We start from the raw sequence: 57,671 nt of genomic DNA on the forward strand, positions 1-57,671 counted from the left end.
GCGTTGCCAGCCCGGCAAGGCGATCACGCCGGGCGATGCGCTGGTGTGGCTGGAACCGGGTGAGGCGGCCTGACATGCAACTGTCCAGCACCGTCATGCGCAGCAAGGAACGCCCGGAGAATCTGGCCGAGCGGATCTATGCGCAGCTCAAGGACGACATCTTCGAGTTTCGCCTGCTGCCGGGTGACCGCTTTTCCGAAGGCGAAGTCGCCGAGCGCATGGCGGTCAGCCGCACCCCGGTGCGCCAGGCGCTGTATCGCCTGGAGCGCGAAGGTTACCTGGAGGTGTATTTCCGCAGCGGCTGGCAGGTGCGGCCATTTGATTTCGAGCATTTCGAAGAGCTTTACGATCTGCGCATCGTGCTGGAACTCGAAGCGGTCAAGCGCCTGTGTGACTGGCCGCGTGCAGAGCTACCGCCACTGCTGGCGCAACTGGCCGAGACCTGGATGGTCGCGGCCGATCAGCGCCTGACTGACGGCAGCGCCGTGTCGCGGCTGGACGAGCAGTTTCACTGCCACTTGCTGGAGGCGGCCGGCAATCGCGAGATGGCGCGGATTCATGCCCAGGTCAGCGAGAAAATTCGCATCATTCGCCGGCTGGATTTCACCCAGGGGCCGCGCATCGAGCTGACCTATCAGGAACATGCACTGATTCTGGAGGCGATCCTCAAGCGCCGCTGCGAGCAGGCACAGTCGTTATTGAAGACCCACATAGAGGTCAGCAAGGCCGAGGTCCGCAAGGTCACTCTGCATATGTTGCACACCGCCCGCCAGCGTTCGCTGGCGGCAGGTAGCAAGCAAGAACATTTCGCGTCTGCCCACCACAAGCCAACTGTTGACTCAACAATATGATGGGGGATTCATCCATGCGTCGTCGTAGCCTGATCAAAGCCTTTACCTTGTCTGCATCCATTGCCGCCATGGGCCTGAGCTGGACTGTACAAGCCGCCGAAACCATCAAGGTCGGTATCCTGCATTCGTTGTCCGGAACCATGGCGATCTCCGAGACCTCGCTCAAGGACATGGCCCTGATGACCATCGACGAGATCAACGCCAAAGGCGGTGTCAACGGCAAGCAACTCGAAGCCGTGGTCGTCGACCCGGCCTCGAACTGGCCGCTGTTCGCCGAGAAGGGCCGCCAGTTGCTGACCCAGGACAAGGTCGCGGTGGTGTTCGGCTGCTGGACCTCGGTGTCGCGCAAATCGGTGTTGCCGGTGTTCGAAGAACTCAACGGGTTGCTGTTCTACCCGGTGCAGTACGAAGGCGAAGAAATGTCGCCCAACGTGTTCTACACCGGTGCCGCGCCAAACCAGCAGGCGATTCCGGCAGTCGAGTACCTGATGAGCGAAGACGGCGGGGCGGCCAAGCGTTACTTCCTGCTCGGCACCGACTACGTCTACCCGCGCACCACCAACAAGATTCTGCGCGCTTTCCTGCATTCCAAAGGCGTCAAAGACAGCGATATCGAAGAGGTCTACACCCCGTTCGGCCATAGCGATTACCAGACCATTGTCGCCAACATCAAGAAGTTCTCCGCCGGCGGCAAGACCGCCGTGATCTCCACGGTCAACGGCGACTCCAACGTGCCGTTCTACAAAGAACTGGCCAACCAGGGCCTGAAAGCCACCGACGTGCCGGTGGTGGCGTTCTCGGTGGGCGAAGAAGAGCTGCGCGGCATCGATACCAAACCGCTGGTTGGCCATCTGGCAGCCTGGAACTACTTCCAGTCGGTTGATAACCCGGTGAACAAGAAGTTTGTTGCCGACTGGCAGGCCTACGCGAAGAAGAAAAACCTGCCGGGCGCCGACAAAGCGGTGACCAACGACCCTATGGAAGCCACCTACGTGGGTATTCACATGTGGGCACAGGCGGTGGAAAAAGCCAAATCCACCGATGTCGACAAGGTGCGTGAAGCCATGGCCGGGCAGACCTTCGCTGCGCCGTCGGGCTTCACCCTGACCATGGACAAGACCAACCACCACCTGCACAAGCCGGTGATGATCGGCGAGGTCGAGGATAACGGCCAGTTCAGTGTGGTCTGGCAGACCCAGGAGCCGATCCGCGCCCAGCCATGGAGCCCGTACATTCCCGGCAACGACAAGAAGCCTGACCACGCGGTGAAGAGCCACTGATACACGCCGGTACTTGTGGGAGCGACCTCGGTCGCGAAGCTTTCAAGGCTTCGCCGCTAAAGCGGCTCCTACACAGCCCTGTCCAATCTACAGGTCACTTATCATGCCCAACTTCTTTCACCGCTTGATGCTGATCTGTGCACTGCTGCTGCCCTTGGGCGCGCAGGCCGGGGAGGCCGACGACTTTGTTGCCGGCAACTCCGCCGCGCAGGCCGACCTGCTCGAAGCCTGGTCAGTGCAACCGCTCGGTGAGCGACTGCCCTGGCTTGAAGCCTTGCGTGACGGCCGGGTGGCGGCCGACAGCAGCAAGCGCGCATTTATCGACAACAACGGCCAGTACAGCGCCGTGGACGGCGGTCCGGCAGCGGCCGACGAGCCGCGTAAACTGCGCCTGAACAATCGCCTGCGCGGGCTGGTCGACACCGCGCTGGCCAGTCATCAACTGATGAGTAACGATGCCGCAGTGCGGCTGGCCGCTGCGCAGCATCTGCAACGCAATGCCCGCCCGGCACAACTGGCGTTGCTCAGCCAGAGCCTGACCCGCGAGTCCGACAGCCAGGTATGGAACGCCCTGAACCTGGCGCTGGCCAACCTGCAATTGACCGACAGCAGCCCCACCGTGCGGCTGGCGGCGGTGCGGCTGTTGGGCGAAACCGGTGAGCCGCTGGCGCGCACCCGGCTTGAGGCGCTGCTGGAACCGGGCGTGGAGCCCGACGCCAGCGTACGCATTGCCGCGCAGACCAGCCTGGCGCAGGTCAAGCGCAAGCTGTTGATGGGCGACCTGCTTGGCCAGGCGTTTACCGGGTTGTCGCTGGGTTCGATCCTGCTACTGGCCGCATTGGGCCTGGCGATCACCTTCGGTTTGTTGGGGGTGATCAACATGGCCCACGGCGAGATGCTCATGCTCGGTGCCTATACCACCTACTGTGTGCAGGTGCTGTTCCAGCAGTACGCGCCCGATGCGCTGGCGTATTACCCGTTGCTGGCACTGCCAGCGGCCTTCTGTGTCACGGCGTTGATCGGCATGGCTCTGGAGCGCACGGTGATCCGTCATCTGTATGGCCGCCCGCTGGAAACCCTGCTGGCGACCTGGGGCATCAGCCTGATGCTGATCCAGGCGGTACGTCTGATTTTCGGCGCGCAGAACGTCGAAGTTGCCAACCCCGGCTGGCTGTCGGGCGGGATTCAGGTGTTGCCCAATCTGGTGCTGCCGTACAACCGGATCGTGATCATCGGCTTTGCGCTGTGCGTGGTCGCGCTGACCTGGCTGTTGCTGAACAAGACCCGGCTGGGCCTGAACGTGCGCGCTGTGACCCAGAATCGCAACATGGCGGCCTGCTGCGGCGTGCCCACCGGGCGGGTGGACATGCTCGCCTTTGGCCTGGGCTCGGGGATCGCAGGGCTCGGCGGCGTGGCGCTCAGCCAGATTGGTAACGTTGGTCCGGACCTTGGCCAGGGCTACATCATCGACTCGTTCCTGGTGGTGGTGCTTGGCGGGGTCGGGCAACTGGCTGGCAGTGTCAGCGCCGCGTTTGGCCTGGGTGTGCTCAACAAGATTCTCGAACCGCAGATTGGCGCCGTGCTGGGCAAGATCCTGATCCTGGCGCTGATCATTCTGTTTATCCAGAAGCGTCCGCAAGGCCTCTTCGCGCTCAAGGGAAGGGTGATCGACTGATGAACCAGCCATTGATGATGACCGCCGCGCAGAAGGCCGGCCCGAAACTCACCCTGCTGATCGGCGGCGTGCTGCTGGCGGTGCTGCTGGCCATGCCGATGCTGTCGCTATTGCCTGCCGAACACCCGTTGCAGGTTTCGGCTTACACCCTGACTCTTGTCGGCAAGATCCTTTGCTACGCCATTGTTGCGCTGGCGCTGGACCTAGTGTGGGGGTATGCAGGAATGCTGTCGCTGGGCCACGGATTGTTCTTCGCGCTGGGCGGCTACGCGATGGGCATGTATTTGATGCGCGAAGCGGCCGGTGATGGCCTGCCGGCGTTCATGACCTTCTTGTCATGGACCGAACTGCCCTGGTACTGGGCCGGTACCGATAACTTTCTCTGGGCCCTGTGCCTGGTGGTTCTGGCCCCCGGCCTGTTGGCATTGGTGTTCGGTTTCTTCGCCTTTCGTTCGCGGATCAAGGGCGTGTACTTCTCGATCATGACCCAGGCGCTGACCTTCGCCGGCATGCTGTTGTTTTTTCGTAACGAGACCGGCTTTGGCGGCAATAACGGCTTTACCAGCTTTCGCAGCATCCTGGGCTTTTCGATCAGCGCGCCGGGCACCCGTGCGGTGCTGTTCCTGGCCACCGTGTTGCTGCTGGCCGGCTGCCTGTATGTGGGCTGGCGGCTGGCGCAGAGCAAGTTCGGTCGGGTGCTGACCGCGCTGCGCGATGCGGAAAACCGGCTGATGTTCTGCGGTTACGACCCGCGCGGTTTCAAGCTGTTCATCTGGGTGCTCAGCGCGGTGATGTGCGGGCTGGCCGGGGCCTTGTACGTGCCGCAAGTGGGGATCATCAACCCCAGCGAAATGTCACCGACCAACTCGATCGAGGCGGCGGTGTGGGTGGCATTGGGCGGGCGCGGCACCCTGATCGGGCCACTGCTCGGTGCCGGGCTGGTCAACGGCATGAAGAGCTGGTTCACCGTGGCCTTCCCTGAATACTGGCTGTTCTGCCTGGGCGCGCTGTTCATCGTCGTCACCCTGTACCTGCCCAAGGGCGTGATCGGCCTGCTGAAGAAAAGGAGCGAATCATGATTGCCAGCCACGCAAACCCGGCCTTCATGCTGGAGCCGATTCTGGATCCCAACAGCGACGCCGGCACTGGCCGAGACGCGCTGGGTCTGGGTAACAGTGCCGGGCCCGGCCTCAACACCCGGCACGGTACGATCCTGACCCTGGAAGACATCAGCGTCAGCTTCGATGGCTTCAAGGCGCTGAATAATCTCAACCTGTACATCGGGGTCGGTGAACTGCGCTGCATCATCGGCCCTAACGGCGCGGGCAAAACCACCTTGATGGACGTCATCACCGGCAAGACCCGACCCGGTCAGGGCACGGCCTGGTTCGGCGAAACTCTGGACCTGACCCGCATGAGCGAAGTGCAGATCGCCCAGGCCGGCATCGGCCGCAAGTTCCAGAAACCCACGGTGTTCGAAGCGCTGAGCGTGTTCGAGAACCTGGAGCTGGCGCTCAAGACCGACAAGTCGGTGTGGGCCAGCCTCAGGGCCCGCCTGAACGGCGAGCAACGCACGCGCATCGACGAGGTGCTGGACACCATTCGCTTGAGCGCGTCACGGGATCGCCCGGCAGGCTTGTTATCGCATGGCCAGAAGCAGTTTCTCGAAATTGGCATGTTGCTGGTCCAGGACCCGCAATTGCTGTTGCTCGATGAACCGGTGGCGGGCATGACCGATGCCGAAACCGAGTTCACTGCCGAGCTGTTCAAGCGCCTGGCCGGCAAACACTCGCTGATGGTGGTCGAGCACGACATGGGCTTTGTCGGTGCGATTGCCGACCACGTCACGGTACTGCATCAGGGCAGCGTGCTGGCCGAAGGCGCGCTGGCCGATGTACAGGCTGACGAGCGGGTGATCGAGGTTTATCTGGGGCGCTGACGCGCCGGCTTCAAGCAGAGACTTGCCGCTGCAATTTCGAGGAATCCACATGCTCCAAGTAAGCGACTTGCATCAATACTACGGCGGCAGCCATATCCTGCGCGGCCTGTCGTTCCAGGCCAACGTCGGCGAAGTGACCTGCCTGCTGGGCCGCAACGGCGTCGGCAAAACTACCCTGCTCAAGGTGCTGATGGGTCTGTTGCCAGCCCGCGAAGGCGCGGTGCAATGGGAGGGGCAGAACATCAACAGCCTCAAACCGCACCAGCGAGTCCAGGCCGGGATTGCCTATGTGCCGCAGGGCCGGGAAATCTTCGCCCGGCTGACGGTCGAGGAAAACCTGTTGATGGGCCTGTCGCGTTTTCCCGGCAGTGAGGCGAAAGAAGTCCCGGCCTTTATCTACGAACTGTTCCCGGTGCTGCTGCAAATGAAGCAGCGCCGTGGCGGTGATTTGTCTGGCGGCCAGCAACAGCAACTGGCCATCGGCCGTGCCCTGGCCAGCCGCCCTCGGCTGTTGATCCTCGACGAGCCCACCGAAGGCATCCAGCCATCGGTGATCAAGGAGATCGGCGCAGTCATCAAGCGCCTGGCCGAGCGGGGCGACATGGCCATTGTGCTGGTCGAGCAGTTCTACGACTTTGCCGCCGAGCTGGCCGACCAGTATCTGGTCATGTCGCGCGGTGAGATTGTCCAGCAGGGCCGGGGCGAGCACATGGAGGCGCACGGGGTGAGGGGGCTAGTGACCATCTAAATCTTTAGTGTCTGGCCCGGCCCCTTCACGACCAAGGTCGTTCCCACCTTATTTCAGATTAGAATTGAGGTGGGAACGACCTTGGTCGTGAAGAGGCCGGTAAAGTCACAGCATTTGCTGCGAATGTACCGCTTTATTTGCTAGCAACCGGAGCGTCGACCGGCTCTTGCGAGCGCCGGGTTTCTATCAACTGGGGGCTTTGCACCGAGGGCACTGCATCCTCAAACCACTGCGGCCAGGAGCTGCGATGCCGGGTCTCGACCGGGATGCAGGCAAGCAGCCGGTCGCTCAGCACGTCGGTTTGCTGCACGGTCTTGGCGATGCGGTACTTGATGCTGTGGATGCATTCGCGGTCGCCAAACTCGCAGCGGTTGAGCTTTGTGCCGCCGCACGGCCCGTTGGCCAGGCCTTTGGGGCAAGTCTCGGGGCACACGTAGAGGGTGTCTTGCAGGCGGCAGCGGCCACAGCTATCGCAGCCAACCATAGGGCGTTTGGCACTGCGCTCCAGGCGGTGCAACAGGCGCGCACCACCCGCCGTCGCGCACACTGGCCGCCGCACGGCCCAGCCAAATGCCCGGCTCAGCCAGGTGGTGCGGCTGAATAGCTGGTGATGCAGGGCGTCCATCAGGTGGTAACGCAGCTGCTCTTTGTTGCTGGCTCTGGCCTGCGATTGACCCGGTTGCCAGGTTTCGCCGGCCGGCTGAAAGCTCACCGGTGCCAGCCCCGGCATCTGCCAACTGGCCTGCCAGGCGCTGGACCATTGTTCAAGGTCGGTAATCTGCGCCTGCCAGTCGTTGACCGCCTGCTCCAGCGCGTGCATTTGCGTGGCGTCGTGTACGCCAGAGAGCTCCACTGCGGCATAGCCCATCAGTTTCAGGCCGACAATCTGCAACCCCAGGCGGCTGATACTGCGCTGTTGAGCGAACGCTTTCGAGACTTCGGCCTCGGCGTTCACCGCCTCCAGCATCGAGGGGCTGACCACCGTCCCGGCCACATGCTCGAGCATTCTGGCCCGGCCTGCCGTCAAGGCCATGACACAGGCCAGCATTGGCTTGGGCGAGGGTTGGCGGCGCATCCAGGCCAGGGCTTCGAGATGCTTTTGCGCATCGAAGCCCAGTTGCAGGCTGAGAAAATCCGCACCGGCCTTGAGCTTTTTCTCAGCCTTGAAATACTGCGCGCCGCTTTCTTCTTCGCGGTACTTGAACGGGTTCAGCGCCGCGCCCAGCAGCCAGTGCGGGCGCGCCTGCCGGGCGATCATCAAGGCCGATACCGATTCCAGGTAACGCACCGGCTGCTGGCCCGGCTCATGGCCGGGCAGCCGGTCGCCGGTGACGATGAACAACTGCTCAAGACCCAGATTGTCGATGCGTTCGAGCTGACCGAGTAGGTCAGCGCGCTCGCGGTCCTTGCCGGAAAAATGCACCAGCGCCGGCACCGGACGCGACAGGCGGCTGTAGGCATCCAGCGGCGTCAGGTCGAAACGGCTGCCGACCCGGTCGGCAATCGTGCCGAGCAACGGCCAGCCGCAGAAATCGCCGCGCTGCATCAGCGTCTCGAACGATTCGAAGCTTTTCGCGGTGGGCTTGGGCACGAATTCGACGAGGCAAACGAAAGGCTGCTCGTTAAGGGCCTGCTTGAGGCTGATCATCATGTCGCTACCGGTAGGTCAAGGCGCTTATTGTCGACTGGTGGCGTGGGTGCCTGTTGTCTGAGAGCGACATGGCGAGAACGGCCAAGCGGCGATTGAGCAGGGGATAAATGCGAATATGAGAAAAACTCTAGTTCATCTCAAATTATATGAGTTTGTCTCAGTCGCTGCGCTTGCCGACAATTGGCCATCGAATATCTGCACCGAAGGATTGCACCATGGCCCTGGCACATAATCTGGGTTTTCCGCGCTCTGGCCGCGACCATGAACTGAACAAGGCGCGTGAGGCCTTCTGTAACGGCGAGCTCGACGAAGCCGGGTTGCGTGCCAAAGGCCGAGCGTTGCGTAGCGCGCACTGGCAAATGCAAAAGGGGGCCGGTATCGAGCTGTTGCCGGTGGGTGATTTCGCCTGGTACGACCAGGTGCTGAGCCACTCGCTGATGTTCGGCGTGGTCGCGCCGCATGTACGTAGCAAAGGCGAATTCAGGCCGACGTTACAGACGTTGTTCAGCATGGCCCGTGACGCCACTGCCGACGACATGAGCCGGTGGTTTGACACTCAGGAGCACTATCTGGTCCCTGAGTTCAGCGCCGATCAAGCGTTTTCCCTGAGCTGGGAGCAGTTGTTCGAAGAAGTCGACGAAGCCCATGCGCTGGGGTATGCGGTCAAACCGGTGGTGATCGGCCCGCTGACTTACCTGTGGCTGGGCAAGGCCAAGGACCAGGCGTTCAACAAACTGGAACTGGTCGACCGCCTGCTGCCGCTGTATGGCCAGATCTTTCAGCGCCTGGCTGCCCAGGGTGTCGAGTGGGTGCAGATCGATGAGCCGATCCTGGTGCTCGACCTGCCGCAGGAGTGGAAAAATGCCTATGAGCGCGTCTACAACCTGCTGCAGCGCGAACCGCTGAAGAAGCTGGTCGCCACTTATTTCGGTGGCCTGGAAGACAACCTTGGCCTGGCCGCCGGATTACCGGTCGATGGCCTGCACATCGACCTGGCCTGTGCCCCGGCCCGTTACCCGGTGATTCTCGACCGCTTGCCGGCATACAAGATCCTGTCGCTGGGGCTGGTCGACGCTCGCCAGCCGCAACGCTGCGATCTGGACCGGGCGCTGGCGCTGTTGCGCCATGCTCACGAAAGGCTTGGTGAACGCCTGTGGGTCGCGCCATCGTGCTCGTTGCTGCACGGTCCGGCCGCCGCAGCCGGTGATGGCCTGCCTGATGCCGGACGGCACGGCGGGCTGGCCAGCGCCGTGCAAAAGTGCGCTGAGGTTGCCGTGCTGGCCAAGGCGCTCAACTGGCCAGAGTCTGTCACCGCGACCCCGGCACAGAGCTGCGCGGCCTAAGCGTGGCCGCTTGAAGCCCAAAGGTTCCGGTGGTTGTGCTGGCTGGAGGTGTCATGAAAACCATCCTGATCATTGGCATCGGTGCCGGCAACCCGGACTACCTCACTGTCCAGGCCGTTAACGCGCTGAATCAGGTGGATGTGTTCTTCCTGATGGATAAAGGCCTGAGCAAGGGCAAGCTCAATCAGCTGCGGCGGGACATCTGCGAGCGTTACATCAAGGACCGTGACTACCGCATGGTCGAAGCGCCGAGCCCGTCACGGGCAGGTGACGCTGAGGATTACCGGCAGAGCGTCGCTGAACTCAATGCGGCCAAACAGTTGGTCTTCGAGCGGCTGATTGACGAAGAGCTGCAAGACGGGCAGTGCGGGGCGTTTCTGGTCTGGGGCGATCCGTCGTTGTATGACAGCACGATCCGTATCATCGAGGCCATCAGCCGGAGCGGGCGTCACGCGCTGGATTATCAGGTGATTCCCGGCATCAGCAGCGTCCAGGCCCTGGCCGCACAGCACAAGGTGGCACTCAACAATATAGGTCGCTCGATCGCGATCACCCCCGGGCGGCTTGTGGCCGAAGGCTTTGCCGATAATGTCGACAGTGTGGTGGTGATGCTCGATGCCGGGAATGGCTTGCACAGCCTGGTTGACCAGGATCTGGAGGTCTACTGGGGCGCTTACCTGGGCACGGAAGATGAAATCCTCGTTTCAGGCAAGCTGCATGATGTGGTTCAAGACATTGAGCGGCTGCGTGAGCAGGCCAGGGCAGCCAATGGCTGGATCATGGATACCTGCCTGCTTAAACGGCCTGAATGACCGGCCGGGCGGCGATCCGCTTTAGCCGGGAAGCCTTCGCGGCTAAAGCCGCTCCTACGGGATAATGCCGATCAGTTAAGGGCGGCGCGGCCCGGTGGGAGTCGGCTCAGCCGACGAATGCAATGGCGCGTCCACCAACTTAGCGTGAAGCCCGCAAATTCTGCAGTTGCGTAGCAAAACGCTCTTTGGCCCGCGCCGGCAGGTCATCTGGCAGACCCGCCTGGCTATTTGCTTCACCCACCTGAATCAGCATGACCATGCCCATCGCCAGATGCGGAATGCACTGCACGCCGTACAGGCCCGGCACGCTGAAAGTGTGTTCGAACGGCTTGTTCAACGGGCTTTTGAAGGCATCGGCGCCCTGCGGTAGCAGGCCCGTCAGGCTGGCCGCGTTATGGCCGCTCTGGGTGGGCAGGAAGCGCACCGTGTCACCGGCAGCGATGTGCAGGTGATCCGGTTCATAGACCATGGCGCCCTCGGCGCCACGGGTGAGCATTTTGACTTCCCAGACTTCTGCTGTCGCTGGCAGTGCGATACCGAGCAGCAGCCAGCAGGCCAAACGTCTCATGGCTGTTCGGCCTTGCCACTGGCAAACGCGCTGGCCAGGGTTTCCAGGCCACGGAACAGGCGCACACCAGCCTGCATGGCGTCAGCGTCGAGGATGATGATGCGGTTGTTCTTCACCGCATCCATGTTTTTGGTCACCGGGTCTTTGTGGAGAAACTCCAGCTTTTTCTGGAAGTCATCCGCCGGGAAACGCCGACGGTCCATGCGCGCAATGATGATCCAGGTCGGGTTGGCCTTGGCCAGGGTTTCCCAGCCCACGGTTGGCCATTCTTCACTGGACTCGACCACGTTGCGCACGCCCAGGGTCTGCAGCATGAAGTCGGCAACACCCTGGCGACCGGCGACGTACGGGTCGATTTCCAGGTCAGCGCTGGAGAACCAGAACACCGCACTGGTGTTGCTCAGGTCCTTGCCGGCCAGTTGACGGGTGGCGTTGTCCAGGCGTCCCTTCAGCTCGGTGTTCAACTGCTGGCCACGCTCCTGCACATCGAAAATCTCGGCCAACTGGCTGACGCTTTTATAGATGGTGTCGATCTGGAAGTTTTGCGTGCGGGTGCCGTCGGCGCCGACCAGGTTGTCCTTGCCCTCACAGTCCGAAGGTAGCAGGTAGGTGGGGATCTTCAGGTCGCTGAATTGCTCGCGGGTGCCGACCACCCCTTGGGGGCCGACCATCCACTCGAACTGCACGGTCAGCAGTTGCGGCCGCTTGCCGATCACCGCCTCGAAGCTCGGATCGTTGTCGGCCAGGCGCTCGACCTTGTCGTTCTGCGCCTTGAACTCCGGCAGCACATTGTTGAACCACAACGAGGTGCCCACCAGTTTGTCGCCCAGCCCCAGCGAATAAAGAATTTCCGTGCCGGCCTGGCCGATGGTGACGGCGCGCTCGGGAGCCTGGGCGAAAGTCTGTGGCTTGCCACAGTTATCGATGGTCAACGGGTACTGGGTGGCGGCGGCCTGGGCCAGACCGGCAAGGCTGAACGTGGCGGCCAGGGTGATAAGGCGAGCGAGCATGCTGCGGTACTCCTGTCGAAGCTGCACAAAGGCAGGCGCCCGGACAGGCATCGATAAGCCCCATAAGCACAGGGCTGCACCCGGAGCCGGGCGCGGATGTCCATCCCGGACACCCCGCCGGTTGGTTGATTTTTTGCCGGCAGGTCTCCTGACTGGCGCGTCCTGGCCCGGCTCCGGCCTTCCCGGATCGTGTGACCCAGTGGCATCGTGGAGCAGGCTCGGCACCTACAGTTGCGGGGGCAGTTCCGGTTCGCGGGTCAGATGGCCGAGCTACCTGATGAGCGACGGATTCCCTATTAATTCCTGGTGGAAACCGGCGAGCGGCATGGTAGGGCATCGGGCTGTAAAGCGAAAGGTCAGGGCCGGTGCCACGGCGGGTTCCCCGCACGTCTGGCAAGGTGTAGCATCAGCACCGGCCTGATGCTGCCCGCCGCTCGCCCTGCGTCTTCTACCGGCCAGGAAGGTGAAAGCATCGCTGTACACACCCAACCCTATCGCTGCTTTCAAGCGTCGAGGCTTGGCAATGCGGGCACCGGACTGCCTTGACCGGAGAGCTGTGATGATCACCATTGAACAGGCCAAACAAATGGCCAAGCGCTTGCGCGCTGCGTTGCCCGATAGCGTACTTTCGCATAGCGCCGCGCTGGAACTGGTCGCCCAACAGTTGGGTTACAAGGACTGGAATGTTGCGGCAGCGCGGCTGCCCGAGCAGTCTGCACCGGCCGCGATCAGCTTCGCCAAACCAATCCCGATCCTGCGCAGCTTCGACGAAGCCAAGGCGCGGGAGTTCTATCTGGATTTCCTGGGTTTCAGTGTCGAGTTCGAACACCGCTTCGAGCCAGGCCTGCCGCTGTACCTGGGTATCGTACGCGATGGCCTGCAACTGCACTTGTCCGAACACCATGGCGATGCCAGCCCCGGCGCGACCATTTTCATTCCGATGCAGGGTGTCGAGGCGCTGCGCGATGAGCTGCACGCCAAGCAATACGGCTACGGACGCCCGCAAATCGTCGAGCAGGCCTGGGGGCGGCTGCTGGAAGTGCATGACCCGTTCGGTAACCGGTTGAGGTTCTGCGAAGACTGATACAGCGCTTTCGCGACCCTAGTCATGAAGCGGTTGCACTCTGTTCGCGGCTGAAGCCGCTCCTGCATGGTGCCGAATTATTTCGGCAAAACGTTCAAATGCCGGTGTGGCATAGCCCCGTCGCCACACCAGCCAGGTCGTGCGGCTGCCGAGGTCCAGAGTCGGCAACTGCACCGGGTATTGGCACAGTTGCAAGACGCTGCGCGGCAGCACCGTCACCGCCGCACCTGCGGCCACACAGGCCAGCATGGCGTGATAAGAGCCCAATTCCTGAAACTGCCAGCGCGGATCATTGGCCGTTTGCAGCGCCTGCTCGGCCAGCGCCCGATACGTGCAACCGGATTTGAACGCCGCCAAGGTGCGAGTGCGTACCTGAGCAGGTTTTTGCACTTCAGCCTCGCTGGCTGGCAGCAGGAGCAGCAGTTGTTCTTGCCAGAGTTGCATGCCTTGCAAGCCGCTGGTGGCCATCGCCAGTTCATCGTTCAAATCTTCGGGCAAGGCCACGAACGCACAGTCGAGCAAGCCCTGACGCAACTGCTCGAGCAGCACCACCGAGGGGCCGGTGCTGATCAGTAAACGGGTCTGCGGATAAGCCAGGCTGTAGGCGGCCAGCGGCTCAGGCAAGCGACTGGCGGCGGTGCTTTCCATGCTGCCGACCCGCAGGCTGCCGCCCTCGGCGCTGCCGTTGAGCATCTGCCGTGCTTCATCCTCCAGCGCCAGCATGCGCCGGGCGTAGCTCAGGAACTGCTGGCCGGCCGGCGACAGCGCGATGCGTTTACCACTGCGAATGAACAGCTCGGTGGCAAGCTCTGCTTCCAGTTGCTGGATGCGCGTGGTGACATTCGAGGCCGCTCGACCCAGGCGCGCGGCGGCGCGAGTGATGCTCAGCTCGGCGGCCACAGCGTCGAAAATGCGCAGGCTTTCCAGATCCAATTAAATTCACCATTGAAGAATAATGTGATTATATTATTCTCAATATGATAATTATCAATCGCCGTTTTACTTGAGCATCCGGTGGAGCCGATCATGAGTTTTGCTAACGCATTTACTGCCCGGCTGGGCACCCATCCGATCATCCAGGCACCCATGGCCGGAGTTGCCACGCCTGAACTGGCAGCGGCGGTATCGAATGCAGGTGCGCTGGGCTCGTTGGGCATCGGCGCCAGCACGGTGGCCCAGGCCCGGCAGATGATCGAGCAGACCCAGGCACTGACCGACCGGCCATTCAACGTCAATGTGTTCTGTCATGCGCCCGCCGTGCGCGATGCTGCGCGCGAGCAGGCCTGGCTCAGGCACTTGCAGCCATTGTTCGATGAATTTGCAGCCGAGCCGCCGGCAGCCTTGGCAGAGATTTACAAGAGCTTTGCCGCCGATGATCAACTGTTCGAGATGTTGCTCGACACACGCCCGGCGGTGGTCAGTTTTCATTTCGGCCTGCCGTCTGGGGCGCAACTGCAAGCGTTCAAACAGGCCGGGATTTACACATTGGCCAGTGCCACCAATCTGCCCGAGGCACTGCAGATCCAACAGCTGGGCTTTGATGGCATCGTTGCTCAAGGCATCGAGGCCGGCGGGCACCGCGGGATGTTCGACCCGCAGGCGGTTGATGAGCGGTTGAGCACTTCGGTGCTGGTGCGGCTGCTGGTCAAGCACATCGACCTGCCGATCATTGCCGCTGGCGGCATCATGGACGGCCAGGGGATTCGGGCTGCGCTGGATCTAGGGGCGGCTGCCGCGCAACTGGGTACGGCTTTTATCCTCTGCCCCGAGTCGGCGGCCAACCAGGGTTATCGCGCCAATCTGAAAAGCCCGCGCGCGGCTGTGACCCGCCTGACCGCCACGCTGTCCGGGCGTCCGGCGCGGGGCATCGTCAATCGGTTTATCGAGCATGCCGAGCGGGGCGGTGTGCAGCCTGCGGCTTATCCGCTGGCCTATGATGCGGCCAAGCAGCTCAATGGCGCAGCGGCCAGGGCCGGCAGCGATGAGTTTGCTGCGCATTGGGCCGGGCAGGGCGCACCGCTGGCCCGCGAGCTGCCGGCCCGCGAACTGGTTGAGTTGCTGGTGCAGGAGTGGCAAGGCCTGTAGGCGCGAGCTTGCTCGCGAAGGCGGCGGTACATTCGCTGCATTGCATCGTTGGTGGCTTTGTCGGGCTCTTCGTCGGAGTGCCGCCCATACCAAGGTAGCTCCGATAGAAGTGTGCAGCGTTTAACCGAACACTATCGGGCTTGAGTCGCGTTCTCCGTTCACCGGCGTTCAATTCTGTGAACTTCAACCGCTTGGCAACCCTCCATCGCAATAGGGTATGTTGGTACCGATTACTGCATGGAGGAACGCCCGATGAGCAGCAACGACTTCACCCCCAACGAGCCCTTCAAGCGGTTGTTCTTCGCCTTGCCTTGCGATGGTGCGCAAACCAAGGCCATTTCACGCTGGCGCTCGGACTTGAAACTGCGCGGCGGCCGTCCGGTACCGGCGGCGAATTTTCACCTGACCCTGATGTTTCTGGGCGATGTCGGCGTGTCACAGCTGCCAGCGATCACCGAGGCGGCTGCGCGCTTGCGCCCGCTGGCTGCGTCGCCGTCGATTGTGCTCGACCAACTGCAGGTCTGGCGGCGCAGCCAGGCCCTGGTGCTGGTGCCGGAGTACCCGCAAGCGGCCTTTTTGCGTTGGGTCTATGAACTGCAGCAGGCCATGCTGCCATTGGGCTTTGCCGTCGACCCTCGCGAGTTTCAGCCCCACGTGACCCTGCTGCGCGACTACCGTGGCGAGGTGCCGGAGGCGCCGTTGGGCACCGAGTTTCACCTGAGCGCCCGAGAGTTCGTGCTGTATGAGTCCTACAAGGGTAAGTACGAGCCCCTGGCCCAATGGCCGCTGGCCGAGGCGCCGGTGAAGATTGAGCGGCACCGGCCGCTGGTGCATCCATTCGGGTTATAGACCAGTGGCCAAGCGACTGGGCCGATCAGGTAACTGAAAACTGTTCAGTCCAGCCCGGCCCAGAACGCTTCGGCAAACGGCGGCAAGGGTGCCAGCGGGCGGGTCAGGTGGATTTGCAGCGGAATGTCCCAGCTGTCATCCAGCGCCCGCACCAGCTTGCCGTCGGCGCGCTCCTGCTCGGTGAGGCTGTTGGGCAGCCAGGCCACGCCTTTGTTTTCAAGCGCCATGGAGGTGAGCACCGCGGCCAGATGACTGCTGAACGAGGGTTGCAGGTGCAGGTAACCGGCCTTGTCTTGCAGGTGATGGTCGATGATCCGCCCCAGCCCCGACTCTTTGCTGTAAGCCAGGTAGGGCAGAGTTTGCAGGTCGGCGCTGAACCCGGCGTCGGCGCCCATCAGCGGAATCAGGCTGTCCTCACCGATGGCCTTGCTCAGGTACTGGCCCGGCGGCAGCTTCGGTGGCACCTGCGGGTGCCGATGGCTGATCAGAAACTGCACCTGACCGTGCATCAGCAGCCGCTCACACTCGGCCATGCTGTCGGACTGCAGGCGCACCGCCTCAATCGGGGCGCCACGCCCGAGCTGGCGGATCCATTTCGGAAAAAACGTGAACGACAACGAATGGGTCGCCGAGAACCGGAGACTCTTGGCCGCCGTGCCGGCCACCTCACGGGCTTCTTCGCGGATGCGGTACAGGCGTGCTGCGGCATCCTGAACACTGGCCAGCACATGCTCGCCGGCCGGGGTCAGGGTTGCGCCCTGGGCCGAACGCTGGAACAGCTCGACCCCCATCCATTGCTCCAGCGCACGAATGCGTCGGCTGAATGCCGGTTGGGTCACATGCCGGGTTTGCGCTGCGCGAATAAAGCCGCCGTGTTCGGCCAGGGCAATGAAGTCTTCGAGCCAGACCAGTTCCATGGTGATGCTGCCTGTGCATGGGGGTGAACCGTTATAGCACGCCTAAAGCAAATATGTCGTACCCATCCAAGTTTGGGCAATGCTGTTTCGGCATTGCCCGGCGCGATAACGGCATTATTCGCCACGGCGGGATGCGCCTAACGTTGTGCTCAACACAACAAGAGGACAGCGCCATGCGCATCGTTGATATCCGCGAAAAAACCGTTTCCATTGCCTCGCCCATTGCCAACGCTTACATCGACTTTTCGAAGATGACCTGCTCGGTGGTCGCGGTGGTCACCGATGTGATCCGCGACGGCAAGCCGGTGATCGGTTACGGCTTCAACTCCAATGGCCGTTATGGTCAGGGCGCGCTGATGCGCGACCGCTTCCTGGCGCGGATCAGCGAAGCCAGCCCCGAATCGCTGATTGATGAGGCCAACGACAACCTCGACCCGTTCGCCATCTGGAAAACCCTGATGACCAACGAGAAGCCCGGCGGTCATGGTGAGCGCTCGGTGGCGGTGGGCACCATCGACATGGCGGTCTGGGACGCGGTAGCCAAGATCGAAGGCAAGCCGCTGTACCGGCTGCTGGCCGACCGTTACCGCAATGGCGTAGCCGACGACAAGGTCTGGGTCTACGCCGCCGGCGGTTACTACTACCCCGGTAAGGACCACACCCAGCTCAAGGCCGAAATGCAGAGCTATCTGGACCGTGGCTACGACGTGGTGAAGATGAAAATCGGCGCCGTGCCGCTGGCCGAAGATTTGTCGCGCATCGAAGCGGTGCTGGATGTGGTCGGCAGCGGCAAGCGCCTGGCGGTAGACGCCAACGGCCGCTTCGATCTGAAAACCGCGATTGCCTACGCCGAAGCGCTCAAGCCATACGACCTGTTCTGGTATGAGGAAGCCGGTGACCCGCTGGACTACGCCCTGCAAGCCGAACTGGCCAACCACTATGACCTGCCGATGGCCACCGGCGAGAACCTGTTCTCCCACCAGGATGCGCGCAACCTGCTGCGCCACGGCGGCATGCGCCCGGACCGCGACTTCGTGCAGTTCGACTGCGCACTGTCTTACGGCTTGGTGGAGTACCTGCGCACCCTCGACGTGATGCAGGAGCTGGGCTGGTCGTCGCGGCGCGTGGTGCCGCACGGCGGGCATCAGATGTCGCTGAACATTGCTGCCGGTCTGCACCTGGGCGGTAACGAGTCCTACCCGGACGTGTTCCAGCCGTTTGGCGGCTTTGCCGACGGCATCCGCGTCGAAAACGGCTACGTCGGCCTGCCGGACATTCCGGGGGTGGGTTTCGAAGCCAAGGCCGCGCTCTATGAGGTGATGCGCGAGCTGGGCGAACGTTGATGCCCCGCAGCGGCCGTCTGGTGTGGCGGCCGCTGCCGGGGTGCCTCTAAAAACGTAGGCGAGGCAGGCAGCGCTAGGCGAAATCAGGCGAGAAAGCGGATTTTACGGGTTGTAAATGAGCATTTTGAGCCTGATTTCAACAACGCGATGGCCACGCAGGTAGTTTTTAGAGGTGCCCTTCTGCATGCCCTCCCAACAAGAACAAGACGAGGTGCGACAACATGGAAAAGTCCGGTTCCCGCTGGTACAGCCAGCTCTATGTGCAGGTGCTGATCGGCATCGTCATCGGTGGTCTGCTGGGTTACTTCGAACCTGGCTTCGGCGCCAAACTGCAACCGCTGGCCGATGGTTTCATCAAGCTGATCAAGATGCTGCTGGCGCCGATCATCTTCGGCACGGTGGTGGTTGGTATGGCCAAGATGGGCAGCATCAAGGAGGTCGGGCGCATTGGTGTCAAAGCGCTGATCTACTTTGAAATCCTCTCTACCATTGCCCTGGTCATCGGCCTGGTGGTGGTCAATATCCTCAAGCCCGGCGAGGGCATGAATATTGACTCCAGCAAGCTCGATGGCAGCACCATCAGCAAGTACACCCAGGTCGCGCATGAGCAGGGCGGTACGGTGGACTTCTTCCTTGGCATTATTCCCAACACCTTTGTCGATGCTTTCGCCAAAGGTTCGATGCTGCAGGTGATCCTGCTGTCGGTGCTGATGGGCGTGGCGCTGGTGCAGATGGGGCCGGTCGCCAAACCGTTGATCAACATCATTGATCTGTTGCTGCAAGGGTTGTTCAAAATCGTGGCGATGGTCATGCGCCTGGCACCTATCGGTGCTGGTGCAGGTATGGCGTTCACCATAGGCAAGTACGGTATCGGCACCTTGCTGTCGCTGGGGCAACTGCTGATCGCGCTGTATGTCACCACCTTGCTGTTCATCCTGATCATTCTCGGCGCGGTGGCGCGCTGGTCTGGCCTGCCGTTGATGCAGTTCCTGCGCTACTTCAAGGATGAAATCCTGATCGTGCTCGGCACCTGTTCCACTGAGTCGGTGCTGCCGCGGATGATGGCCAAGCTGGAAAAACTCGGTTGCCAGAAATCGGTGGTCGGCATGGTGTTGCCCACCGGCTTTACCTTCAACGCCGATGGCACCTGCATCTACCTGACCATGGCCGCGATTTTCGTTGCCCAAGCCACCAACACGCCGCTGACGGTCATGGACCAGTGCGTCCTGCTGGGTGTACTGCTGCTGACCTCGAAAGGCTCGGCGGGTGTCGCCGGTGCGGGTTTTGTGACCCTGGCCGCAACCCTGACCACCATTCACACCATTCCACTGGTGGGGCTGGTGCTGTTGTTGGGAATCGACCGCTTCCTCAATGAGGCGCGGGCCGTGACCAACCTGATTGGCAATGGCATCGGCACCATCGCGATTGCCAAGTGGGACAACGCCTTTGATCTGGCTACGGCCAAGCGCGAGATCGCTGCGCTGGACAACGGCAAGGCCCCGACGATTGAAGCGCCGGGCTTGCAGAAGACTGACAGGGGTTAGGCATTTTACCGGTCACCACGCGCAGGCCAGCAGCGGCCTGCGCGTGCGTGCCTTAGTTCGCCAGCGGCGCCGCACTGATCGTGGCGTTGCGCCAGGCCGTGCTCAATTGTTCGTCCAGCAGAGCCGGCACCGGCTTACCCTGTTTCTCCAGGCTGAGCTTGAGGCCGTTGAGGGAGCGGCCACTGAGCCGGTTATTGATCAGATCGTCGCGGAAGCTCTGCTCGGCCTCGGCGTATTTTTGCAGCTCCAGTTGGGCGTACCCCAGCGACTCGCGCAGGGTGTAGTACCAGTCAGGCGGTTCGTTGTAGTTCAGGCTGTCCTGCACCGCGACGGCCTTGGTCCAGGCAGCCAGTATCTGCTCACCCTTGTTGCCGGTCAGGCTGGCGATGTCATCGGCCAGGGCTTTGGCTTGTGTGCCGGCCGCCTTGGCGCTGGCCTCTTTAAGATCCTGCAGATTCAGCTCGGCTTTGACGCTGGCCTGGGCCTGGTTGAGCAAGATCAGGTTGGCAATGCGCAACAGGTCGATCGCTGCATTGTTGCCGTACGCCAGCGGTTTAGCGGTTTTCTTGAAGTCTTCGGTCAGCGTGTCATTGACCTGCTGCAACCAGGCGCTGAGCAGCTTCTGCGCATCTGCCTCGCTCAGCCCCGGCCGCGACAGTTGTTCATAGGTGCTGGCATAGGCGCGCATGGTCTGGGTGTAGGGCGCGGTCAAATCCTTCCATTCGGGGTCTTCGGCTTTGCAGGTCTGGTTGATGGTTGCCAGGCCGGTATTGATCTTCTTCTCGATGCGATCACGTGCCTGCCAGTCCTGGAAGCGCACGCTGAAGTAGTAAGGCACGGCGTAGAAGTAGTCCGACTTGACCTGGATTTCATCTTTGAATTCTTTGCACAGAAACGGCAGTGCAGCGAATTCTGTGGTGTTGTCCACCAGCTCTTCGACCATCTCGAGGGTCTCGTTCTGGCGACCCTCGATGGACAAGGTCCAGGTCAGAAAGTGGATGTTGTGCCCCAGATAGTGCAGGGCATAGGGGCTTTGCGGGTTGGCCTGGGCAACATAGGCGCGGTCTACCGCCACGGCGGTGTAGTTGGTGACGCTGGCCAGGTTGTTGTTGCCGGTACGCTGGTAGATGTGCGAGGCCATGTGCACCAGATGGCCGATGGCCGGGTTCTGGGTGCGGAAACGCTCTGCCATGGGCAGGCCGCTGTCGGAGAACGGCGACTCTTCGATGGCGTGAATGTAGAAGTGGTTGGCGCCGGTGTGCTGCTGATCCTCTATCAACACCTTGTTGAGAATCTGCAAGGCTTTGGCGGCGGCATCGGTAGGCTCGACCCCGGCGGCAGAGGCGGCATTGCCTTTCCACCATTGCCATGGCGTCAGGTTGAGCAGGGCATCAGCGTGCAGGGTCGCGGCATCCAGATCGCCGGGGTATTTGTTGGCAAGCTCTTGCATGGCCTGGGCGTAGGCTTGCTTGGTCTGGTCGTCGAAGACCACATCATTACCTTCCACGCGATAGAGCTTGAGAAAGGCATTGGTGTAGTCGTATTCGCGCTGCAATTGCTCGCGCCCGAAGCGCTCTTGCAGCGTTTTGTCTTCGAGCCGCTGCCCGGCGTTTTCCTGGGCTTTGAGCGCGGCTCGCCAGGCCAGCAGGTTACAGCCGCCCGTTGCGTTGCTGTTGATATTGGAGTTGGCCGACAGCGCGATGCCCCAATACGGCATCACCGACCCCTTGTCGAGCAGGCTGGCCTGATAGAAGGCACGGGTCGCCTCGGCGAAGTTGAAGCCATATTGCAAGGCCATGCCCTGACTGTAAAAGGCCCCGACCCGCTCGCCCTCTGTGGCGGTGACCAGCGGGTAGCGCGTGCCACCCAGCCCTGAGAGCAGGTAGCTCTTTTGCAGATCCTTGGGGTTGACACAGCCGGCCAGTACGTTGTCCCAAGTGGTGGTCTTGTCAGCGTTGAAACGGCTGATCGGGCCTTCAGTCGCGGGCTCCTGATCGTGGTTATGAGTGGGGCCATGAGCCTGGGCCAGACCGGCAAACAAGGCCAGGCCCAATAAAGGCAAGCGGATCGAGCGGCGGACGTCCATGATGCGGTTACTCCCTGATACCGTGATTGACGCTGCCTGCACTGGCGGCGCAAGCACCAATTTGCCATTTTTTGATGGCCTATTGATAGCGCATTGACGAGCCGGCGCGAAGAAAAATTATCCGTGTCGGCGCGTCGTGGCGTTTTAGCTCAGGGCTTGAAATGGCGTAGCAGCGAGCTTGGTCGCGAAGGCCATTTTCCGGGCGCTACCTGTGTTGGGTCTGGCCCGGCCTTTTCGCGGTCAAGGTCGCCTATTTAAAGCACACTTTGGGATCAGAAGTGGTACTTGACCAGCAGGCTGGTGGTGTTCTGGTCAGTCGCAAACACCTGGCTGTCTTTGATCCCGTATTTGTCGGACCAGTAGTCGTACTCCACGCCGACATACAGATGCTTGGCCTCGTAACCCAGGCTCTTGCCCAGGTCGTACTTGATCTGCGGGTTGAAGTGCAGGTTGGCGTGGTAGTCGCTCTGCTTGCCGCCGCTGCTGGACTTGTTATTGACCACCCAGTCGATGAAGCCGTCGATCACCAGGTTCGAGTTACCCAATGGCAGGGTGTACGACCAGGCCGGGGTGATCTGCCAGGCACCGGCACGCACCCGGTCACCGTCAGGCTGGCGGTAGTAGAAGTTCAGCTGGAAATAGTCAAAGCCGGGAACCGCCAGGTCGAAACCCGGACCCAGCAGGTAAGCATCCACATCGTCATCGCCGAACTCCCAGGTGCTGGCCAGCAGCACGTCCTTGATCGGGCCGAATGACAGGTCGGTGTCGAACAGCTTGCCGGCGCTCAGGCGCGGGCTGATCTCGCCGTACATTGTGTGGTTGCCGTTGCCCGACTTCGCACCGTTGAACCAGATGTTATCGACAAACACAAACAGATCGCCCCAGGTCCAGGCGCTGGCATGTTCCAGGGTGATGGTCTGCTGGATCGCCGGGTCGATCTTGAAGTTCTTGCCGTACAGGTAAGTGATGCTTTCGTCATGCCACAGCAGCGGGCCGTCTGCCCAGGCACTTGGACTGGCCAGCAGGCCCAAGGTGAAAAGTGACGAAGCCAGAGTCTTGTTCATTGTTGCGTCCAAAAAGAGAAAGCCAGAACCCACCGCGCGCAGCCCGAAAGTGCCGGGCCAGACAGCGCGCCGAGATGGGTTGACTGACGATTCGCTATCCGGGTCACGTGCGTAGGGCGTTTAATCGCACGGGAGGCTCCTGAGCCGCTGCGCCGCTGAGCATCAGATCCAGATTCTGTACCGCGGCACCCGCTGCGCCTTTGCCGAGGTTGTCGAACACTGCTGCCAGCAAGGCGTGCTCGTCATGTTCGAAAACCATCAGGCGCAGCGCATCGGTGCCATTGAGCGCCTGTGGGTCGAGGTGGCTCAGTGCCGCAGACTGTTGCAGCGGCATCACCTGCACGTAGTCGCTGGCAGCGTAATGCTGCGCCAGGCAGGCGTGCAGATCGGCGGCGCGGGTGCGTTGGTTCGCCTGCCGCGAGGGCAGCAGCCGCAGCTGCAGCGGCACGGTGAGCACGATCCCTTGGCGGAAAGCGCCGTAGGCCGGGATGAACAGCGGCCGTTGGTTCAGCCCGCTGTGCTGCTGGATTTCCGGTACGTGCTTGTGCGTCAGGCCCAATCCATAAACCTGAAAGGCCGGCGCGTCGGCGGCATGTGCGCCCTCGTACTGCTCGATGCCGGCGCGGCCTTTGCCGGAGTAGCCCGACACGGCATTAATACTGAGCGGGTAATCGGCAGGCAGCAGGCCGGCATCCAGCAACGGCCGCAACAAGCCAATCGCCCCGGTGGGGTAGCAGCCAGGGTTGCTAACGCGCCGGGCCTTGGCAATCTGTTCGGCCTGCCCGGCGTGCATCTGGGCAAAGCCATAGGTCCAGCCGGCGCTGGTGCGGTGCGCAGAGCTGGCATCAATCACTCGTACCGCAGGGTTTTCAATCATCGCGACGGCGTCGCGGGCGGCGTCATCCGGCAGGCATAAAATGGCGATGTCGCAAGCATTCAGGGCCTCGGCACGCAGCAGCGGGTCTTTGCGCCGCTCGGCTGGCAGGGTCAGCAACTGCAGGCCGGTGCGCCCTTGCAGACGCTGCTGGATTTGCAGCCCGGTGGTGCCTTGGTCGCCATCGATGAAGATCAGGGGTGTGCTCATGAAGCTGTTCTCGCGTGAGGAATCAACCCGGCGAATATTCGGTTGATACCTAAGATAGTGAAAGTTGAATTTAAAAATGCTTTCATTCAGTTTTTCTGAATGAGTGCTGTGCCATGCGTGAAGTCAGCCTCGACCGTCTGCGTACCCTGGTGACGATTGCCGACCTGGGGTCGTTCGCTCAAGCGGCGCGGGCGCTCAACCTCGCCGCGCCGACGGTCAGCCTGCACATTGCCGACCTTGAGGCGCGGGTGGGCGCTGCACTGCTGTCGCGTACCCGCGGGCAGGTGCAGCCTACCGCCATCGGTGAAACGCTGATCGTGCGGGCCCGCAACCTGCTGGCCGAAGCCGACCAGGCGCTGGAGGAAGTGCAACGTCAGGTCCAGGGGCTGGCCGGGCGGGTACGGCTGGGCGCATCCACCGGTGCGATTGCGCAGTTGATGCCTCAGGCCCTGGAAATTCTCGGCGAGCGGCATCCGGCTATCGACGTCCAGGTTGCGGTGCTGACCTCTCAGGAAACCTTGCATCGGTTGGCCTGCGGGGCGCTGGACATTGGTTTGGTCGCTTTGCCGCAGGCGCCAGCCAAGGGGTTGTGCATCGAGCCGTGGCGGCGTGATCCGGTCATGGCTTTTCTGCCGGCCCGTTGGCAATGCCCCGAGGTCATCACACCAGCCTGGCTGGCCCGTCAGCCGCTGATTCTCAATGACAGCAGCACCCGACTGGCGCGCCTGACCAGCGAGTGGTTTGCCGCTGATGAGTGTCATCCCGTGGCGCGTATCGAGCTTAACTACAACGATGCGATAAAAAGCCTGGTGGCGGCGGGCTACGGTGCCACGCTGCTGCCCCATGAGGCGGCCACCCCGGCGCCTGACCCGCGCATCGTGATGCGGCCCTTGCAGCCGCCGTTATGGCGCCAGTTGGGGATTGCCCATCGCGCCGCCCGCTGTGAACGCGCCACAACCCATGTGCTGGAGGTGTTGCGGGAGTTGCGCGTCTGAACAGAATGGCGTGCTGCGCGGCCTGTGAATCCAAACCCAATTGCACTTGCATATTTCTAAATCGTATTTAAAAACCACATTTAAATCGCGTTAGGATATATGTCATCGGGCCACCGTTATTCAAATCATAATGACCAGATGATCGCCACCGTCCGCCGCACGGATCGCTCGTCACGGCTGGGGCTGCCTGCCTCGGTAAAGGGATTCAAGGGGAGCGGTATGAGGAGTTTCAAGCGTCATTTGTTGGCCACGGCAATCGTTTCGGCCAATCTGTTGGGCGTCAGCACCTTTGCGGGGGCAGAGGAAGCGGCGCAGGAGTCTTCGACCCTGAGCACGGTGATCGTCACCGGTACCCGCGCTCAGGAGCGCACCGCCAGCGCGTCGCTGTCACCGATTGATGTGATCAGCGGCGATGCCCTGCGCAGCACCGGCTCCGCCGAATTGGGCGCGGTGTTGGCCAAGCTGATTCCATCGATCAACTTTCCACGCCCCAGCCTGGTGGACGGCGCCGAGCTGACCCGCCCGGCGCAGTTGCGCGGGCTGTCGCCGGACCAGGTGTTGGTGCTGGTCAATGGCAAACGTCGCCACACGTCGGCGTTCATTAACCTGGGCGGCGCGGTGGGGCGCGGTTCGGCACCGGCGGATCTGAACGCCATCCCGCTGTCGGCCATCGAGCGTATCGAAGTGCTGCGTGACGGGGCTTCGGCGCGTTATGGCTCCGATGCGATTGCCGGGGTGATCAACGTCATTCTGAAAAGCGCGGACAACGGCGGTACGGTCTCGACCCGCTTCGGCCAGTACAAGAAAGGCGATGGCATCCAGCGCCAGGTGGCCGGCAATACCGGTTTTGCGCTGGGTGAGAACGGCTTTATCAACCTGTCCGCCGAAGGCGCCAACAACGACTACACCGACCGCGCCGGTGATGATTTCCGCGCCGCGAGCATCGGCTCGACCACCTACGGCCAGCATGTATTCCGTCAGGGTGAGCCGGCCAGTGAAGAGGGCAAGATCCAGTTCAACAGCGAGTACAGCTTCAACGATGCGGCCGAGTTCTACAGCTTCGGCGGTTACAGCAAGCGTCGTGGCGAAACTGCTGCCTTCTACCGGGCCAGCAACGCGTCGAACAACAACCCGGCAATTTTCCCCAACGGCTACCTGCCTCTGATTCGCGGCACCCTGGAAGACACCACCCTGGTGGCCGGTCTGCGTGGCGAACTGGCTTACGACTGGCACTACGACCTGTCGGCCAACTACGGCAAAAACAGCTACGAAATCCGCACCAAGACCATCAACACCTCGCTCGGCCTGGCCACGCCGCGTTCGTTCTATAACGGCACCCTGACCAACGACCAGAAGCAGCTCAGCCTCGATCTGTCTCGCGAGTTCAGTGCGTCCTGGCTGCCCAACCCGGTGTCGGTGGCGTTCGGTACTGAATACCTGCGCCAGGGTTATCAGATTGCTGCCGGCCAGGCTGAATCGTACTTCCAGAGCGGCAGCTCGGGGCTGGCAGGCTTCCGCGCTTCGGACGCCGGTAGCACCTCGCGGCATAACTTCGCCCAGTACCTGGACCTGGAAACCAACTTCACCGACAAACTCAGCGCTTCGGCGGCGGTGCGCCATGAGGACTACAGTGACTTCGGCTCCAACGTCAGCGGGGCGATATCGGCCCGTTACGACTTCACCCCGCAGGTCGCGTTGCGCGGCAGCGTCTCCACCGGTTTCCGTGCACCGTCGCTGGCCCAGCAGAACTTTGCCTTTACCTCGTCGCAACTGATCGGCAACAGCATCCAGGAAGCCGGCACCTTCCCGGCCAGCAGCCGCGTGGCGCAACTGCTGGGTGCTGAAGACCTTGAAGCGGAAAAGTCGCGTAACTACAGCGTGGGTCTGGTGCTCGAACCGCTGGACAACCTGACCGTGACCGCCGATGTGTACCGCATCGACATCAAGGACCGGATCTCGCTGTCGTCCAACCTGGTGCTCAACAACGCTGCGGCCAACTACCTGCGGGCCAACGGGGTAGGGGACATCAACTACACCTCGGTGCGCTACTTCACCAACGCCACCGACACCAGCACCGACGGCGTCGATCTGGTCGCCAACTATCGCTACCGCTTCGACAACGGCGTGCGCTGGAACAGCACCCTGGGCTACAACTACAGCCACACCAAAGTCACCGACGTCAAAGCCAACCCTGGCGTGCTCAGCCAGTTGGGCGTCGATCTGGTGCGCGTCGACCGCCGCGAGCGCATCGGCCTGCTGGGTGACACCACGCCCAAGCACAAGCTGAGCTTCGGCAACGACTTCACCTTCGGCAACTGGGCGGTGCATTCCAACCTGGTGCGCTACGGTGAGTTCACCAGCTACCAGGCCGACCCGGTCAACGACCAGACCTTCAGCGCCGCCTGGCTGCTGGACCTGTCGGTGGACTACAACTGGAACAACTGGACCTTCACCGTGGGCGGCGACAACGTCACCGACCAATACCCGGAGAAGCTCAACAGCTTCGCCAACAGCGGCGGCAACCTGGCGTACAGCACCTACTCGCCTTATGGCTACAGCGGTGCGTTCTACTATGCGCAGGTGGCGTATAGCTGGTAAGGCGCAACGCCCAGGAACTCGTTCGTGCAGACGGCCTGTCAGGCACGGCAGAGGATTTGTCGGCCCCGGCGTCTTCGCGAGCGAGCTTCTACCGGATCCCTTGGTCGGGGGGCATGCCCACCCTTTAATGAGTGACTGCCCGCCGCCAGTCCAGCCTGAAATCCTTCCAATACAGCCACAGCCAATGCAGGACCACCGCAAGGGTCAGCCAAGGCAGTTCAAATTTCGGCCATTTCGTGTAAATGCTGAAACTCGTTACGGAAACACAAAAGATCACCAGCCCGATCCAGCAGCCCGGTCCTGGTTCGTTTTTTCCTGATACGAAAAAAAGAAAAAGCCGCCAGCCGGATACCAGGGCCCAGAGGTTGATAACAATTGCCATGGGAAGCAGAAGGCTAGAAATTATTGAAGGCAACATGACAATCGCCAGAGCCGAGCCCATGAAGGCGCTCCCCGTCGCAGGCAGCAGCGCAGTCACAAACCCGGCGACGGCCAGCACACTGTGCAGGCGAGATCGGTATTTCATAAAAAACTCCCTGTAGGTAATTCGCGGACCCGGTCAAGCGTAAATCACCTCGCGGATGTCCTTTCCCATCGTCGCCACTCGATATCGGCAGCCTGATTCGGTTTCATTGATAAAAATGCAGGCTATCGATTTATATACCTAAGTACAGTATTGAGCCTTCGCTGCTGAAGCAGCTCCTACCCGCTTGCATTCAATGCGCGGCAGCGCGCAAACCGTCCCACATTCCCATCATCTGCGTCACCGCAGCATCCAGCGTTTCATGCGCCACGCCATCGCGTGCCAGGGTCGACAAGCCAAGCAGAAAGCTGTCAAAGGCAGCAGCAAGCGTTTCGGGTATCACCGTTGCGGGCAATTCACCCGCGGCTACAGCGCGCTCGACGCATGCAGCCATGGCGGTACGGTTGAGGATTCGGGTGCGCATCAGCGGTTCGGCGATGGCCTTGCTCTCTTCTGAGCACGCGCTCATCAACCCTAGCGACACCAGGCACCCCTTGGGATGATCGGGCTCGCATTGCATTTTCGCCGAGCGGCGCAGGGCGGTTTCAATGGCTTCTCGGGGCGGCAGGGTTGTATCGAACAGGCTGTCGGTGACCCGGCCGTGGGTGTCGAGATAGCGCTCGACCACTTCATTGAACAGCGCCTGTTTCGAGCCAAACGCGGCGTAAAAACTCGGCGCGCTAATACCGCCGCCCATCCCGGCCTTGAGTTGGCTGAGCGAGGTCGCGTCATAGCCATGCTCCCAAAACAGGTGCAGCGCCTGAGTGATTGCCAGGTCACGATCAAACGTGCGTGGCCGACCCATCTGTGCCATGTCAAATCCTCATGCAGAATGATTTAAATACTAGTCGATACATAAGTCGTTGACCACCCGCCCGGATCACGCCTAACATCTGTATCGATCAGTATATAAATTGAGGTGTTAAATGGTTACCGATGAGAAACACAGCGAGAAGCTGCCGCTTGGGGCGTTACTGGCACTGGCAATGGCCGGTTTTATCTGCATCGTGACCGAGACGTTGCCTGCCGGCTTGCTGCCTGAGATCAGCAATGGCCTGGACGTTTCGGCATCGCTTGCAGGGCAGATGGTCACGGTTTATGCGCTGGGTTCGTTGCTGGCGGCCATTCCGCTGACCATCGCCACGCAAGGCTGGCGGCGCAGAACGGTGTTGTTGCTGACGGTGGTCGGCTTTCTGCTGTTCAACACGGTCACGGCGTTGTCGTCCAGCTACTGGCTGACCCTGGTGGCGAGGTTTTTTGCGGGAGTCTCGGCAGGTCTGGCCTGGAGCCTGATTGCCGGTTATGCACGGCGCATGGTTGCTCCGCACTTGCAGGGCCGTGCGCTGGCGGTGGCGATGCTGGGCGCACCTGTCGCCTTGTCACTGGGCGTGCCGCTGGGCACCTGGCTGGGTGGGCTCATGGGCTGGCGTATGGCGTTCGGGCTGATGTCCGCAATGACCCTGCTGCTCATCGTCTGGGTGCTGGTCAAAGTACCTGACTACCCTGGCCAGGCGGCCTCGCAGCGTATGGCACTGCGTCAGGTTTTCCTCACGCCCGGTGTGCGTTCGGTGCTGGCTGTGGTGTTCACCTGGATGCTGGCACACAACATTCTTTATACCTATGTCGCGCCGTTTGTTGCCAACGCCGGGCTGGCCAATGACGTCGATCTGGTCTTGCTGGCATTTGGTGTTGCGGCGCTGGCAGGCATCTGGATCACCGGGCAGCTGGTTGACCGTCACCTGCGAAAGGCTGTGCTGGCCAGCCTGGCGACCTTCGCAGCGGTTGCGGTTCTGTTCGGCCTGTTTTCAGCGTCGGCGCTGGCGATTTACGTCGGCGCGTTCATCTGGGGCCTGACCTTTGGCGGCGCCGCCACCCTGTTGCAGACTGCGCTGGCCGACTCGGCAGGTGAGGGCGCTGATGTCGCGCTGTCCATGAACGTGGTGGTCTGGAACAGCGCAATCGCCGCTGCCGGGCTACTCGGCGGCGTGCTGCTCGGTCAATGGGGCGTCAGTTCTTTTGCATGGGTTTTGGTGGTGTTGTTACTGCTGAGCCTGGTCATTGCATGGCGGGCGAGTGTGCATGGGTTTGCGAAGGGGCACCGGCAGGCCGGTCAGGTGATCATTGCGCATTGATGGGCCGTTCATGGACGCCCTGAGGGCGGAAAAAAAACGGCTCAGGTGTTCTGCGCCAAGTCGCCTCTCAGGCGTTGGATAACTGCACTGTCACTGCCTGTCTGGTTCTCATCTTGATCTGCCATCTACACCCTGATTGGATTGCCTATTGCCTGCCGGATCTCGCGTACATCACGTGCAGGCGATGCGCCGAATTGGCGCAAATATTCGCGGCTGAACTGCGATGCGCTTTCATAGCCGACAGCGAACGCCACGTCAGCCGCTCGATGCTCGCCAGCAAGCAAGAGCTGGCGAGCTTCCTGCAATCTGAGCTGTTTTTGATACTGGACAGGACTAAGACCGGTCATCGACAGAAAATGGCGATGCAGGCTCGCCCGGCTCATACCGCTTGCATCGCACAACGCCTCGATGCGAAGCCGGGTATTGTAATGATCCCTGATCCAGGCAACGGCACGCCGAATGCTACCCAGGGGGCCCTCAGGTTGAGCGATCTGCCGCAGGAGCCTTCCCTGCGGCCCTTGCAAGAGACGATAAAGCAATTCCCGTTCGACCATGGGGCCGAGAATCGGGATATCGTCAGGTGTATCGAGTAGCGACAGCAAACGAAGTAGGGTGCCTCGAAGCGGAGCGGTCATTGGGTTTATCGCGATGCCAATGCCCTTTTGCTCGCTCTCGCGTACCGGCGGCATCGCTGCGGCCAATTCAGCCAATATGGCCGGATCCAGCACGATCGATAGTGCCACATAAGGCCGCCCTCCTTCAGCATCAAGAATTTGCCCGATCAAAGGTAGATCCAAGGCGCTGATAAGATATTGCTCGCTGTTGTAACTCAGCAGATTGTCGTTGATCGCAACGCGTTTCGAGCCTTGCAGGATGAAGCAAATCATTGAACGGTACAGACAGGGCGCCTTGTCGGTAGAGCCCTGACCCACGCAGATATCCACACGGGGGATCTGGGTGATGGTCAAACCCGGTGGCGCGTGGCGCAGGGCTATATCGAGGTGCGGGGCAAGATCGTCGTTCATGCGGCGATTATGCCAACGCCTCGCGAGTGCGCAAGACACTTGAGACAATCAGGCAATGAATTGAGCTTATTGGACGTGTGTTGAAAAACGGTCAACGCCTATCTTGAGCGGGTCAAGAAAGCGCCGCAGGGCGCGCTTAACCTACAGAGATATCCCATGACCAATCAGATCGCACTCATCACCGGCGCCAGCCGTGGCCTTGGCCGCAATATGGCGCTTCATCTCGCCAAGCGCGGCGTCCATATCATCGGTACCTATCGCAGTAGCTCTGCAGAGGCCGAGACATTGAAACAGGAGATCGAAGCTTTGGGCGGCAAAGCCGCGATGCTGCCGCTCGAGATCACCGTGACCAGCAGCTATCCCGCTTTCGTAAGGGCGGTGACCAGTACGCTGCAGAACGACTTCGGCCGTGAACGCTTCGACTTCCTCATCAACAATGCCGGTAATGGGCTCTTCTCGAACTTTGTTGACGCAACCGAAGGCCAGTTTGACTCATTGGTTGCCACTCACCTTCGTGGACCAATTTTTCTGACCCAGAAACTGTTGCCAATCATGGAAGATGGCGGTCGTGTCCTGAACGTATCGTCCGGCTTCGTGCGTTTTACCCTGCCGGGCTACAGCGTGTATGCAGCAGTAAAGGCCGCGATCGAAGTTCTAACCCGTTACTTGGCCGTAGAGCTTGGCTCGCGCCAAATTCGGGTCAATGCAATTGCCCCTGGTGCCATCGCAACCGACTTCGGCGGTGGTGCGGTACGTGACAACAAGGAGGTGAACGCATACGTGGCACAGGGCATCGCGCTTGGCCGTGTCGGTCTGCCAGACGATATCGGTGGTGCGGTGGCCGCGATCCTGTCCGATGACATGGCTTGGGCCAATGGGACGACTTTTGACATTTCCGGCGGGCAATTGCTGTAGCGATAGCCGCATCGACTCCCATCCCGTCGCAGCCTTGCCGAGAGATCACCATGTCGAACGCCCGACTTACACTCATCAGCCATCCGTTGTGCCCGTTTGTGCAGCGAGCGGCGATTGTCTTGCTGGAAAAAAATGTGTCCTTCGAGAGAGTCGATGTCGACCTCGTCTACAAGCCAGATTGGTTGCTGGCGCTATCGTCGACAGGAAAGGTGCCTTTGCTTAAGGTGGAGCGGCCAAATAGGGCAGACACGATACTGTTCGAGAGCATGGCCATCTGCGAATACCTCAATGAAACGCAGGGTGGCGTCAGTCTCTATTCCAACAACGCACTCTCACGTGCGCAACAGCGTGCCTGGATAGAGTTTGGCGCCGCGGCGCTTGCAGATGCCTGGCAGTTTCTCAACGCCAAAGACCTTGAAATCGCTGAGAACAAGAAAGCTGTCTTTCGAAGCAAACTGCAGCGGCTTGAAAACGAGCTAGATCAAGTGCCCTATTTTTCCGGATCAGCGTTCAGCATGGTCGATGTAGTGTTTGCACCCCTTTTTCGTTACTTCGACGTGCTGAGCCCAGTCGTCTCCCAGCGGATCTTCAACAACCTTCCTCGCGTCACAGCGTGGCGGGGTTCGCTGGCAAACAGGCCGAGTGTGGTTTCTGCTGTGCGGGACGATTATGCTGAGTTATTTCAACAGCACTTGGTTAAGCAGCAGGCGATAGTCTCAGGTTTTATTCGCTAAATAGAACCTCAGATCGTAAGTGATCCACGATTTCGACATTCAAACCGCCAAGCAGAAGCCTGATGCTGGGCTCCCGAATTATTTCCGCAGCCTTGGCCATGATGCGTCCCGACGCCAAAGTCGAAAGGTAAGTTTTGAAATACTCACCATTGCTGCAGGCGGTAACAGAGTGCTCACCGAACGACTCGATAAGTTCGAGCGCGCTGATGGCAGCGAGATTGGAGCCACGAAAGTAATGGGTATATTGGAGCTTGGAGGCGATTAGATCATTGCATGGAGAGATTGCTTTGATGTGAACTTCGCTCAGAAAATCTCCGATAGCCAGTAGACAGTGCAGCGACTGTGCCTTCCGTTGATTTCCAACAATCCGTAACACGAGGTGCAAGGCTTACCATCGAAGCACCTCCTGGCAAATCTCTGCATATTAGCGTGAAGAGTGTGTTGATGATTAAACAGACTGTACCGTTCTCACGTATACTTTTTCGCTAGAAAAAAGAATATGAACAGCGGATGTGCCTCGTGGGCGCAAGCTTTGTTTGGACGCCGCGAACGTGTGCAATCGGGGTTCAGTATCCAATCCCCCAAACACCTCCATCCCGCAGCACAAGGATTCAGCCATGTCGCTAACCGCTGAGCACTCTATATTCTCGGAGTCAGACCGGCTGTTCATGAATCAGGCACTGGAGCAGGGCCGGCGCGCATTGCCCGGCTGCCAGCCGAACCCGCCGGTGGGTTGCGTCATCGTGAGCCATGGCGTTGTTGTCGCCAGCGGCTACACGCAGCCGCCGGGGCAGCATCATGAGGAGGCGATGGCGCTGTCCCGGTTGGCGCCAGGCCTCGATGAGCTGACGGCCTATGTGACGCTGGAGCCTTGCTCGTTCGCGGGGCGCACGCCTTCCTGTGCGCTGGCTCTGGTCAGTTCGGGGATCAAGCGCGTGCATGTCGCGATGCTGGACCCTGACCCGCGCAATGCTGGCGCGGGTATCGCGATTCTTCAGCAAGCGGGGATAGCGGTTACGCTTGGCTTGCTTGAAGAGCAGGCTGGCGAGGATCTGGGCGCGTACCTGCATCGCGGCCTCGGTCTGCTCGAAAAACCAGGTCAATGATATACGCCGAATAAACATAACAAGGATGGCCATGATCTTACCAAGCAGTAATTTGAGCCCTGGCGCTCACTCAAGTCCGGACCCTGACAGCAAATGGATTTCCGTATGGGCAGCAGCCGAGCAGGGCCCTTATCCGGTTGGAAATCCTGCCGCTCAGCCTGATTTACAGTATGCATTTGCAGATGAGGCTAGCGGGGCGAACAACCAGAGTTTCCGCCTCATCGTTCGGCCCAGTCGCTGGGGCTCACATGCCCGTATTCGGCTATCAAACTCATTTGGTACACAGTCGGTGGTGTTTGAGGGAGTCTCTGTCGGCTTGCATGCTTACGGATCTTCAATCGTGGCAGGCAGCAGTCGACCGGTTTTATTTGCGGGCAAAAGTCAGGTGACCGTTCCCGCCGGGGAGTCTGTCTGGAGCGATGCTGTTGAGCTGCCGATTCATAAACAGGCATTCCCTTTGCTGGAGGGAAGGAAAATAGCCGTCAGTTTCGCTGTCGTAGGTTCGAGTGGGCCGATGACATGGCACGCCAAGTCGCTGAGCACTTCCTATCTAAGCAAACCCAACAGCGTTGCGTCTGCGAATGATGACGCCGGGCTGGAGCTGCCTTACAGCACGATATCCACTTACTTTCTTGATGTTGTGGATATGCGTATGCCTGGCGATACCCAAGTTGTCGTCGCATTGGGTGACTCAATCACCGACGGTGTCGGGTCAACGTTAAATGGTGATGATCGCTGGCCGGATGTTCTGAACCAGCGCTTACATGCCGCTTATGGGGATAAATTTTCGGTTGTAAACCTTGGGATGGGTGGCAATCAGATCATTGGCCCAAGTGTCTATACTGCGCAGCAGGCCTTTCGGGGTGGACCGGCCGCTGTATCACGAATTGACACGGACATTGTCAAGCTGTCTGGTGTTTCGACGGTGATCTGGATGCAAGGTATAAATGACTTTAGCGAGAACGGCAGGGCCTCGCTAGATGACGTCATCCAAGGAATGACGGGCGCGATTGCAAAATTGCGTGAGTGGGTAAGCGGTGTTCGTATCATAGGTGCAACCCTCACGACGGCTTACGGCAGTACCAGCGCTGCCCATGGAAGTCTCGAGCAAGACAATAAACGCAAAGCGTTAAATGACTTTATCCGGTCGAGTCAGTTATTCGACGGCTATGTTGATTTTGACCTGGCTACCCGCGATCCCGCCTCGGGAAAATTGCAAAAGCAATTCGTGCCAGACAGCACGATCGGCGGCCCGGGCGATGGAGTGCATCCGAACAGAGCAGGCTATCAGGCGATGGGAAAGGCGATAGATCTTGAAATGCTTCTAAACCCTGGAGCGAAATAAGCTGTAGATCGTGGGCTATATCGAGCAAATATAAAAAAGCGCAGCCTGCTCACCACAGGCTGCGCTTTTTCTATCGCTAACCCGCCATCAACTGCCCTGCAACGGCTTGAACGAGTCCTGGAAGAAGTAATCCTGCCATGAGGCCGGTTTGTTCTTGATCGCGCCCACGCGGTACAGGAACTCGGCCAGCGGGTAGGTGTTTTTCGGGGTGGTGGTGAACTGGAACTCGGGTTTGTCGATGATCTTCAGCAGTTCGGCCTTGTCGATCTTGGCCTTGCTGACCCGGATGTAGGTGTCGGCAGCGCCATTGATGTCTTTCTTGATGTAGGCCTCGGCCTCACCCAGTGCTTCGATGAACGCCTTGTAGGTCTTGGGGTTCTCGGCGCGGAATTTTTCGGTGGCGAACAGCACGGTCGGCGAGTTGGGGCCGAGCAGTTTGTAGGTGTCGAGCACCACGTGCACGTCTTTGTTTTTCGCCAGTGCCTGATCCTGGAACGGCGGGTTGGAGAAGTGGCCGTTCAGTTCGGTGCCGCCGGCGATCAGGCTGGCGGTGGCGTCCGGATGCGGCAGGCTGACGGTGTATTTGTCCAGGCGGTTGAACTCCTTGTCGCCCCACAGCTGCGCAGCGGCGTACTGCAGGTAACGCGACTGCACCGAGACGCCGACTGCCGGTACGGCGATGCGGTCTTTTTCAGTGAAGTCAGCGATGGTCTTCACGTTGGGGTTGCTGCTGAGCAGGTAGTACGGGAAGTTGCCCAGCGAGGCTACGGCCTTGACGTTCTGGCGGTCCTTGGTGCGGTCCCAGATGGTCAGCAGCGGGCCGACACCGGCACCGGCAATGTCGATCGAGCCAGACAGCAGCGCGTCGTTGACCGCCGAGCCGCCAGACAACTGGGTCCAGTCGACCTTGATCGCCAAGCCGTCAGCCTTGCCGTGTTTCTCGATCAGGTTCTGGTCACGCACCACGTTGAGCAGCAGGTAAACAATGCCGAACTGTTCGGCGATGCGAATCTCGCCTTCAGCCTGGGCGGTGGCAGGCACCATGGCTGCGCCGGCCAGCAGGCTGGTGCACAGGCCCAGTGTGGTGGCCAGGCGGCTGAGGCGAGGAAAGCGGGTGGATTTGTTCATGCATGCTCCGGTGTTCGGCAATGGTGGCATTCGATGCATGGATCTTATAGGTATTAAAAATATTTTTTAAATATCGATATTGAATAACGATAGTTTCGAAGCGCTGCCGGGCGAATGCGCTTTCTTATGCGCTTTTCAGATAAATAAATTAACCATAAATAACAAATATTAATATTAGGTTATGCGATTAAGGAATTTTACAGATCAATCAACCTGCGTTTATGTTCTAGCCATGGCCGCTCATGACGCTCCCCTGCATCCTCGGCCACAGCATGGATGTGCGTTTGCCGCGTGGCAGGATCGCCACGCACTCTGGTCACCAGGCCGTTTTTGACATTCCGGCCCAGCAAGATCGCGCTCGACCCGACCCCTCGCACGGTGGAGGAGAGCTGTAGCCATATCGATTCCATGCGAGGGTTCCTGTACATGAGCACCTGACACTGCCTGCCGATCCGTCGCTCCAGACGTAGATCCTCCTTATCGACCCCGAGTCCGAACCCGAACCTGAGCCCAGCACGGCGCTTTGCGCCTGTGTTCGCTCTGAATAAAGCTCGCCAAGCCGAGCGCCAGCACGAGTAACCGGCATGAGCCAGAGACAACCTTATTCCAACAGCTTGCTGAGCCTGCCCCATGGCAATAACCGCTTGAACCTTGAGGCGGTGCCGCACCACGACGACCTGCAGCAGGAGCGCCTGCACCGCAAGCAGCGTCTGGCGGCGTCTTATCGATTGTTTGCCCGCTACGGGTTCGAAGTCGGGCTGGCCGGGCATTTCACTGCCCGCGACCCGATCGAACCGGAGCATTACTGGATCAACCCGTTGGGTGTGCCGTTCTCGCAAATCAGCGTGTCCAGCCTGTTGCGGGTCAACCGTGAGGGGCAGGTGGTGGAGGGCGAAGGCCTGCTTAACACCAGCGCGCTGGAGCTGCACGACGGTATCCAGAATGCGCGCCCTGAGGTGGTCGGCATCGCCCACTTGCACGGCTTTTATGGCCGCACCTGGTCAGCGCTTGGCCAGTTGTTCGAGCCCATTACCGCCGAGGCCGGTGCCTTTGTTGACGATCAGGCGATCTTCCGCCGCCATGAGCTGCGCAGCGGCGACGGCCGCCTCGACAACGACCGTGATCGGGTGACCGCAGCGTTTGTCGACAGCTTTGCCAACAACAATCTGTTGTTCTGGCAAAACCACGGGGTCTGGACAGTGGGCGAGAGCGTCGAGAGTGCCGCCTGGCGCTTCATTCTGGCCGAGGACGTGGCGCGCTCGCATTTGCTGGCCCGTGCTGCCGGTGTGCCGGTGGTGCCGCAAACCGACCCGGTCACCGCGCAAAGCCGCGCCCGCAACGAGCTGTTTTCGTGGCTGAACTTCCAGCCGCTGTGGGACGAGATCATCGCCCAACAGCCTGACTTGCTCGACTGAGGCGGTTGATCATGACCGACCTGACACGACGCAAGCTGCTGCGTGGCGCGGCCGCGCTGGGCGCCGCCGGGCTGCTGGCTCCGGCACTGGCGGCTACGCAGGAACCGCTGCGGGTCTGGCGCTATAAGGGCTCGGCGGCGTCGTTCATCGAGCTGGCCGGCCAGGCTGACACGCCGTACCCGGTGCAGTGGGTCGACATTGCCGGGGGCAATATCGTGCTTGAAGCGCTGCGCAGCGGCAGTCTGGATTACACCCAGATGAGTGAAGTGCCGCCAATTTTTGCAGCGCTGGCCCAAGTGCCGCTGGCGGTGGTCGCGGTACTGCCTGGCGCCCGCCAGGACCTGGGGCTAGTGGTGGGTGGCGACACCGGTATCGCTCAGGTGGCCGATCTCAAAGGCCGCAGTGTCGGTTATGTGCGCGGCACCAACACCCAGTATTACCTGCTCGACTTGCTCAGCCGTCACGGCTTGACCCTGCAAGACATCAAACCGGTGCCCATGCCGATGCAGGAGGCGCTGATTGCCTTTCGCAGCGGTCACCTGGATGCGCTGGTGGCCGGTGGCATCAGTGCCCTGCAAGCCACCGAACAAAGCAACGCCGGCGTGCCGGCGCTGCGCCTGGAAAACGCCAGCCCGTTTGTGGGCAATACGGTGATTGCCGCCCGCCGCGCCACCCTGGATGACCCGCTCAAACGGGCGCAGATCGCAGATTTTCTGCGCCGCGAGCGGGCGACTTGGGCCTGGGTCGCCGCCAACCCCGAGGCTTGGGCACAACACAGTGCCGAACTGACCGGTATCAGCGCCGACCTGTACCTGCGCCAGTTTCGTGAGCGCGGTGCGCCGATCCGCCTGGAGTCGATCAGCGAGCCGGCCATCGTTTCGGCGCAGCAGGTCGCTGACAGCTTTTTCGAGCATCGCCTGATTCGCCAGCGCGTCGATGTACGACCGCTGTGGCGCGACGATTTTAAAACCATTCTGGAAGCCTGATCCCTTATGAAACTGACGTTCCCTCAGCCCTCCCTGGCGCTGGCACCGATGCTGCTGGCTGGCTTCACGCTGTTGCCGGTGCATGCCGCCGAACCTGTTGAAAGCCTGGAAACCGTGGTGGTCACCGGCTCACGCGGCAGTGAAGCCCGCACCGTGACCAGCAGCCCGGCGCCTATTGATGTGGTCAGTGGCGCGCAACTGGAAAAAACCGGCCAGGCCAGCTTGCGCGGCGCGCTGGAAAAGGCCTTGCCGTCGTTCAGTCAGCGACCGTCGGGTAGCTCCAACGACAGCATTGCCCGGCCTTATAGCCTGCGCGGCCTGAACGGTTCCAACGTGCTGGTGCTGGTCAATGGCAAGCGGCGCCACAACAGCTCGGTGATCAACCTCGATTCCACTGCCGCCTATGGCACCAACCCGGTGGACCTGGACCTGATTCCGGTCAGCGCCATCGACCATGTGGAAGTGCTGCGCGACGGTGCCTCGGCGCAGTACGGCTCCGATGCCATCGCGGGGGTGATCAACATCATCCTCAAGCAGACCGACCATGGCGGCTCGGTCAGCACCCAGTATGGCGAATACTACGAAGGCGGCGACGGCGGGACGATTCGCAGTGCGGTCAACTCCGGCTTTGCCTTGCCCAACGATGGCTTTTTCAACGTCTCGGTGGATGCCAAATCACAACAGACGGCGGTGCGTTCCAGGGACGCGACCGGTAACTTCTACTTTCCCGGCGATGCACGCGAGGCCGGCGCCGACCGCCAGCCGCAGCGCAACGGTCTGCCGAAGATCAAGGGCTACAACCTCAGCTATAACGCCGAACTGCCGGTCAATGACGACCTGACCCTGTACTCGTTCTCGACCTACAGCCAGCGCGATGCCAGGGGCGGGCAGAACTTCCGGCGGCCCAACTCGACCAACATCATCCCGCAGATTTACCCCGACGGCACCGCACCGTTCTACACCCTGGACGAGACCGACTTTCAGGCCGCTGCCGGTGCCAAGGGCCAGCTCGCCGAGTGGAACTGGGACCTGAGTTCGACCTTTGGCCGCGCCAAGTCGCTGGCCGGCTCGGACGAGAGCCTTAACGCCTCGCTGGGCCCCGGCAGCCCGACCCGCTTCGACAGTTACACCAACACCTTCGATCAGTGGACCAGCAACCTCGACCTGACCCGCGCCTTTGATGTGGGGCTCGCCAAGCCGCTGCAAGTGTCGTGGGGTGCCGAGCATCGTCACGAGCGCTACAAGACCCAGTCCGAAGATGTCGAAGCCTGGATCAACGGTGGCTATGTCTACCCGAGCGGGCCGCTGGCCGGCCAGCCCGCCGCCGTGGGCGCTCAAGGCGCGATCACCCTGACCCCGGAAGACGCCGGGCAGAACAGCCGCAACAGCTACGCCACTTACCTGGACCTGGGCATCAACCCCACTGACAAGCTGTACCTGGGCCTGGCCGGGCGCTTCGAAAAATATGACGACAGCTCGGGCAACACCGCCAGCGGCAAGGTTTCGGTGCGCTACGACTTCACCCCGGAGTTCGCCCTGCGCGGTACGCTGAGCAATGGCTTTCGGGCGCCGTCGCTGTCGCAATCGACCTATGCCCAGACCTCTAACCAGTACACCCTGGTCAACGGCGTGGCGCAGTTCGTCGAAGCCAAGACCGCACGGGTCGACTCGCCGCTGGCCCGCGCCCTGGGCGCCGAAGACCTCGACCCGGAGAAGTCGCGCAACATCAGCCTGGGCCTGACCTGGAAGCCATTGCCGCAAGCCAACGTGACCCTCGATGCCTACCAGATCGAGATCAAGGACCGGGTGGCGCTGACCGGTTTTCTGTTTGGCAGCGGGGTCAATCAGGTGCTGCAGCAACTGGGTTATACGCCCGGTTACCGGGTCAAGTACTTCACCAACGCCGCAGACACCACCACCCGTGGCGTGGATCTGGTTACCGATTACCGGGTCGATTACGGGCGCTTTGGCAGCGTCAAGTACGGCGTGGCGTTCAACTACAACAAGACCGAGCTGGACAGCATCAAGTCGACGCCGGCTGCGTTGTCCGGCAGTGGGCTGGAGCTGTTCGACCGGGTTGCCCAGGGTTACCTGACCGTGGCCAACCCCGAGACCAAGCTGATTCTCAGTGGCCAGTGGAAGATCGACCGCTTCGACATCAACCTCGGCGTGACCCGTTACGACAAGGTCACGGTGCGCGATGCCAACCCCAACTTCGACTCGACCTTCGGCGCCAAGTGGATCACCGACCTGGAAGTGGCCTATGCGGTCACCGACCAGTTGGGCGTGGCCGTGGGCGCCAACAACCTGTTCGACGTGCGTGCCGACAACAACGGCTACCCGGCCGGTGACGTCAACGGCTTCCCGAAATTCGGCAACGCCTCACCGTTCAACCCTTATGGCGGCTTCTGGTACACGCGCCTGAGCTATGACTTCTGATCTGTAGGAGCTTTCATGAGCACAACGCAGAAACAACTACTGCTCGGCGCCTTCATCCCCAGCGCCGGCATCATGGGTTCAAGCTGGCGCCACGCGAGCGCCGCACCTGACTCGTTTCGTGACTTCGGGCACTTTCGCTGGATCGCCGAGACTCTCGAAGCTGCCCGTTTTCACGCGCTGTTCTTCAACGACACGGTCAATGTCGAACCGGACCTGGCGGTGCTGGAGCGCGGCCCCAACAGCGTGCGCTGGGACCCGTTGATCCTGCTCCCGGCACTGGCCCTGGTCACCCGGCATATCGGCCTGATCGGCACCGCCAGCACCACCTATAACGAGCCTTACAACGTGGCCCGCAAGCTGGCCAATATCGACCACCTCAGCGGTGGCCGGGTCGGCTGGAATCTGGTGACGTCGCTGGGCGGCGGTGAGAATTTCAATCTCGACGCCCATGTGCTGCACGCTGACCGTTACGAGCGCGCCGAAGAGTTCTATGACGTGGTCACCGGCCTGTGGGACAGCTACGCCGATGATGCCTTTGTGCAAGACAAGGCCAGCGGGCGTTTTCTCGACACCGCCAAGCTGCATGTGCTCGACCATCACGGCAAGCACTTCCAGGTCCGTGGCCCGCTCAACGCCGCACGTCCCGTGCAGGGTTATCCGGTGATCGCCCAGGCCGGCTCGTCGGACTCCGGGCGTGCCTTGGCGGCGCGGGCCGGTGAGCTGATTTTCACCGCCCAACACACCATTGAGCAGGGCCAGGCGTTCTACCGCGAGATCAAGGCGCGGGCGGCAGAATTTGGCCGCAACCCCGAGCATCTGAAAATCCTGCCCGGCGTTTCTCCGGTGGTCGGCAAGACCCAGGCTGAGGCGCAGGCCCGCTATGACCAGTTGCAGGAACTGCTGGAACCCAAGACCTTTCTGCGCAGCATCTCGAAGTTCGCCAGCCTGGGCTTTGATTTGTCCGAGCTGCCATTTGACGAGGTGGTGCCGCTGCCACCGGAGCAGTTCGATACCAACACCCACAAGAGCCGGCAGAAGCTGGTGTTCGAGCTGATTCGCCGTGAACGGCCCACCGTGCGTGAGCTGTTCAACAAGCTCACCGCCGGCGGCCACCGGATTCTGATCGGCACCGCCCAGAGCATCGCCGACGACCTGCAAAGCTGGTTCGAGGCTGATGCTGCCGACGGCTTCAATGTGATGTTCTCCGGGCTGCACCAAGGCATCGAAGGCTTCGCCAAAGAGGTGGTGCCGGAGTTGCAGCGCCGCAGGCTGTTTCGCACCGAATACCAAGGCCAGACCCTGCGCGACAATCTGGGCTTGCCGTACATTCGCAACCGTCATACAGCGGGGCAGGTGGCATGAGCAAACCGGTGCAAACGTTGTTCAAACCCGCCGCGCTGGCATTGGCCTTGCTGCTGGCCGGCTGTGGCGAGTCGTCGCCGCCTGCCAGCCAGGCGGCGGTCGGCACGCCGGTCAGTGGCGGGGTGCTGAAGGTCGCGCTGGATGGCGACCCCAACTGTGTCGATCCGCATCAGGCCGGCAATAACACCGCGTTGAATGTCGGTCGGCAACTGGTCGATTCGCTCACCGACCAGGACCCGCAGACTGGCGAGATCGTGCCGTGGCTGGCCAGCCGCTGGGAGATCGACGCCGAGTCCCGGCGCTTTACCTTTTACCTGCGCGACGGGGTGAGCTTCAGCGATGGCTCGCCACTGGATGCCCAGGCGGTTAAGGCCAACTTCGAGAAGATCATCGCCCTGGGCGCCCGCTCGATCCTGGCCGGTACGTATCTGGCGGGCCTGCAGCGCATCGACACCCCCGACAGCCGTACCCTGGTCATTGAGTTCAAACAACCCAATGCGCAGTTCCTGCAGGCCACCTCGACCATGAGCCTGGGGTTGCTGGCACCGGCCACGCTGGCCAGCGACCCGGCCGAGCGTTGCCAGGGCAAGTTGATTGGCAGCGGGCCGTTCAAACTCGACAGTTTCGTGCACAACCAGAAGGTCAGCCTGTCACGCCGTGACGACTACAACTGGGGCTCGTCACTGGCGGCGCACACCGGCAAGGCCTGGCTGGACGGTATCGAGTTCATCATCGTGCCTGAGTCCGGGGTGCGGCTGGGCAGCCTGTTGTCCGGGCAGATCGACGTCGATACCGGGGTGGTGGCGCAGAACGAGAAAACCCTGGAGGCTCAGGGCATCCCCTTGCTGACCCGCGCCAACCCTGGGGTGGTGTACAACCTCACCCCCGACCTGAACAACCCGTTGTACCGCGACCTGCGGGTGCGTCAGGCGCTGATCAAGGCGATTGATCGCGAGCAACTGCGCAGCATCATTTCCCGTTACCAGCGCCCGGCGACCTCGGTGCTGGCCAGCAGTACGCCGTTCTATACGGACTTTTCCGCGCTGCTGACCTATGACCCTGACGGCGCGAAGCGGCTGCTCGATGAGGCCGGCTGGCTGCCGGGCGTTGACGGCATCCGGCAAAAAGACGGCCAGCGCCTGAGCTTGAAGGTCGATTACTGGCAGAACACGCCGATTCTGGAGCTTATCCAGCAGCAACTGAAAAGCGTCGGGGTTGAGCTGCGGCTGAACCGTACCACCATCAGCCAGGTCACCGCTCTGATGAACAGCGGCGATATCAGCCTGCATTTCTACAACCTGACCCGCGCTGACCCGGATGTGCTGCGCACGCTGTTTCATGTGAACGGGCGTAACTATGGCAAGCGTCAGCCAGGCGAGCTGGACAAACAGCTCGAAGCCCCGGCGGCCACCCTCGACCCGGCGCTGCGCCAGCTACGGGTCGACGCGGTGAGCCGTGAGTTGATCGAACAGGGCCAGGTGATTCCGCTGATCGAACTGGCCACGGTGATCGCCCATGGCAAGCGGGTGCATGGTCTGCATTACGAGGCCTCGTCGCGTTTGCAGTTCTTCGATACCTGGCTGCAGAAGCCATGAACGCCGTACGCGCCTCCGTAGGAGCTGCTTCAGCAGCGAACGGGCCACGGCTCTCCAAGGGGCTCTCCAATAGGTAATCCAATGACAGACCTTTCAACGATAACCGCCAGCCCTGGCGCGCCAGGCCAGGGGTTGTATTGGCGCCAGACCGTAACCGCCGCGCTGCACCGCTTGTGGCAGAGCGCAGTGGTGCTGTGGGCAGCGTTCACGGTGTCGTTCGTGATTCTCTATGCGCTGCCCAGTGACCCGGTAAGCATCATGCTTAACCAGAGTGGTGAACCCTCGGCGGCGGATCAGGCGCAGATTCTGGCGTTGCGCGCCGAATACCATCTGGACGAGCCGCTGGCGGTGCAGTACGGCATTGCCTTGTACAAAGCCCTGCAACTGGACTTCGGCCATTCGATCCAGAGTGGCGAGCCGGTGGCGGCGGCTTTGCTCCAGGCATTGCCTGCCACCGCACAGTTGAGCCTGCTGGCGCTGGGCCTGGCGTTGCTGGGCGGTATCGGTCTGGCGCTGGCCGCCAGCCTGGTGCGTTGGCGCTGGCTGCGCGACGCCTTGCTCGGGCTGCCGGCGTTGTCGGTGTCGTTGCCCACGTTTTGGGTCGGGCTGCTGCTGTTGCAGGGTTTCTCATTCAAGCTGCACTGGTTTCCGGCCATGGGTAACCAGGGTTTTGCTGCGCTGGTGTTGCCAGCTTCGACCCTGGCCATTCCCACCGCGGCGGTGATTGCCCAGGTGCTGCTGCGCTCACTGGTCAATGTCTCGCGCCAGCCGTTCGCCGAAAGCCTGCTGGCCAAGGGGCTGAGCCGCCGGCGCTTGCTGTTCGTGCACCTGCTGCACAACGCGGCGGTGCCGGTGTTGAGCCTGTCCGGGGTGTTGGTGGGCAATCTGCTGGCGGGATCGGTGGTCACCGAAACCGTGTTCTCCCGTGAGGGCGTCGGGCGTTTGGCTCAGGCGGCGGTGAGCAATCAGGACATTCCCATGGTGCAAGGCGTGGTGCTGCTCGCCGCGGTGATCTTCATTCTGGTCAACCTGCTGGTGGACCTGCTGTATCCGTTGCTTGATCCACGTATCCGCGCAGGTGCCCCATGACTACCACCGTTCTATATGCCGCAAACGGTACCGGTTGGCTGGCCCGCGTGCGGCCGGTGCTGCGCAAACGGCCGTTGCTGCCGTTGGGCATCGTCGTGCTGAGCCTGGCCCTGGCCTGGGCGCTCTGGCCGACTTTATTCAGCACCCAGGACCCGTTGCTGGGGCTGCCGGCCGAAGCGCTGCAACCGCCCAGCGCGCAGCACTGGTTCGGCACTGACCATCTGGGCCGCGACCTTTACAGCCGCGCCGTGCATGGGGCGGCGTTATCGCTGCAAGCCACCGCGCTGGCGGTGCTGATCGCCTTGTTGGTGGGCATCGTACTTGGCACGGTCGCCGGCTATTTCGGTGGTCGGCTGGATGCCTTGTTGATGCGCATGGTCGAGGTATTGATGGCGATTCCGTCGCTGTTGCTGGCCATGGCGATCATCACCGTACTGGGCTTCGGCACCCTGAACATCGCCCTGGCGGTGGGCCTGTCGTCAGTGGCGACCTTTGCCCGCCTAGTGCGCGGCGAAGTGCTGCACTGGCGCAGCCGGTTGTTTGTCGAGGCGGCGTTGGTGAGCGGGGTCGGGCCATGGGGGATCATTCGTGGGCATATCCTTGCCCATGCCGCCGCGCCGGTACTGGCCCTGGCGGCGCTGGAGTTTGGTGCGGCAGTGCTGTCGGTGTCGGCCTTGAGCTTTCTCGGCTTTGGCGCGCCGCCGCCGCAACCGGAGTGGGGGCTGCTGATTTCCGAAGGACGCAACTATATGGTCGCGGCCTGGTGGTACACCACGCTGCCGGGGCTGGTGCTGGCTTCGGTGGTGCTGGCGGCCAACCAGTTGGCGCGGGCCATTCAGGACATTCAGGGAGAACACCCATGAGCCAGCCAATCTTGCAGGTTGAAGGTCTGCGCATCGGTTACCGCAGCACCGCCGGGCGGGTCGAGGGCATTGATCAGGTGGGTTTTGCCATCCATCCGGGGGAAATCGTCGCAGTGGTTGGCGAGTCCGGTTCGGGCAAGTCCACCACGGCCGGGGCGCTGATTGGCCTGTTGGCCAGTAACGCGGTGATTGAAGCCGGCAGTATTCGCCTGGCCGGCGAAGAGCTGGTCGGCCTGGGCGAGCGCCAGTGGCGTCAGCGCCGCGGCCGGCTGGTGGGCTTTGTGCCGCAGGACCCCGGCCTGTCGCTGGACCCGGTAAAACGCATCGACCAGCAACTCAGCGAGGCCATGACCGTACACGGTGTAGCGCGCCGCGAGGCCCGCGCACGGGTGCCAGCGTTGCTGGCGCAGGTTGGCCTCAATGAAGTCGAGCGGGTGGCGCGCAGCTATCCGCATCAGTTGTCGGGCGGCATGCGCCAGCGCATTCTGATCGCCATTGCGCTCGCCAACGACCCACCGCTGATCATTGCCGATGAGCCCACCAGTGCGCTGGACGTCGGGGTGCAGCGCCAGGTGCTTGATCGTCTGCAAACCCTGGCCCGCCAGCGCGGCACAGCGGTATTGCTGATTACCCACGACCTTGGGGTGGCGCTGGATCGCGCTGACCGGCTGATCGTGATGCAGCGCGGGCGCATCGTTGAAAGCGGCCCGGCGCAGCAGATTTTTCAGCACCCGGCGCATGCCTATACCCGGCAATTGCTCGATGCGGCACCGACCCTGAGCGATGCACCGCAAGCGCGCCGTGACAGGGTGTTGCGTGCCGAGCCGCTGTTGCAGGTGCATCTGCTGCGCAAGGATTTCTCCAACTGGCGCCAGCCGGGGCGCGCAGCGGTCGATGAGGTGTCTTTCAATGTGCTACGCCATGGCACCACCAGCCTGGTGGGCGAGTCGGGGTCGGGCAAGTCGACCACGGCGCGGCTGATTCTCGGCCTGGAGCGGGCCGACCGTGGCCAGCTGCTGTTTGCCGGGCAAGACCTGAGCCGCCTGTCGCGGCGCGCCTGGCAGCCCCTGCGCCAGCGCATTCAGATCGTCTACCAGAACCCTTACGCGTCACTTGACCCGCGCTGGACCCTGGAGCAGATCATCAGCGAGCCGCTGCATGCGTTTGCCATTGGCGAGCGCGCTGCACGCCGGGCGCGTGCGGCGAGTCTGCTGGAGCAGGTCGAACTGCCGGCCCATCTGTTGCAGCGCAAGCCCGGCGAGTTGTCTGGCGGTCAGCGCCAGCGCGTGGCGATTGCCCGTGCCCTGGCGCTGGAGCCGGAGCTGCTGGTGCTCGACGAAGCGCTGTCGGCGCTGGATGCCTCGGTGCAGGCGCAGATCCTCAAGCTGCTGGGGCAATTGCAGCAGCGTTTGGGCCTGAGTTATCTGTTCATCTCCCATGACCTGGCCGTGGTGCGGCAGATTTCCGATCATGTCGTGGTGATGCGCGACGGTAAGGTGGTGGAGCAGGGCGCCTGCGAGCAGGTGTTTCAGGCGCCGTCGTCCGACTACACCGCGAAGTTGCTCGCTGATGTGCCGGGAAGGCTCTGGCTCGATACTCAAGTACCTGAAGCTGCGTTGGCGCTTAATTATGGAAATGCATATTAGCTTATATTTTTAATTCATTTTCGGCATCACGCGCGGATTGCTAGCATCGCTTTATCAAGCAAATCAAACAGGAACTGATCCATGTCCCACACCGTGATCGCCAGCCAGCACGATGAAGAAATCAACGCGCTGCTGCGCCAGCGCCTGCCGGAGTACACCATCGTTGCCATCGGCCAGGGCGCGCCGCAGGTGCCGCCCGAGGCGAGCATTCTGCTGACCCGGCCGTTCTTCGGTAACTTCCTCACTCAGGAACTGCCGGAGCAGCCGGCGGGCTGGCCGTTCAACCTCAAGTGGGTGCAACTGACCTCGTCGGGCATCGACGGCTACCCGGCCTGGCTGTTCGATCAATTACCAGTGTCGTCGGCGCGTGGCACCGCGTCGGTGGCGGTGGCCGAATTTGCCCTGGCGGCGATCCTGGCCCAGGTCAAACAGTTTCCGCAGGTCTGGATCGACAGCGCCGAACAGTGGCAGCGCTTCCCGCTGCAACAACTGAGCGGCAGCACGCTGGGCATCGTCGGCTTTGGGGCCATCGGCCGTGACCTGGCAGTGCGGGCTCAAGCGCTTGGGGTCAGGGTGATCGCGGTGAACCGTTCGGGCAAACCCTTCGATGTACCGGGAGTCGAACGCGCCGAAAGCCTGGAAAAACTGTTCGCCGAATCCGACCACGTGGTACTGGCCGCACCGGCCACCTCATCCACCCGGCAACTGGTCGACAAGGCCCTGCTCAGCCACGCCAAACCGGGCCTGCACCTGGTCAATATCGCCCGCGGCAGCCTGATCGACGAAGCCGCGCTGCTCGACGCGCTGGACGCCGGCCAGCTCAGCCGCGCCACCCTCGACGTCACCGCCGTAGAACCGACCCCGGCTGACCACCCCTTCTACAAACACCCCAAAGTGCGCCTGTCGCCCCACGTATCCCCGGCCAGCGGCGTGATCTGGCACAACATCGTCGAACACTTCGTCGCCAACCTGCTGCGTTATCACAAAGACCAGCCGCTGGGTGATGTAGTGGATTTTGAGCGTGGGTACTGAAAACAGACAGACTCGCTCCTACAAACTATTCAACAGCCAATCCCGAAACACCACCAACGCCGGCAGGTTCTGGAAGCGGGTCGGATAGGCCAGGTAATAGCAGCGCCCACTGTCCATCGGTGCAAACAGGCTGACCAGCTCGCCACGTGCCAGCTCATCGCGCACCAGCACACTGGGCACCAGCGCAATGCCAATCCCGGCCGCTACCGCCTGAATCAAATGCGAGGTCACCTCAAAACTCGGCCCCGGGCGCATGATGTGGTGGTCCAGCCCATGATGCTCAAACCAGTCCGACCAGGCGTTGGGCCGCGATACCACGCTTAGCAGCGAACGCTGGGCGACATCCGCAGGGCGCATGCCGGCATGGTCGGGCAGGGCGCTCGGGCTGGCAATCACCAGCAGTTCCTCGGCCATCAGCGGATGCGCAATGTACCCCGGCCAACTGCCGTTACCGACGCAAATCAGCGCATTCATATCCGCCGAAGCGGCGCTCAGGTCGCCTGAGGCAATGCGCGAATGGATATGCACCACCGAGCCGGGGTGCCGGGCATAAAAGTCATGCATCTGCGGCAGCAGCCAGCGCGAGCCAAAGGTCGGTAGCACTGCCAGGCTCAAGGTGCCGCTTTGCGACTTGTGGGCGATGGTCTGTAAGGTGGCGCTGCGGATGCGCCCCAGTGCGGCGGCCAGTTCATGCTGGTACAGCGCGCCTGCGGTGGTCAGTTCGATGCGCCGGCCATCGCGCTTGAACAGCTCGACCTCCAGCTGCGCCTCCAGTGCCTGAACCTGACGGCTGACCGCACTCTGGGTCAGCGCCAGCTCATCGGCGGCCTTGGTGAAGCTGCCATGCCGGGCCGCCGCCTCGAAAGCGATCAGCAATGACATGGACGGGGTAAGACGACGCGGATTCATGCACAGGGCTCATTCATAAAAGTCATGCAAAACGGCCAGGATTTACATTTGCCGTGCGCATGGATCTTACGCAAAATCGCGGCTAACCGTGAATAGCAGCGTATCCGGGCTTGGTCCCGGGCTACGTGTTCTGCATATAAAAAGTCTTAGCATCAGGAAATACCGCCATGATTGCCCAGCTCAAACCCGTCACCGGACAGGCCGATCTATACGAGCGCTTCCTTACCGCCCTTGGCCAGTCAGGCTTTGCCGGAGAAATTGCCAGGGATCATGGCTCACGTACCGTACTGGGCACTGATAACTCGATCTATCAGCGCCTGCCCCAGGCAGCGGTATTTCCCCGTGATCGCGATGACGTCGAGATCGTTGCCCGCCTGGCCGGCAGCCCGGAATTCCAGCAGATCGTCCTCACCCCACGCGGCGGCGGCACCGGCACCAACGGCCAGTCACTGACCGACGGGCTGGTGGTCGACCTGTCGCGGCACATGAACCGGATTCTGGAAATCAACGTCGAAGAGCGCTGGGTACGGGTCCAGACCGGGGTGGTCAAAGACCAGCTCAACGCGACGCTCAAGCCCCACGGGCTGTTCTTTGCCCCTGAACTGTCGACTTCCAACCGCGCCACCATCGGCGGCATGATCAACACCGACGCCAGCGGCCAGGGCAGTTGCACCTATGGCAAGACCCGTGACCACGTGCTGGACCTGGACACCGTCCTGCTCGGCGGCGGCTCGGTGTACAGCCATGTGATCGACGAAGACACCCTCAACACCGCCAAAGCCGGCAGCGGCCGTGCCGCCGAGGTTTACCGCTGCGCCCAGGGTATCGCCGATGAAAAGGCGCAACTGATCAAGGACATTTTTCCGCCGCTCAACCGTTGCCTGACCGGCTACGATCTGGCGCACCTGCGTGAGCAGGATGGCCGCTTCAACCTCAATAGCGTGCTGTGTGGTTCGGAAGGTTCGCTGGGCTTCATCGTTGAGGCGCGCCTGAACGTGCTGCCGATTCCCAAGCATTCGATTCTGGTCAACGTGCGTTATGCCGGCTTCATGGAAGCGCTGCGCGATGCCAAGGCGCTGATGGCGCACAAGCCGCTGTCGATCGAAACCGTGGACTCCAAGGTGTTGATGCTGGCCATGCAAGACATCGTCTGGCACGGCGTGGCTGAATACTTCCCGGCTGACCCGGACACCCCGACGCTGGGCATCAACCTGATCGAATTCAGCGGTGATGAGCTGGACGACGTCGAGCGCCGCGTACACGAGTTCATCGAACACCTGCAAACGGATACCTCGGTGGTGCGCCTCGGCCACACCCTGGCGGTGGGCAGCGCGGCGGTGAACCGCGTGTATGCCATGCGTAAACGTGCGGTGGGCCTGCTGGGGAACGTCAAGGGCGAAGCACGCCCGCAGCCGTTCGTGGAAGACACCGCCGTGCCGCCGGAAAACCTCGCCGATTTCATTCAGGAATTTCGCGACCTGCTCGACAGCTTCGGCCTGCAATACGGCATGTTTGGCCATGTCGATGCCGGGGTGCTGCACGTGCGGCCGATCCTCGACATGAAAGACCAGGCCCAGGCGGCCCTGATCCGGCCGATTTCCGATCAGGTTGCCGCACTCACCCAGAAACACGGCGGCCTGTTGTGGGGCGAGCACGGCAAGGGCCTGCGCTCGCAGTATGTGCCGGGTTACTTCGGCGAGCTTTACCCGTCGTTGCAGGCGCTCAAGGCGGCCTTTGACCCGCACAACCAGCTCAACCCCGGCAAGATCGCGACCCCGGCCACGCGCCCCGAAGCGCAACTGACTCTGGTTGACGAAGTGCAACTGCGTGGCGACCTGGACCGCACCATCGACGAGCGGGTCTGGCAGCACTACGAGAGCGCCGTGCACTGCAACGGCAACGGTGCCTGCTACAACTACGACCCCAACGACGCCATGTGCCCGTCGTGGAAGGCTACCCGCAACCGTATCCACTCGCCCAAGGGCCGCGCCTCGCTGATCCGCGAATGGCTGCGCCTGCAAGGCGAACAAAACATCGACGTGCTGGCGGCCAGCGTGCGGGCGCGGTCGGCCAGTTTCTTCACCGGGCTGACCAGCAAGGTGCGCAACAGCCTGGGCCGGCGCCGTGGCGAGCAGGACTTCTCTCACGAGGTGTACGAGGCCATGGCCGGTTGCCTGGCGTGCAAATCCTGCACAGGGCAGTGCCCGATCAAGGTCAACGTGCCGGACTTCCGCTCGCGGTTTCTGGAGCTGTACCACACCCGCTACCTGCGCCCGCTCAAGGACTACCTGATCGGTTCGCTGGAATTCACCATTCCGTACATGGCGCGCTTCCCCAAGCTGTACAACGCCATCATGGCCGCCAAACCGGTTCGTTACCTGCTGGAACGCGTGGCCGGTATGGTCGACAGCCCGCTGCTGAGCCTGATGGATTTTCGCGCCGCCTGCGCGCGCTGGAATGTGGCCATCGCCACCCCTGAACGCTTGGCCCGGCTGAGCGACGCACAGCGCCAGCGCACCGTGATTGTGGTGCAGGATGCTTTCACCCGGTATTTCGAAACTCACTTGGCCGCCGACTGGCTGGAACTGATCAGCCGTCTGGGTTATCAGGTGTACCTGGCGCCGTTCGCGCCGAACGGCAAGCCGCTGCAGGTGCAGGGTTTCATGGCCGCCTTCGAAAAAGCCGCTGCCTACAACAGCCAGTCGCTGCGGACCTTGCAGGCCTACGGCATCCCGCTGGTCGGACTGGACCCGGCGATGACCCTGGTCTATCGCCAGGAATACAGCAAAACCCTCGGCGAACAGGCGCCCACGGTATTGCTGCCTCAGGAGTGGCTGGTCGATGCTCAACTGCCGGAGCGTGAAGCTTCAGGCCAGGTGTTCCGCTTCCTGCCGCACTGCACCGAGAAAACCAACGAACCGGGTAGCGTCGGTCTGTGGCAGAAAGCCTATAGCCGGCTGGGCCTGAAGCTCGACGTACTGCCCAGCGGCTGCTGCGGCATGTCGGGCACCTACGGCCACGAAACCCGTAACGTGCAGACCTCCGCGATCATCTACCAACAGTCCTGGCAGCCACTGGTCGCCAAACACGGCGAAGATGGCGGGCTGGTCGCCGACGGCTACTCGTGCCGCAGCCAGGTCAAGCGCCAGGATGGCAAGGTGGTACTGCATCCGCTGCAGGTGCTGCTGGCGCATTTGCGTGGCAGCAATACCCGGTAACGGAAACCGAGCCTTTGAAAACGCCCGCATTTGCGGGCGTTTTTCTGTGTACGGCAAACCTGCGGCAATCTGTCTGAATCTCTGTTGGCCGCTCGGGTCAGACCTGATGTGGCACCCGATCATCAAAGGTGTACAAACGTCGATTGCAACCAGAGAGGTCGCTATGAGCAATAACGAACTGGAGCGCGAAGTTCTTACCCGTTTACTGCACGCCCACCCGGCCGGGCTGGGCAAGGAAATTCTGGACAACTACCGGGGTGAGAAGGTCGTCGCCCAAACCCTCAAGGATTTGCAGGCACGTAACCTGATCCATGGTCAGCCGGTCACGTCCGAACAGGACGAGCCGCAGATCACCTTTCCTATCAAACTGAGCAGTGCCGGGGTGGAGCAGGCTAAACGCATGGATATTTGAGTACTCGGGCTGTGCCAGATGAACGCGGCGCCTTCGGGCGCCGTTGTTGTTTGCAAAGATAGTTCGTTTCTTTAAGAACTGCATATGTGTCGGTGACGCAAATTCGAAGTGACTTAGGTGTTACGTGTGTCCATTTATCGGAAGGTCTAAGGATTATATATAATTATGGAGGTTGTTCGGTGATTTTGTGTTTGGTGATGATTCGTTAGTGCTGGATTTGGTTTTGGTCTTCTTCTGAAGGATTAAAAATAGCAACGTGGTAAATAGTTATGTAATTAGTCGGGGTATTGGCCGGTAAAACATCGTCATACACCACCGCAAGGAAGTCTGTATGAGCGATGAAAATAATGATCCACCAGAGAAACACCTGTGGGTAATAAAACCTCTTGACCCTTCCAAGGGTGAAGGAACAGGCCATTCAAACAATGGTTCAGGAAGTGACCAAAGTGCTGAGCCTATCGTATCCAGTACTGTGCCCGGTTATGCCGACCAGGCGCTTGGGGCAGACCAGCATATCGGCAAACTGTTTGCCACCGGTGCTTCTTCAACCTCCGGCAATAACGACGAGGCATTGGCGGGTAAACCGGTCCCCGGCCGTGGTAGTGGCCGGGAAGGCTGGAGTGTCCGTATTGACAACCATGGCAATTTCAGCGGTGGCTTCAGCGGCGGTTTCGGCGGGAGCAGCCGCAAGAAGGCTAAGCGGCGTGCCAAGGCTAAAGCCCAAGCCATCGCCAGCGCGCGTGCCGAAGCCGAGGCTCGCGCCAGGGCTGAGCAGGACGCTCATCAACAGGCGCAACGTCAGCAGGCGTTGGCTGCACATCGCAGCGTGCTCGATCAATTGCACAGTGTTCATGAGCGCAGGCGTGCCGAGCTGGATGACCAGTACGCGCAACGCAAGGCCGGCCTTGCCGAACAGCTCGACCAAGAAATCAGGGCAGCGGCAAAGGCGCCGCAGACTCCAGGTAACGAACGCTGGCAGTTGTACCTGATCTCCAAGAAAAAGGCCGAAATCGACGCAGTAGCGACCGCCAAGCAAGCGGCTTTGCAGGCCCGTGCTGCATTGGCATCGGCATTCGATGGGCATGATGCCTTGCATCGCACCGGCCAGGATTATCGGCAGCAGCTGGAGCAGCGCAGCGGTGAGAGTGCTCAGGCCGCCCACGATCTGCACCGCAATTGGGAGCAGGCCTATATCGCGGCGCATGAAAACGCACTGTTGGGCGAGTCGATTCGACTATTAAGGCAGCGGATTGAGGCGCTGTCGGAGCAATATGCGCGTGACGCCATCATGTGGCGGGAACAAGAGCAGCGTGAAGCCGCACTTCGCCAGAAAGAACGTCAGCGTGAGGAGCATGTAAAACACCACCAGCGTGTCGAAGAAGTCATACGGCAGACACGCCTGCAGGCCGCCAATATCCGGTACATCCCGGTCGATATGGCCGGCAGTGGCGCCATCTTGTTCGGTCGTAGTGATACCGCGCTGGCGCACGACGCCGCCAAGGCATTGCAGGCGCAGGTCAGAGCTGCGGTTACTGAGTTGGTGCGCGTAGCGCTCATTCGTGCAGGCCAGACGGTTGCGCTGGGCGTGACGACTGCCTTGTACTCGCCGGTGTTGGGCAACGGCGAGTTGACACCCGAGCAGCGGCGCCGCTTTTCCCAAGGAATGGGCGTCAACGCCGAGGTCATGGGAGTCCCCAGTAACATCGATTTACCTGCCATCGCTGAGGCAGGCGGGACGATTGATTTGCCTACACGCATCAAGCTCGTGCCTGTGGACCAAGGCACTGAGTTGCATGTGGTAAGTACCGGGCCGGGCTTCACTGCTCAGGTGCCGGTAATCATGGCGGCGCCTCATCCCTTGACCACTATCGACGAAGCCACTGTTTCAGCACCGCCTGGGCGGCAAGTGGTGATGGACAGTGCGCCAGCCACATCCGTTACCTTGCCAGTGGAGCATCACGTTTTTGGCACTGAACTGCAGGTTGCCGAGTTGCCGGCGGGTGTTGACCTGCGCTTTGACGATTGCATTGTGTGTTTTGCTCCAGAGTTGGGATTGGCACCGCTGTATCTGTCGTTCCCCTTGCCGTCTGCTGGTTACGGCGTGGTCATGGGGCAGGGTGTGCCAGGCGATAAAGGCTGGCGCCTGCTGGCCGATAGCCCCACCGGCGCTGCATTACCCGAACAGGTAGGCGAGCGGTTACGCCAGCGTGAGTTTCATTCGTTGTCAGCCTTCGACGCGTCAGTCTGGCGCGTACTGGCTGAGGATGACCTGCTCAACGAAGGCTTTGACCCGCTGAGTGTCAAACGCATGTTGCGTGGGATGCCCCCTTATGCGCCCAAGGCCAATTGGGTTGGCGAGCGCCGCCATTATGAAATCCGCGCGAAAGATACGTTGGCTGCCCAAGCCAATCCGTTTGATCTTTCAAGTCTGGTAATGACCAAGCCTGACAGCGATTACGGAGTAGCGCGCTTCACTCAGGCTTATCAGTCCTGGCCTACAGCACGCGGCAACCTTGTCTGGACACCGCTGCACGCCCCAGGCACAGAGTTATTGGGAGCAACCACAACCCCGGCTGAGCCACAGCAGCCGACGGTTCATTCCGGAAGTGATATTGAGCCGTTGTCTTCACAGGTTGATCCACTGCCGGTTGTGGATCCGGCGGACCTGACGACGGTGATTCCGGGGTACGCTGAAGAGGAGGATTTGCCTTCATCTGATCTGATTTTTGCCGAGCCGGTCAAGGTGCTGGAAACGGGACCTTATGACAAGCTGGAGCGGCGCAGCAGGGGGGATGGCCTGGATGTGGATCATATTCTTTCTCGGGCTGCTTTTATCAGGTTGGTTCGCACGAGGTATCCGGGCCTGCTTCCGGAAGAGGTCAAGAAAATGTCCAATAGCGCGCCCAGTATTGTCATTCCCAAGGCTGTGCACGAGAAATATAGTGAAACTTTTAGATGGAAAAATACTGTCGAAAAACAGTTAAAAGATGCAAGCGATCCAGAGGCGGGTGTTAATAGCAATTTTGATGCAATAAAAACAGGGCTTCTGGAGCTGGGTTTTGATGAGCGGGCCTTGGAATCCGCCCGCGAGCAATTGCACCAGGCCTATAAGGAGAAGGGGTTTTACTGATGAATATCACTCAGGTACAAGGGCTTTTAAGCTCGCTAGGGAAACAGTCAGACGCCATCCATGTCGAGGGTGTGCATACCCAAGGGCCACTTTTGGAAATGTTTGAGGGCGATGATGTTCTTTCCATCACCCCGGCACCCGGTATAGCAATGAGCTTTCGCTCCGTAGGCAAGGTTTTCGATACATTAGTTTTCAGATTACTGAAAACATATCCTGAACAGGTCGTATATACCGGGGCGTTGCCGAAGCCTTTCAAAGTTGCGATGTCTAAGGCTGAAGTGCACGAGTTGCTAGGTCAGCCTTTGGAGGCTACAGGCCCCATCAAAATGCCCGATCCGTTAGGCCAAACCGGTGGGTGGGAGGCGTTTGCGCTGGGCCATGAAAAATATCCTGGTGTAAAGGTAGTGGTTCAGTACAACGCTTCTCTTGACGTGTTTGGTCTTGTTTTTAGCTTGATGGATAAGCATTCGTAGTCGTTCCAGGATTGCAGCTCATTTATCTGGAAAAACGCAGAACAACCCCGCCGCTGGCTCAAGCGACGGGTTGGCTCTACATAAACCAAGGGAACTTAATCATGCAATTCAAGGAACGACTGCAAGACTATACGCGGGCAGAGTTTGCAAGTTTTCTGAACAAAATCTGGGCCGTTGACGTTGTCGCTGATGAGCACGATCTGATGATCGAACACTTTGATCGGCTGACCGCCCATATTCGGGGGGGCGACCTGCTTTTTTATCCCGATACGCGAAATCAGCGGGATGCCTATTCAGAAAATGAAACCGCATTGGGAGAGATTCAGGCCTGGTATGGCGTTCGAAAACAGCAAGCATTCAAGGACGATGTACCTGTTGGCAGTAACACTGCTCTGGATGCAAGGGGGCGTGCTCAGCGTGAGCTTGACCTTGTCGTTGCTCAGGTTGGCGAGTTGGATGGCCAGCAGGCAGCCGCCCAGACATGTTTGAACGAGTATGAACATCAGCTTGATGAGGCCGACAAACGCTTGTCATCAGACCTGAGTAAGACCGCGACTGCAGACATCTTTACTCAGACGGAGCGCCATCTTGATCATATGGATGAATTGCGCACTAAAGTCATCGGTGTTCTGAATCGCTATAAACATGCAGGCGGTCGCTTGGCGTTT

Annotated in this window: 47 protein-coding genes, 1 pseudogene and 1 riboswitch (2 of these 49 cut by a window edge); of the genes and pseudogenes, 35 read left to right on the plus strand and 13 right to left on the minus strand. The window is 61.0% G+C overall.

Features of this window, described 5'->3' with window-relative positions:
* The 7 genes from uca to urtE all read left to right on the plus strand — a co-directional run.
* Positions 1 to 73, plus strand: partial view of an urea carboxylase gene (gene uca, locus NRB16_RS19525; protein ID WP_257106719.1) — the end only. The gene continues 3,557 nt to the left of window position 1, outside the view; only the last 73 of its 3,630 coding nucleotides appear in the window; its start codon lies off the left edge, out of view; its stop codon occupies positions 71 to 73.
* A gap of 1 nt (position 74) precedes the next feature.
* Positions 75 to 851 (plus strand): GntR family transcriptional regulator, encoded by a 777-nt coding sequence (locus NRB16_RS19530; protein ID WP_045491829.1) that lies wholly within the window; start codon positions 75 to 77, stop codon positions 849 to 851.
* Between the two features lie 14 nt (positions 852 to 865).
* A complete protein-coding gene (gene urtA, locus NRB16_RS19535; protein ID WP_045491827.1) occupies positions 866 to 2,131 on the plus strand; it encodes an urea ABC transporter substrate-binding protein in 1,266 nt (421 codons plus the stop codon).
* Positions 2,132 to 2,234: 103 nt separating this feature from the next.
* A complete protein-coding gene (gene urtB / locus NRB16_RS19540) occupies positions 2,235 to 3,806 on the plus strand; it encodes an urea ABC transporter permease subunit UrtB (protein ID WP_257106720.1) in 1,572 nt (523 codons plus the stop codon).
* Complete coding sequence (gene urtC, locus NRB16_RS19545; protein ID WP_257106721.1) at positions 3,806 to 4,885, plus strand: urea ABC transporter permease subunit UrtC; 1,080 nt, start codon at positions 3,806 to 3,808, stop codon at positions 4,883 to 4,885. The genes urtB and urtC overlap by 1 nt, the downstream gene beginning before the upstream one ends.
* A complete protein-coding gene (gene urtD, locus NRB16_RS19550) occupies positions 4,882 to 5,745 on the plus strand; it encodes an urea ABC transporter ATP-binding protein UrtD (RefSeq protein WP_144403322.1) in 864 nt (287 codons plus the stop codon). Before urtC ends, urtD begins: the two co-directional genes overlap by 4 nt.
* Positions 5,746 to 5,794: 49 nt before the next feature.
* Positions 5,795 to 6,493 carry an urea ABC transporter ATP-binding subunit UrtE gene (gene urtE / locus NRB16_RS19555; RefSeq protein ID WP_045491821.1) on the plus strand — a complete coding sequence of 233 codons (699 nt, stop codon included), beginning with the start codon at positions 5,795 to 5,797 and terminating at the stop codon, positions 6,491 to 6,493.
* A 133-nt stretch (positions 6,494 to 6,626) separates the two neighbouring features.
* Here urtE and NRB16_RS19560 read toward each other — a convergent pair whose 3' ends face one another.
* Positions 6,627 to 8,141, minus strand: a complete 1,515-nt coding sequence (locus NRB16_RS19560; RefSeq protein WP_257106757.1) for a methylenetetrahydrofolate reductase C-terminal domain-containing protein — start codon at positions 8,139 to 8,141, stop codon at positions 6,627 to 6,629.
* A 218-nt stretch (positions 8,142 to 8,359) separates the two neighbouring features.
* Between NRB16_RS19560 and NRB16_RS19565 the strand changes: the two are divergent.
* Positions 8,360 to 9,469, plus strand: a pseudogene (locus tag NRB16_RS19565) (5-methyltetrahydropteroyltriglutamate--homocysteine S-methyltransferase); the annotation flags it as partial.
* A gap of 71 nt (positions 9,470 to 9,540) precedes the next feature.
* The gene (cobF, locus tag NRB16_RS19570; RefSeq protein ID WP_045491819.1) at positions 9,541 to 10,299 is read left to right on the plus strand and encodes a precorrin-6A synthase (deacetylating); all 759 of its coding nucleotides are present in this window, start codon (positions 9,541 to 9,543) and stop codon (positions 10,297 to 10,299) included.
* 139 nt (positions 10,300 to 10,438) lie between these two features.
* On the opposite strand, the gene NRB16_RS19575 is transcribed toward cobF, so the two are convergent.
* Entirely contained in the window at positions 10,439 to 10,867 is a 429-nt protein-coding gene (locus NRB16_RS19575) for a pseudoazurin (protein WP_045491818.1), read from the minus strand.
* Entirely contained in the window at positions 10,864 to 11,877 is a 1,014-nt protein-coding gene (locus NRB16_RS19580) for an ABC transporter substrate-binding protein (RefSeq protein ID WP_045491817.1), read from the minus strand. The genes NRB16_RS19575 and NRB16_RS19580 overlap by 4 nt, the downstream gene beginning before the upstream one ends.
* Before the next feature lie 120 nt (positions 11,878 to 11,997).
* Positions 11,998 to 12,210, minus strand: a riboswitch (cobalamin riboswitch).
* 226 nt (positions 12,211 to 12,436) lie between these two features.
* Between NRB16_RS19580 and NRB16_RS19585 the strand changes: the two genes are divergently transcribed.
* Positions 12,437 to 12,961, plus strand: coding sequence for a glyoxalase superfamily protein (locus tag NRB16_RS19585; protein WP_045491816.1), 525 nt, complete (start codon positions 12,437 to 12,439; stop codon positions 12,959 to 12,961).
* An 18-nt stretch (positions 12,962 to 12,979) separates the two neighbouring features.
* Here the strand turns inward: NRB16_RS19585 and NRB16_RS19590 are convergent, their stop codons facing one another.
* Positions 12,980 to 13,894 (minus strand): LysR substrate-binding domain-containing protein, encoded by a 915-nt coding sequence (locus NRB16_RS19590; RefSeq protein ID WP_257106722.1) that lies wholly within the window; start codon positions 13,892 to 13,894, stop codon positions 12,980 to 12,982.
* 93 nt (positions 13,895 to 13,987) lie between these two features.
* On the opposite strand from NRB16_RS19590, the gene NRB16_RS19595 reads away from it, so the two are divergent.
* Positions 13,988 to 15,046, plus strand: coding sequence for a nitronate monooxygenase family protein (locus NRB16_RS19595; RefSeq protein ID WP_257106723.1), 1,059 nt, complete (start codon positions 13,988 to 13,990; stop codon positions 15,044 to 15,046).
* Between the two features lie 252 nt (positions 15,047 to 15,298).
* Positions 15,299 to 15,895 carry an RNA 2',3'-cyclic phosphodiesterase gene (gene thpR, locus NRB16_RS19600; RefSeq protein ID WP_045491813.1) on the plus strand — a complete coding sequence of 199 codons (597 nt, stop codon included), beginning with the start codon at positions 15,299 to 15,301 and terminating at the stop codon, positions 15,893 to 15,895.
* 44 nt (positions 15,896 to 15,939) lie between these two features.
* On the opposite strand, the gene NRB16_RS19605 is transcribed toward thpR, so the two are convergent.
* Positions 15,940 to 16,812, minus strand: coding sequence for a LysR family transcriptional regulator (locus NRB16_RS19605; RefSeq protein ID WP_045491812.1), 873 nt, complete (start codon positions 16,810 to 16,812; stop codon positions 15,940 to 15,942).
* A 173-nt stretch (positions 16,813 to 16,985) separates the two neighbouring features.
* Between NRB16_RS19605 and NRB16_RS19610 the strand changes: the two genes are divergently transcribed.
* The gene (locus NRB16_RS19610) at positions 16,986 to 18,155 is read left to right on the plus strand and encodes a mandelate racemase/muconate lactonizing enzyme family protein (RefSeq protein ID WP_045491811.1); all 1,170 of its coding nucleotides are present in this window, start codon (positions 16,986 to 16,988) and stop codon (positions 18,153 to 18,155) included.
* 221 nt (positions 18,156 to 18,376) lie between these two features.
* On the plus strand, positions 18,377 to 19,699 hold the full coding sequence (dctA, locus tag NRB16_RS19615) for a C4-dicarboxylate transporter DctA (protein WP_257106724.1): 1,323 nt from the start codon (positions 18,377 to 18,379) through the stop codon (positions 19,697 to 19,699).
* Positions 19,700 to 19,751: 52 nt separating this feature from the next.
* Here dctA and NRB16_RS19620 read toward each other — a convergent pair whose 3' ends face one another.
* From NRB16_RS19620 to argC, 3 genes are all read right to left on the minus strand, one after another.
* Complete coding sequence (locus tag NRB16_RS19620; protein ID WP_257106725.1) at positions 19,752 to 21,785, minus strand: hypothetical protein; 2,034 nt, start codon at positions 21,783 to 21,785, stop codon at positions 19,752 to 19,754.
* Positions 21,786 to 22,057: 272 nt separating this feature from the next.
* Positions 22,058 to 22,849 carry an outer membrane protein OmpK gene (locus NRB16_RS19625; protein WP_045491809.1) on the minus strand — a complete coding sequence of 264 codons (792 nt, stop codon included), beginning with the start codon at positions 22,847 to 22,849 and terminating at the stop codon, positions 22,058 to 22,060.
* Between the two features lie 103 nt (positions 22,850 to 22,952).
* Positions 22,953 to 23,933 (minus strand): N-acetyl-gamma-glutamyl-phosphate reductase, encoded by a 981-nt coding sequence (argC, locus tag NRB16_RS19630; RefSeq protein ID WP_257106726.1) that lies wholly within the window; start codon positions 23,931 to 23,933, stop codon positions 22,953 to 22,955.
* A gap of 113 nt (positions 23,934 to 24,046) precedes the next feature.
* Between argC and NRB16_RS19635 the strand changes: the two genes are divergently transcribed.
* Complete coding sequence (locus tag NRB16_RS19635; RefSeq protein ID WP_257106727.1) at positions 24,047 to 24,928, plus strand: LysR family transcriptional regulator; 882 nt, start codon at positions 24,047 to 24,049, stop codon at positions 24,926 to 24,928.
* A gap of 219 nt (positions 24,929 to 25,147) precedes the next feature.
* Positions 25,148 to 27,526: a TonB-dependent siderophore receptor gene (locus NRB16_RS19640; protein ID WP_257106728.1), complete on the plus strand. Its 2,379-nt coding sequence runs from the start codon at positions 25,148 to 25,150 to the stop codon at positions 27,524 to 27,526.
* A gap of 124 nt (positions 27,527 to 27,650) precedes the next feature.
* Here the strand turns inward: NRB16_RS19640 and NRB16_RS19645 are convergent, their stop codons facing one another.
* Positions 27,651 to 28,052 (minus strand): hypothetical protein, encoded by a 402-nt coding sequence (locus tag NRB16_RS19645; protein ID WP_045491801.1) that lies wholly within the window; start codon positions 28,050 to 28,052, stop codon positions 27,651 to 27,653.
* A gap of 190 nt (positions 28,053 to 28,242) precedes the next feature.
* On the minus strand, positions 28,243 to 28,863 hold the full coding sequence (locus NRB16_RS19650) for a TetR/AcrR family transcriptional regulator (protein ID WP_257106729.1): 621 nt from the start codon (positions 28,861 to 28,863) through the stop codon (positions 28,243 to 28,245).
* Between the two features lie 112 nt (positions 28,864 to 28,975).
* Between NRB16_RS19650 and NRB16_RS19655 the strand changes: the two genes are divergently transcribed.
* Entirely contained in the window at positions 28,976 to 30,181 is a 1,206-nt protein-coding gene (locus tag NRB16_RS19655; protein ID WP_253142249.1) for an MFS transporter, read from the plus strand.
* Between the two features lie 125 nt (positions 30,182 to 30,306).
* On the opposite strand, the gene NRB16_RS19660 is transcribed toward NRB16_RS19655, so the two are convergent.
* A complete protein-coding gene (locus NRB16_RS19660) occupies positions 30,307 to 31,206 on the minus strand; it encodes an AraC family transcriptional regulator (RefSeq protein ID WP_257106730.1) in 900 nt (299 codons plus the stop codon).
* A 156-nt stretch (positions 31,207 to 31,362) separates the two neighbouring features.
* Here NRB16_RS19660 and NRB16_RS19665 point away from each other — a divergent pair, with 156 nt between their 5' ends.
* From NRB16_RS19665 to NRB16_RS19685, 4 genes are all read left to right on the plus strand, one after another.
* Positions 31,363 to 32,121: an SDR family NAD(P)-dependent oxidoreductase gene (locus tag NRB16_RS19665; protein ID WP_257106731.1), complete on the plus strand. Its 759-nt coding sequence runs from the start codon at positions 31,363 to 31,365 to the stop codon at positions 32,119 to 32,121.
* 50 nt (positions 32,122 to 32,171) lie between these two features.
* Positions 32,172 to 32,855 (plus strand): glutathione S-transferase family protein, encoded by a 684-nt coding sequence (locus tag NRB16_RS19670; RefSeq protein WP_257106732.1) that lies wholly within the window; start codon positions 32,172 to 32,174, stop codon positions 32,853 to 32,855.
* 617 nt (positions 32,856 to 33,472) lie between these two features.
* Positions 33,473 to 33,961, plus strand: coding sequence for a bifunctional diaminohydroxyphosphoribosylaminopyrimidine deaminase/5-amino-6-(5-phosphoribosylamino)uracil reductase RibD (locus NRB16_RS19680; protein ID WP_257106734.1), 489 nt, complete (start codon positions 33,473 to 33,475; stop codon positions 33,959 to 33,961).
* 31 nt (positions 33,962 to 33,992) lie between these two features.
* Positions 33,993 to 35,306: a GDSL-type esterase/lipase family protein gene (locus tag NRB16_RS19685; RefSeq protein ID WP_257106735.1), complete on the plus strand. Its 1,314-nt coding sequence runs from the start codon at positions 33,993 to 33,995 to the stop codon at positions 35,304 to 35,306.
* An 87-nt stretch (positions 35,307 to 35,393) separates the two neighbouring features.
* On the opposite strand, the gene NRB16_RS19690 is transcribed toward NRB16_RS19685, so the two are convergent.
* Positions 35,394 to 36,434, minus strand: a complete 1,041-nt coding sequence (locus tag NRB16_RS19690) for an ABC transporter substrate-binding protein (RefSeq protein ID WP_257106736.1) — start codon at positions 36,432 to 36,434, stop codon at positions 35,394 to 35,396.
* 584 nt (positions 36,435 to 37,018) lie between these two features.
* Between NRB16_RS19690 and NRB16_RS19695 the strand changes: the two genes are divergently transcribed.
* From NRB16_RS19695 to NRB16_RS19735, 9 genes are all read left to right on the plus strand, one after another.
* The gene (locus NRB16_RS19695) at positions 37,019 to 37,849 is read left to right on the plus strand and encodes a class II aldolase/adducin family protein (RefSeq protein WP_257106737.1); all 831 of its coding nucleotides are present in this window, start codon (positions 37,019 to 37,021) and stop codon (positions 37,847 to 37,849) included.
* Between the two features lie 11 nt (positions 37,850 to 37,860).
* Positions 37,861 to 38,835 carry an ABC transporter substrate-binding protein gene (locus tag NRB16_RS19700; RefSeq protein WP_045491762.1) on the plus strand — a complete coding sequence of 325 codons (975 nt, stop codon included), beginning with the start codon at positions 37,861 to 37,863 and terminating at the stop codon, positions 38,833 to 38,835.
* Positions 38,836 to 38,841: 6 nt separating this feature from the next.
* Positions 38,842 to 41,274: a TonB-dependent siderophore receptor gene (locus tag NRB16_RS19705; RefSeq protein ID WP_253142257.1), complete on the plus strand. Its 2,433-nt coding sequence runs from the start codon at positions 38,842 to 38,844 to the stop codon at positions 41,272 to 41,274.
* A gap of 15 nt (positions 41,275 to 41,289) precedes the next feature.
* On the plus strand, positions 41,290 to 42,636 hold the full coding sequence (locus NRB16_RS19710; RefSeq protein ID WP_257106738.1) for an LLM class flavin-dependent oxidoreductase: 1,347 nt from the start codon (positions 41,290 to 41,292) through the stop codon (positions 42,634 to 42,636).
* Positions 42,633 to 44,231, plus strand: coding sequence for an ABC transporter substrate-binding protein (locus tag NRB16_RS19715; protein ID WP_257106739.1), 1,599 nt, complete (start codon positions 42,633 to 42,635; stop codon positions 44,229 to 44,231). Before NRB16_RS19710 ends, NRB16_RS19715 begins: the two co-directional genes overlap by 4 nt.
* 81 nt (positions 44,232 to 44,312) lie before the next feature.
* Entirely contained in the window at positions 44,313 to 45,320 is a 1,008-nt protein-coding gene (locus NRB16_RS19720) for an ABC transporter permease (protein WP_257106740.1), read from the plus strand.
* Complete coding sequence (locus tag NRB16_RS19725) at positions 45,317 to 46,183, plus strand: ABC transporter permease (protein ID WP_257106741.1); 867 nt, start codon at positions 45,317 to 45,319, stop codon at positions 46,181 to 46,183. The genes NRB16_RS19720 and NRB16_RS19725 overlap by 4 nt, the downstream gene beginning before the upstream one ends.
* The gene (locus NRB16_RS19730; RefSeq protein ID WP_257106742.1) at positions 46,180 to 47,829 is read left to right on the plus strand and encodes an ABC transporter ATP-binding protein; all 1,650 of its coding nucleotides are present in this window, start codon (positions 46,180 to 46,182) and stop codon (positions 47,827 to 47,829) included. Before NRB16_RS19725 ends, NRB16_RS19730 begins: the two co-directional genes overlap by 4 nt.
* Before the next feature lie 81 nt (positions 47,830 to 47,910).
* Entirely contained in the window at positions 47,911 to 48,861 is a 951-nt protein-coding gene (locus NRB16_RS19735; RefSeq protein WP_045491745.1) for a D-isomer specific 2-hydroxyacid dehydrogenase family protein, read from the plus strand.
* 18 nt (positions 48,862 to 48,879) lie between these two features.
* On the opposite strand, the gene NRB16_RS19740 is transcribed toward NRB16_RS19735, so the two are convergent.
* Positions 48,880 to 49,770 (minus strand): LysR substrate-binding domain-containing protein, encoded by an 891-nt coding sequence (locus NRB16_RS19740; RefSeq protein WP_257106743.1) that lies wholly within the window; start codon positions 49,768 to 49,770, stop codon positions 48,880 to 48,882.
* A 167-nt stretch (positions 49,771 to 49,937) separates the two neighbouring features.
* Between NRB16_RS19740 and NRB16_RS19745 the strand changes: the two genes are divergently transcribed.
* The 5 genes from NRB16_RS19745 to NRB16_RS19765 all read left to right on the plus strand — a co-directional run.
* Positions 49,938 to 52,988 carry an FAD-binding and (Fe-S)-binding domain-containing protein gene (locus NRB16_RS19745; RefSeq protein ID WP_257106744.1) on the plus strand — a complete coding sequence of 1,017 codons (3,051 nt, stop codon included), beginning with the start codon at positions 49,938 to 49,940 and terminating at the stop codon, positions 52,986 to 52,988.
* Between the two features lie 163 nt (positions 52,989 to 53,151).
* Positions 53,152 to 53,400, plus strand: a complete 249-nt coding sequence (locus NRB16_RS19750) for a hypothetical protein (RefSeq protein WP_253115809.1) — start codon at positions 53,152 to 53,154, stop codon at positions 53,398 to 53,400.
* A gap of 331 nt (positions 53,401 to 53,731) precedes the next feature.
* A complete protein-coding gene (locus NRB16_RS19755; protein WP_257106745.1) occupies positions 53,732 to 56,530 on the plus strand; it encodes an S-type pyocin domain-containing protein in 2,799 nt (932 codons plus the stop codon).
* Positions 56,530 to 57,003: a DUF6392 family protein gene (locus NRB16_RS19760; RefSeq protein ID WP_257106746.1), complete on the plus strand. Its 474-nt coding sequence runs from the start codon at positions 56,530 to 56,532 to the stop codon at positions 57,001 to 57,003. Before NRB16_RS19755 ends, NRB16_RS19760 begins: the two co-directional genes overlap by 1 nt.
* Positions 57,004 to 57,104: 101 nt before the next feature.
* Positions 57,105 to 57,671, plus strand: the beginning of a protein-coding gene (locus NRB16_RS19765; protein ID WP_257106747.1) for an S-type pyocin domain-containing protein. Its footprint extends 1,275 nt past the window's final position; the window shows 567 of its 1,842 coding nt (coding positions 1–567); the start codon lies at positions 57,105 to 57,107; the stop codon falls past the right edge of the window.

Source organism: Pseudomonas sp. LJDD11, from assembly GCF_024584215.1.
Taxonomy (GTDB): domain Bacteria; phylum Pseudomonadota; class Gammaproteobacteria; order Pseudomonadales; family Pseudomonadaceae; genus Aquipseudomonas.

Coding starts and splice junctions, on each gene's coding strand:
- NRB16_RS19530 (WP_045491829.1), top strand. CDS start 75: ATGCAACTGTCCAGCACCGTCATGCGCAGCAAGGAACGCCCGGAGAAT.
- urtA (WP_045491827.1), top strand. CDS start 866: ATGCGTCGTCGTAGCCTGATCAAAGCCTTTACCTTGTCTGCATCCATT.
- urtB (WP_257106720.1), top strand. CDS start 2,235: ATGCCCAACTTCTTTCACCGCTTGATGCTGATCTGTGCACTGCTGCTG.
- urtC (WP_257106721.1), top strand. CDS start 3,806: ATGAACCAGCCATTGATGATGACCGCCGCGCAGAAGGCCGGCCCGAAA.
- urtD (WP_144403322.1), top strand. CDS start 4,882: ATGATTGCCAGCCACGCAAACCCGGCCTTCATGCTGGAGCCGATTCTG.
- urtE (WP_045491821.1), top strand. CDS start 5,795: ATGCTCCAAGTAAGCGACTTGCATCAATACTACGGCGGCAGCCATATC.
- NRB16_RS19560 (WP_257106757.1), bottom strand. CDS start 8,141: ATGATCAGCCTCAAGCAGGCCCTTAACGAGCAGCCTTTCGTTTGCCTC.
- cobF (WP_045491819.1), top strand. CDS start 9,541: ATGAAAACCATCCTGATCATTGGCATCGGTGCCGGCAACCCGGACTAC.
- NRB16_RS19575 (WP_045491818.1), bottom strand. CDS start 10,867: ATGAGACGTTTGGCCTGCTGGCTGCTGCTCGGTATCGCACTGCCAGCG.
- NRB16_RS19580 (WP_045491817.1), bottom strand. CDS start 11,877: ATGCTCGCTCGCCTTATCACCCTGGCCGCCACGTTCAGCCTTGCCGGT.
- NRB16_RS19585 (WP_045491816.1), top strand. CDS start 12,437: ATGATCACCATTGAACAGGCCAAACAAATGGCCAAGCGCTTGCGCGCT.
- NRB16_RS19595 (WP_257106723.1), top strand. CDS start 13,988: ATGAGTTTTGCTAACGCATTTACTGCCCGGCTGGGCACCCATCCGATC.
- thpR (WP_045491813.1), top strand. CDS start 15,299: ATGAGCAGCAACGACTTCACCCCCAACGAGCCCTTCAAGCGGTTGTTC.
- NRB16_RS19605 (WP_045491812.1), bottom strand. CDS start 16,812: ATGGAACTGGTCTGGCTCGAAGACTTCATTGCCCTGGCCGAACACGGC.
- NRB16_RS19610 (WP_045491811.1), top strand. CDS start 16,986: ATGCGCATCGTTGATATCCGCGAAAAAACCGTTTCCATTGCCTCGCCC.
- dctA (WP_257106724.1), top strand. CDS start 18,377: ATGGAAAAGTCCGGTTCCCGCTGGTACAGCCAGCTCTATGTGCAGGTG.
- NRB16_RS19620 (WP_257106725.1), bottom strand. CDS start 21,785: ATGGACGTCCGCCGCTCGATCCGCTTGCCTTTATTGGGCCTGGCCTTG.
- NRB16_RS19625 (WP_045491809.1), bottom strand. CDS start 22,849: ATGAACAAGACTCTGGCTTCGTCACTTTTCACCTTGGGCCTGCTGGCC.
- argC (WP_257106726.1), bottom strand. CDS start 23,933: ATGAGCACACCCCTGATCTTCATCGATGGCGACCAAGGCACCACCGGG.
- NRB16_RS19635 (WP_257106727.1), top strand. CDS start 24,047: ATGCGTGAAGTCAGCCTCGACCGTCTGCGTACCCTGGTGACGATTGCC.
- NRB16_RS19640 (WP_257106728.1), top strand. CDS start 25,148: ATGAGGAGTTTCAAGCGTCATTTGTTGGCCACGGCAATCGTTTCGGCC.
- NRB16_RS19645 (WP_045491801.1), bottom strand. CDS start 28,052: ATGAAATACCGATCTCGCCTGCACAGTGTGCTGGCCGTCGCCGGGTTT.
- NRB16_RS19650 (WP_257106729.1), bottom strand. CDS start 28,863: ATGGCACAGATGGGTCGGCCACGCACGTTTGATCGTGACCTGGCAATC.
- NRB16_RS19655 (WP_253142249.1), top strand. CDS start 28,976: ATGGTTACCGATGAGAAACACAGCGAGAAGCTGCCGCTTGGGGCGTTA.
- NRB16_RS19660 (WP_257106730.1), bottom strand. CDS start 31,206: ATGAACGACGATCTTGCCCCGCACCTCGATATAGCCCTGCGCCACGCG.
- NRB16_RS19665 (WP_257106731.1), top strand. CDS start 31,363: ATGACCAATCAGATCGCACTCATCACCGGCGCCAGCCGTGGCCTTGGC.
- NRB16_RS19670 (WP_257106732.1), top strand. CDS start 32,172: ATGTCGAACGCCCGACTTACACTCATCAGCCATCCGTTGTGCCCGTTT.
- NRB16_RS19680 (WP_257106734.1), top strand. CDS start 33,473: ATGTCGCTAACCGCTGAGCACTCTATATTCTCGGAGTCAGACCGGCTG.
- NRB16_RS19685 (WP_257106735.1), top strand. CDS start 33,993: ATGATCTTACCAAGCAGTAATTTGAGCCCTGGCGCTCACTCAAGTCCG.
- NRB16_RS19690 (WP_257106736.1), bottom strand. CDS start 36,434: ATGAACAAATCCACCCGCTTTCCTCGCCTCAGCCGCCTGGCCACCACA.
- NRB16_RS19695 (WP_257106737.1), top strand. CDS start 37,019: ATGAGCCAGAGACAACCTTATTCCAACAGCTTGCTGAGCCTGCCCCAT.
- NRB16_RS19700 (WP_045491762.1), top strand. CDS start 37,861: ATGACCGACCTGACACGACGCAAGCTGCTGCGTGGCGCGGCCGCGCTG.
- NRB16_RS19705 (WP_253142257.1), top strand. CDS start 38,842: ATGAAACTGACGTTCCCTCAGCCCTCCCTGGCGCTGGCACCGATGCTG.
- NRB16_RS19710 (WP_257106738.1), top strand. CDS start 41,290: ATGAGCACAACGCAGAAACAACTACTGCTCGGCGCCTTCATCCCCAGC.
- NRB16_RS19715 (WP_257106739.1), top strand. CDS start 42,633: ATGAGCAAACCGGTGCAAACGTTGTTCAAACCCGCCGCGCTGGCATTG.
- NRB16_RS19720 (WP_257106740.1), top strand. CDS start 44,313: ATGACAGACCTTTCAACGATAACCGCCAGCCCTGGCGCGCCAGGCCAG.
- NRB16_RS19725 (WP_257106741.1), top strand. CDS start 45,317: ATGACTACCACCGTTCTATATGCCGCAAACGGTACCGGTTGGCTGGCC.
- NRB16_RS19730 (WP_257106742.1), top strand. CDS start 46,180: ATGAGCCAGCCAATCTTGCAGGTTGAAGGTCTGCGCATCGGTTACCGC.
- NRB16_RS19735 (WP_045491745.1), top strand. CDS start 47,911: ATGTCCCACACCGTGATCGCCAGCCAGCACGATGAAGAAATCAACGCG.
- NRB16_RS19740 (WP_257106743.1), bottom strand. CDS start 49,770: ATGAATCCGCGTCGTCTTACCCCGTCCATGTCATTGCTGATCGCTTTC.
- NRB16_RS19745 (WP_257106744.1), top strand. CDS start 49,938: ATGATTGCCCAGCTCAAACCCGTCACCGGACAGGCCGATCTATACGAG.
- NRB16_RS19750 (WP_253115809.1), top strand. CDS start 53,152: ATGAGCAATAACGAACTGGAGCGCGAAGTTCTTACCCGTTTACTGCAC.
- NRB16_RS19755 (WP_257106745.1), top strand. CDS start 53,732: ATGAGCGATGAAAATAATGATCCACCAGAGAAACACCTGTGGGTAATA.
- NRB16_RS19760 (WP_257106746.1), top strand. CDS start 56,530: ATGAATATCACTCAGGTACAAGGGCTTTTAAGCTCGCTAGGGAAACAG.